Origin of the sequence: Pseudomonas indica NBRC 103045 (assembly GCF_002091635.1) — a bacterium.
In the GTDB taxonomy this organism is placed as follows: Bacteria; Pseudomonadota; Gammaproteobacteria; order Pseudomonadales; family Pseudomonadaceae; genus Pseudomonas_M; species Pseudomonas_M indica.
Genome location: NZ_BDAC01000003.1, coordinates 282,658 through 338,456 on the forward strand (window position 1 = coordinate 282,658; position 55,799 = coordinate 338,456).

54 protein-coding genes (2 of these 54 only partly in view) are annotated in these 55,799 nt (G+C 65.6%); 22 read left to right on the forward strand and 32 right to left on the reverse strand.

Annotation, left to right across the window (positions count from 1 at the left end):
- Window positions 1-507, forward strand: the 3' portion of a protein-coding gene (locus PIN01S_RS05950; protein WP_084334344.1) for a YciK family oxidoreductase. Its footprint begins 234 nt before the window's first position; the window shows 507 of its 741 coding nt (coding positions 235-741); its start codon lies off the left edge, out of view; its stop codon occupies window positions 505-507.
- A 271-nt stretch (window positions 508-778) separates the two neighbouring features.
- Window positions 779-1,705, forward strand: coding sequence for a GGDEF domain-containing protein (locus tag PIN01S_RS05955; protein WP_084334346.1), 927 nt, complete (start codon window positions 779-781; stop codon window positions 1,703-1,705).
- 64 nt (window positions 1,706-1,769) lie between these two features.
- Here PIN01S_RS05955 and rluB read toward each other — a convergent pair whose 3' ends face one another.
- The 4 genes from rluB to zwf form a co-directional block, all read right to left on the reverse strand.
- A complete protein-coding gene (rluB, locus tag PIN01S_RS05960; protein ID WP_084334348.1) occupies window positions 1,770-3,011 on the reverse strand; it encodes a 23S rRNA pseudouridine(2605) synthase RluB in 1,242 nt (413 codons plus the stop codon).
- 177 nt (window positions 3,012-3,188) lie between these two features.
- Complete coding sequence (locus PIN01S_RS05965) at window positions 3,189-3,836, reverse strand: bifunctional 4-hydroxy-2-oxoglutarate aldolase/2-dehydro-3-deoxy-phosphogluconate aldolase (RefSeq protein WP_244505951.1); 648 nt, start codon at window positions 3,834-3,836, stop codon at window positions 3,189-3,191.
- A gap of 19 nt (window positions 3,837-3,855) precedes the next feature.
- Complete coding sequence (gene pgl / locus PIN01S_RS05970; RefSeq protein WP_084334350.1) at window positions 3,856-4,572, reverse strand: 6-phosphogluconolactonase; 717 nt, start codon at window positions 4,570-4,572, stop codon at window positions 3,856-3,858.
- On the reverse strand, window positions 4,559-6,028 hold the full coding sequence (gene zwf, locus PIN01S_RS05975) for a glucose-6-phosphate dehydrogenase (protein WP_084334352.1): 1,470 nt from the start codon (window positions 6,026-6,028) through the stop codon (window positions 4,559-4,561). Before zwf ends, pgl begins: the two co-directional genes overlap by 14 nt.
- A 187-nt stretch (window positions 6,029-6,215) precedes the next feature.
- On the opposite strand from zwf, the gene PIN01S_RS05980 reads away from it, so the two are divergent.
- Entirely contained in the window at window positions 6,216-7,076 is an 861-nt protein-coding gene (locus PIN01S_RS05980) for a MurR/RpiR family transcriptional regulator (RefSeq protein WP_170837188.1), read from the forward strand.
- Window positions 7,077-7,085: 9 nt separating this feature from the next.
- Here PIN01S_RS05980 and PIN01S_RS05985 read toward each other — a convergent pair whose 3' ends face one another.
- The 10 genes from PIN01S_RS05985 to edd form a co-directional block, all read right to left on the reverse strand.
- Window positions 7,086-7,982, reverse strand: a complete 897-nt coding sequence (locus PIN01S_RS05985; RefSeq protein ID WP_084334356.1) for a D-hexose-6-phosphate mutarotase — start codon at window positions 7,980-7,982, stop codon at window positions 7,086-7,088.
- A 118-nt stretch (window positions 7,983-8,100) separates the two neighbouring features.
- Entirely contained in the window at window positions 8,101-9,324 is a 1,224-nt protein-coding gene (locus PIN01S_RS05990; RefSeq protein WP_084334358.1) for a maltoporin, read from the reverse strand.
- 115 nt (window positions 9,325-9,439) lie between these two features.
- Window positions 9,440-10,588 (reverse strand): ABC transporter ATP-binding protein, encoded by a 1,149-nt coding sequence (locus PIN01S_RS05995; protein ID WP_084334360.1) that lies wholly within the window; start codon window positions 10,586-10,588, stop codon window positions 9,440-9,442.
- A gap of 11 nt (window positions 10,589-10,599) precedes the next feature.
- The gene (locus tag PIN01S_RS06000; protein WP_084334362.1) at window positions 10,600-11,445 is read right to left on the reverse strand and encodes a carbohydrate ABC transporter permease; all 846 of its coding nucleotides are present in this window, start codon (window positions 11,443-11,445) and stop codon (window positions 10,600-10,602) included.
- Window positions 11,438-12,346 carry a carbohydrate ABC transporter permease gene (locus PIN01S_RS06005; protein ID WP_084334364.1) on the reverse strand — a complete coding sequence of 303 codons (909 nt, stop codon included), beginning with the start codon at window positions 12,344-12,346 and terminating at the stop codon, window positions 11,438-11,440. The genes PIN01S_RS06000 and PIN01S_RS06005 overlap by 8 nt, the downstream gene beginning before the upstream one ends.
- Window positions 12,347-12,496: 150 nt before the next feature.
- Window positions 12,497-13,750 carry an ABC transporter substrate-binding protein gene (locus PIN01S_RS06010; RefSeq protein WP_084334366.1) on the reverse strand — a complete coding sequence of 418 codons (1,254 nt, stop codon included), beginning with the start codon at window positions 13,748-13,750 and terminating at the stop codon, window positions 12,497-12,499.
- 200 nt (window positions 13,751-13,950) lie between these two features.
- Window positions 13,951-15,369 (reverse strand): ATP-binding protein, encoded by a 1,419-nt coding sequence (locus PIN01S_RS06015; protein ID WP_169715790.1) that lies wholly within the window; start codon window positions 15,367-15,369, stop codon window positions 13,951-13,953.
- A 50-nt stretch (window positions 15,370-15,419) separates the two neighbouring features.
- The gene (locus tag PIN01S_RS06020; protein WP_084334368.1) at window positions 15,420-16,160 is read right to left on the reverse strand and encodes a response regulator; all 741 of its coding nucleotides are present in this window, start codon (window positions 16,158-16,160) and stop codon (window positions 15,420-15,422) included.
- Window positions 16,161-16,327: 167 nt separating this feature from the next.
- Window positions 16,328-17,305 (reverse strand): glucokinase, encoded by a 978-nt coding sequence (locus tag PIN01S_RS06025; RefSeq protein ID WP_084334370.1) that lies wholly within the window; start codon window positions 17,303-17,305, stop codon window positions 16,328-16,330.
- A complete protein-coding gene (gene edd / locus PIN01S_RS06030; RefSeq protein WP_084334372.1) occupies window positions 17,302-19,131 on the reverse strand; it encodes a phosphogluconate dehydratase in 1,830 nt (609 codons plus the stop codon). Before edd ends, PIN01S_RS06025 begins: the two co-directional genes overlap by 4 nt.
- A 133-nt stretch (window positions 19,132-19,264) precedes the next feature.
- Here edd and gap point away from each other — a divergent pair, with 133 nt between their 5' ends.
- Window positions 19,265-20,269 (forward strand): type I glyceraldehyde-3-phosphate dehydrogenase, encoded by a 1,005-nt coding sequence (gene gap / locus PIN01S_RS06035; RefSeq protein WP_084334374.1) that lies wholly within the window; start codon window positions 19,265-19,267, stop codon window positions 20,267-20,269.
- Between the two features lie 22 nt (window positions 20,270-20,291).
- A complete protein-coding gene (locus PIN01S_RS06040) occupies window positions 20,292-20,774 on the forward strand; it encodes a methylglyoxal synthase (protein ID WP_084334376.1) in 483 nt (160 codons plus the stop codon).
- A 135-nt stretch (window positions 20,775-20,909) separates the two neighbouring features.
- Here PIN01S_RS06040 and scpB read toward each other — a convergent pair whose 3' ends face one another.
- Genes scpB through PIN01S_RS06055 form a run of 3 tightly spaced genes read right to left on the reverse strand, consistent with a single transcriptional unit; the run spans window position 20,910 to window position 23,871 of the window.
- Window positions 20,910-21,725 (reverse strand): SMC-Scp complex subunit ScpB, encoded by an 816-nt coding sequence (gene scpB / locus PIN01S_RS06045; RefSeq protein WP_084334378.1) that lies wholly within the window; start codon window positions 21,723-21,725, stop codon window positions 20,910-20,912.
- A 45-nt stretch (window positions 21,726-21,770) separates the two neighbouring features.
- Window positions 21,771-22,598, reverse strand: a complete 828-nt coding sequence (locus PIN01S_RS06050) for a segregation and condensation protein A (RefSeq protein WP_084334380.1) — start codon at window positions 22,596-22,598, stop codon at window positions 21,771-21,773.
- 58 nt (window positions 22,599-22,656) lie between these two features.
- Window positions 22,657-23,871: a tryptophan--tRNA ligase gene (locus PIN01S_RS06055; protein WP_084334382.1), complete on the reverse strand. Its 1,215-nt coding sequence runs from the start codon at window positions 23,869-23,871 to the stop codon at window positions 22,657-22,659.
- Window positions 23,872-24,153: 282 nt separating this feature from the next.
- On the opposite strand from PIN01S_RS06055, the gene PIN01S_RS06060 reads away from it, so the two are divergent.
- On the forward strand, window positions 24,154-24,510 hold the full coding sequence (locus PIN01S_RS06060) for a PA2779 family protein (RefSeq protein ID WP_084334384.1): 357 nt from the start codon (window positions 24,154-24,156) through the stop codon (window positions 24,508-24,510).
- Window positions 24,511-24,571: 61 nt separating this feature from the next.
- Here PIN01S_RS06060 and PIN01S_RS06065 read toward each other — a convergent pair whose 3' ends face one another.
- Both PIN01S_RS06065 and PIN01S_RS06070 read right to left on the reverse strand, forming a co-directional pair.
- The gene (locus tag PIN01S_RS06065) at window positions 24,572-25,201 is read right to left on the reverse strand and encodes an L-threonylcarbamoyladenylate synthase (protein WP_090257168.1); all 630 of its coding nucleotides are present in this window, start codon (window positions 25,199-25,201) and stop codon (window positions 24,572-24,574) included.
- 13 nt (window positions 25,202-25,214) lie between these two features.
- A complete protein-coding gene (locus PIN01S_RS06070; protein ID WP_084334388.1) occupies window positions 25,215-26,078 on the reverse strand; it encodes a PHP domain-containing protein in 864 nt (287 codons plus the stop codon).
- A 67-nt stretch (window positions 26,079-26,145) separates the two neighbouring features.
- Here PIN01S_RS06070 and PIN01S_RS06075 point away from each other — a divergent pair, with 67 nt between their 5' ends.
- From PIN01S_RS06075 to PIN01S_RS06100, 6 genes are all read left to right on the forward strand, one after another.
- Window positions 26,146-26,745, forward strand: coding sequence for a septation protein A (locus PIN01S_RS06075; protein ID WP_212633054.1), 600 nt, complete (start codon window positions 26,146-26,148; stop codon window positions 26,743-26,745).
- Window position 26,746: 1 nt separating this feature from the next.
- Window positions 26,747-27,046, forward strand: a complete 300-nt coding sequence (locus PIN01S_RS06080; protein ID WP_084334392.1) for a YciI family protein — start codon at window positions 26,747-26,749, stop codon at window positions 27,044-27,046.
- A 41-nt stretch (window positions 27,047-27,087) separates the two neighbouring features.
- Window positions 27,088-27,498 carry a hypothetical protein gene (locus PIN01S_RS06085; RefSeq protein ID WP_084334394.1) on the forward strand — a complete coding sequence of 137 codons (411 nt, stop codon included), beginning with the start codon at window positions 27,088-27,090 and terminating at the stop codon, window positions 27,496-27,498.
- A 4-nt stretch (window positions 27,499-27,502) separates the two neighbouring features.
- Entirely contained in the window at window positions 27,503-28,180 is a 678-nt protein-coding gene (locus PIN01S_RS06090) for a response regulator transcription factor (protein ID WP_084334396.1), read from the forward strand.
- A gap of 154 nt (window positions 28,181-28,334) precedes the next feature.
- On the forward strand, window positions 28,335-28,772 hold the full coding sequence (locus PIN01S_RS06095) for a Spy/CpxP family protein refolding chaperone (RefSeq protein WP_084334398.1): 438 nt from the start codon (window positions 28,335-28,337) through the stop codon (window positions 28,770-28,772).
- 90 nt (window positions 28,773-28,862) lie between these two features.
- Complete coding sequence (locus PIN01S_RS06100; RefSeq protein WP_084334400.1) at window positions 28,863-30,191, forward strand: sensor histidine kinase; 1,329 nt, start codon at window positions 28,863-28,865, stop codon at window positions 30,189-30,191.
- 246 nt (window positions 30,192-30,437) lie between these two features.
- Here the strand turns inward: PIN01S_RS06100 and PIN01S_RS06105 are convergent, their stop codons facing one another.
- A complete protein-coding gene (locus tag PIN01S_RS06105) occupies window positions 30,438-31,001 on the reverse strand; it encodes an NAD(P)H nitroreductase (RefSeq protein ID WP_084334402.1) in 564 nt (187 codons plus the stop codon).
- Between the two features lie 72 nt (window positions 31,002-31,073).
- Window positions 31,074-31,445 carry a YkgJ family cysteine cluster protein gene (locus PIN01S_RS06110; RefSeq protein WP_084334403.1) on the reverse strand — a complete coding sequence of 124 codons (372 nt, stop codon included), beginning with the start codon at window positions 31,443-31,445 and terminating at the stop codon, window positions 31,074-31,076.
- 147 nt (window positions 31,446-31,592) lie between these two features.
- Here PIN01S_RS06110 and PIN01S_RS06115 point away from each other — a divergent pair, with 147 nt between their 5' ends.
- Window positions 31,593-33,044, forward strand: a complete 1,452-nt coding sequence (locus PIN01S_RS06115; protein ID WP_084334404.1) for a TrkH family potassium uptake protein — start codon at window positions 31,593-31,595, stop codon at window positions 33,042-33,044.
- Window positions 33,045-33,063: 19 nt separating this feature from the next.
- Here PIN01S_RS06115 and PIN01S_RS06120 read toward each other — a convergent pair whose 3' ends face one another.
- Complete coding sequence (locus PIN01S_RS06120) at window positions 33,064-34,065, reverse strand: AraC family transcriptional regulator (RefSeq protein ID WP_084334405.1); 1,002 nt, start codon at window positions 34,063-34,065, stop codon at window positions 33,064-33,066.
- A gap of 135 nt (window positions 34,066-34,200) precedes the next feature.
- Here PIN01S_RS06120 and PIN01S_RS06125 point away from each other — a divergent pair, with 135 nt between their 5' ends.
- The gene (locus PIN01S_RS06125; RefSeq protein WP_084334406.1) at window positions 34,201-34,518 is read left to right on the forward strand and encodes an Mpo1-like protein; all 318 of its coding nucleotides are present in this window, start codon (window positions 34,201-34,203) and stop codon (window positions 34,516-34,518) included.
- A 63-nt stretch (window positions 34,519-34,581) separates the two neighbouring features.
- On the opposite strand, the gene glpK is transcribed toward PIN01S_RS06125, so the two are convergent.
- Both glpK and ybaK read right to left on the reverse strand, forming a co-directional pair.
- The gene (glpK, locus tag PIN01S_RS06130; protein ID WP_084334407.1) at window positions 34,582-36,069 is read right to left on the reverse strand and encodes a glycerol kinase GlpK; all 1,488 of its coding nucleotides are present in this window, start codon (window positions 36,067-36,069) and stop codon (window positions 34,582-34,584) included.
- Between the two features lie 34 nt (window positions 36,070-36,103).
- On the reverse strand, window positions 36,104-36,574 hold the full coding sequence (gene ybaK, locus PIN01S_RS06135; protein ID WP_084334409.1) for a Cys-tRNA(Pro) deacylase: 471 nt from the start codon (window positions 36,572-36,574) through the stop codon (window positions 36,104-36,106).
- A 99-nt stretch (window positions 36,575-36,673) separates the two neighbouring features.
- On the opposite strand from ybaK, the gene PIN01S_RS06140 reads away from it, so the two are divergent.
- A complete protein-coding gene (locus PIN01S_RS06140; RefSeq protein WP_084334411.1) occupies window positions 36,674-37,432 on the forward strand; it encodes a DeoR/GlpR family DNA-binding transcription regulator in 759 nt (252 codons plus the stop codon).
- A 370-nt stretch (window positions 37,433-37,802) separates the two neighbouring features.
- The gene (gene glpD / locus PIN01S_RS06145; protein ID WP_084334413.1) at window positions 37,803-39,332 is read left to right on the forward strand and encodes a glycerol-3-phosphate dehydrogenase; all 1,530 of its coding nucleotides are present in this window, start codon (window positions 37,803-37,805) and stop codon (window positions 39,330-39,332) included.
- Between the two features lie 68 nt (window positions 39,333-39,400).
- On the opposite strand, the gene PIN01S_RS06150 is transcribed toward glpD, so the two are convergent.
- Together PIN01S_RS06150 and metE are read right to left on the reverse strand one after the other, a co-directional pair.
- On the reverse strand, window positions 39,401-40,390 hold the full coding sequence (locus PIN01S_RS06150; protein WP_084334472.1) for an alpha/beta fold hydrolase: 990 nt from the start codon (window positions 40,388-40,390) through the stop codon (window positions 39,401-39,403).
- 156 nt (window positions 40,391-40,546) lie between these two features.
- Window positions 40,547-42,847 (reverse strand): 5-methyltetrahydropteroyltriglutamate--homocysteine S-methyltransferase, encoded by a 2,301-nt coding sequence (gene metE, locus PIN01S_RS06155; RefSeq protein ID WP_084334415.1) that lies wholly within the window; start codon window positions 42,845-42,847, stop codon window positions 40,547-40,549.
- A gap of 289 nt (window positions 42,848-43,136) precedes the next feature.
- On the opposite strand from metE, the gene metR reads away from it, so the two are divergent.
- The 3 genes from metR (at window position 43,137) to PIN01S_RS06170 (ending at window position 46,501) form a co-directional block, all read left to right on the forward strand.
- Complete coding sequence (gene metR / locus PIN01S_RS06160; protein WP_084334417.1) at window positions 43,137-44,057, forward strand: transcriptional regulator MetR; 921 nt, start codon at window positions 43,137-43,139, stop codon at window positions 44,055-44,057.
- Window positions 44,058-44,387: 330 nt separating this feature from the next.
- On the forward strand, window positions 44,388-46,028 hold the full coding sequence (locus tag PIN01S_RS06165; RefSeq protein WP_084334419.1) for a hypothetical protein: 1,641 nt from the start codon (window positions 44,388-44,390) through the stop codon (window positions 46,026-46,028).
- Entirely contained in the window at window positions 46,025-46,501 is a 477-nt protein-coding gene (locus PIN01S_RS06170) for a hypothetical protein (RefSeq protein ID WP_084334421.1), read from the forward strand. Before PIN01S_RS06165 ends, PIN01S_RS06170 begins: the two co-directional genes overlap by 4 nt.
- Before the next feature lie 21 nt (window positions 46,502-46,522).
- On the opposite strand, the gene PIN01S_RS06175 is transcribed toward PIN01S_RS06170, so the two are convergent.
- The 4 genes from PIN01S_RS06175 to PIN01S_RS06190 form a co-directional block, all read right to left on the reverse strand.
- Complete coding sequence (locus PIN01S_RS06175; protein WP_084334423.1) at window positions 46,523-47,506, reverse strand: SDR family oxidoreductase; 984 nt, start codon at window positions 47,504-47,506, stop codon at window positions 46,523-46,525.
- 90 nt (window positions 47,507-47,596) lie between these two features.
- Window positions 47,597-48,421: an aldo/keto reductase gene (locus PIN01S_RS06180; protein ID WP_084334425.1), complete on the reverse strand. Its 825-nt coding sequence runs from the start codon at window positions 48,419-48,421 to the stop codon at window positions 47,597-47,599.
- A gap of 22 nt (window positions 48,422-48,443) precedes the next feature.
- Window positions 48,444-48,872, reverse strand: coding sequence for a VOC family protein (locus PIN01S_RS06185; protein ID WP_084334427.1), 429 nt, complete (start codon window positions 48,870-48,872; stop codon window positions 48,444-48,446).
- Entirely contained in the window at window positions 48,869-49,297 is a 429-nt protein-coding gene (locus tag PIN01S_RS06190) for a VOC family protein (protein WP_084334429.1), read from the reverse strand. Before PIN01S_RS06190 ends, PIN01S_RS06185 begins: the two co-directional genes overlap by 4 nt.
- Window positions 49,298-49,406: 109 nt before the next feature.
- Between PIN01S_RS06190 and PIN01S_RS06195 the strand changes: the two genes are divergently transcribed.
- Window positions 49,407-50,564 carry an OpgC domain-containing protein gene (locus PIN01S_RS06195; RefSeq protein ID WP_084334431.1) on the forward strand — a complete coding sequence of 386 codons (1,158 nt, stop codon included), beginning with the start codon at window positions 49,407-49,409 and terminating at the stop codon, window positions 50,562-50,564.
- Between the two features lie 13 nt (window positions 50,565-50,577).
- Here the strand turns inward: PIN01S_RS06195 and PIN01S_RS06200 are convergent, their stop codons facing one another.
- On the reverse strand, window positions 50,578-50,931 hold the full coding sequence (locus PIN01S_RS06200; protein ID WP_084334433.1) for a VOC family protein: 354 nt from the start codon (window positions 50,929-50,931) through the stop codon (window positions 50,578-50,580).
- 406 nt (window positions 50,932-51,337) lie between these two features.
- On the opposite strand from PIN01S_RS06200, the gene PIN01S_RS06205 reads away from it, so the two are divergent.
- Window positions 51,338-54,448: a transglycosylase domain-containing protein gene (locus PIN01S_RS06205; RefSeq protein WP_084334435.1), complete on the forward strand. Its 3,111-nt coding sequence runs from the start codon at window positions 51,338-51,340 to the stop codon at window positions 54,446-54,448.
- A gap of 339 nt (window positions 54,449-54,787) precedes the next feature.
- Here the strand turns inward: PIN01S_RS06205 and PIN01S_RS06210 are convergent, their stop codons facing one another.
- Complete coding sequence (locus PIN01S_RS06210; RefSeq protein ID WP_084334437.1) at window positions 54,788-55,222, reverse strand: DNA methylase; 435 nt, start codon at window positions 55,220-55,222, stop codon at window positions 54,788-54,790.
- Window positions 55,223-55,396: 174 nt separating this feature from the next.
- Between PIN01S_RS06210 and ggt the strand changes: the two genes are divergently transcribed.
- Window positions 55,397-55,799 carry the 5' end (the start) of a gamma-glutamyltransferase gene (gene ggt / locus PIN01S_RS06215; RefSeq protein WP_084334439.1) on the forward strand. 1,394 nt of this gene lie beyond the right edge of the window, so the window shows 403 of its 1,797 coding nt (coding positions 1-403); it begins with the start codon at window positions 55,397-55,399; its stop codon lies beyond the right edge, outside the window.

Consider the following 55,799-nt stretch of genomic DNA (forward strand, 5'->3'; position numbering starts at 1 on the left):
CAGTACGACGAACTGGCGGCGACGGTGGAGCGTGAATTCGGCCGCCTGGACGGGCTGCTGCACAACGCCGCCCTCATCGGCCCGCGCACACCGCTCGAGCAGTTGTCAGGCGACAACTTCATGCGTGTCATGCAGGTCAACGTGAACGCCATGTTCATGCTTACCAGCGTGATGCTGCCCCTGTTGAAGCTCTCCAGCGATGCGTCGGTGATCTTCACGTCCAGCAGCGTCGGCCGCAAGGGGCGCGCCTATTGGGGGGCCTACGCCGTCTCCAAGTTCGCCACCGAGGGGCTGATGCAGGTACTGGCCGACGAGGTGGAAGGCACCTGTGCCGTTCGCGCCAACAGCGTCAATCCCGGCGCCACCCGCACCGACATGCGCGCCCAGGCCTATCCTGGCGAGAATCCGATCAAGAACCCGGAACCGGAGCAGATTATGCCGGTCTATCTGTACCTGATGGGCCCGGACAGCACCGGCGTGAACGGCCAGGCCTTCGACGCGCAATAACCTCCCCAGCCTGTGCGGGCTCCCGCACAGCCTGCCACGGCGGCCAATGCGGTCGCCGCCTCCCTCCGCCGGTAAACCGGCGTCCCGACATAGCGAACGGCATCAAATTGCCATCTTTCTGTCAGGTTACCGGCAAGAAGTGGCCGTTCGTATTATTCGAAATCGATCAACTCATTGATTTTTAAAGATATAAATTGAGTGCCGAGGAGATGGCATGGAATTCGCTCTAGAACCTTCGTCGTCGCTCCACGCGCATTCAAGGTGCCGCAGCATGGGCCAACTCCCGCAAAACAACACGATCGATTTCGATGCAGCAAAACTGCAGCGCATGGGCTTCGCCAATACGCGCCAGAACGCTCGCCAGCCGATCAGTCTCGCCGAACTCCAGCGTCAGCTCAGCCTGCAATTGCAGACCAGCCTGGAAGCCGAGCGCATCCTCGATCTCTTCTTTCGCGAAGTACAGCGGCTGATTCCGCTGGATGCTCTTACCTATCAACATCAGGGCAGCGATCTGCGCCTCGAGTTCGGCAAGCGTGCCAGCCACTCGGCCGGTTACCGCCTCAGCCATGACAGCGAATACCTCGGCGAACTGACGTTTCGCCGCAACCAGCGCTTCAGCGATCACGACCTGGCCCAACTGGAGTCCCTGCTCGCCAGCCTGATGTTCCCGCTGCGCAACGCCCTGCTTTATCGCAGGGCGATCCAGAACGCCTTGCGCGACCCGCTGACCGACACTGGCAACCGCATCGCCATGGATCAGGTCCTGCAACGGGAAGTGGACATGGCCCGCCGGCATCTGCAGCCGCTGTCGCTGCTGATGCTCGACCTGGACCACTTCAAGCGCATCAATGACACCTACGGCCACAGCACTGGCGACGAAGTGCTGAAGGCCGTGGCCACCACCCTGAAAGAACAACTGCGCAACGTCGACATGGTGTTCCGCTTCGGCGGCGAGGAGTTTCTCGTGCTGCTGTCGAACACCAGCCGCGAGGCGGCCGAGATGATCGGGGAACGCCTGCGCAAGGCGGTGTTCCAGCTGCAATTCCTCGTCCAAGGGCACCCTATCGAACTGTCGATCAGCCTCGGCTGCGCCAGCCTGCTGCCCGGAGAATCGGTGGACAGCCTGCTGCGCCGCGCCGACAACGCGCTCTATACCGCCAAGCGCAGCGGTCGCAATCGGCTGACGATGGCTGGCTGACCTCATCCAAAAGCAGGACAAAAAAGAGGGGCTCGCATGAGCCCCTCTTTTCATTTCGGGTCGATCAACGCTTTCGCCCGAATCCGGGGCGCTGCCCTTCGCTCGGCGGCGGGCCGCGGCGCTTCGCCGGGACAGGTGCCGGCTTGCGGGACGGGCGCTCGGTCAGCTCGGGCGTCGGACGCTCCTGCTTGGCCGGACGCTTCTTGTTCACGTCACGCGGACGCTCGGCCAGCGGCGTACCGCCCGGCTTGCGTTCCCGCGCCGGCGCCTGGCGCTCGCCCTGCGGACGCGGTGCACGGACCGGACGCTCGCCACCCTCGGAACGCGGCGCGCGAGGTGGACGCTCACCACCACCCTCGGGGCGCGATGGACGCATCGGCTTGCCGGTTTCCGGGTCGCGCAGTACGCGTGCCGGCCTGTCGCCGTCCTCGCGCCGGGGAGCACGCCCGCGCGGTACCACCGGCTTGGCCGACTTGCGCTGCAGACGCTCCAGCTTTTCGCGGAACTTGCCCTTCATTTCCGGCAGCGGAACCGGCTTCAGGCCGACTTCGGCGCTAAGGATGTCGATCTCGCCCTGCCCCATCTCGCGCCAGCGGCCCATACTCAGCTCGGAAGTGAGGAATACCGGACCGAAACGCACCCGCTTCAGGCGGCTTACCACCAGTCCCTGGGATTCCCAGAGGCGACGCACTTCGCGGTTGCGGCCTTCCATCACCACACAATGGAACCAGTGGTTGAAGCCTTCGCCACCGGGCGCTTCCTGGATGTCGGTGAAGCGAGCGGGACCGTCTTCCAGCATCACTCCGGTCTTCAGCCGCTCGATCATGTCCTCGGTGACTTCGCCACGCACACGCACGGCATATTCGCGGTCCATCTCGTAGGAGGGGTGCATCAGGCGGTTGGCCAGTTCGCCGTCGGTGGTGAACAGCAGCAGGCCAGTGGTGTTGATGTCAAGGCGACCGATGTTGATCCAGCGCCCCGCCTTCAGGCGCGGCAGGCGGTCAAAGACGGTCGGTCGGCCTTCCGGATCGTCGCGGGTGCAGACTTCGCCTTCCGGCTTGTTGTAGATGAGGACGCGGCGCACTGTCTCGGCGGCTTCTTCACGCTTGAGCAGGCGGCCGTCGACGCTGATGGCGTCATGGGAATCGACGCGCTGGCCGAGGCTGGCGACCGCGCCATTGACCTTGACCCGGCCTTCGCCGATCCAGCTTTCGATGTCGCGCCGCGAGCCCAGGCCCATGCGCGCCAGGACTTTCTGCAGTTTTTCGCCGTGGGCGACGTGAGGGGTATCTTCGTGCTCGGTCATCTGGGCACCTCCCGGTGTGACTGTTCCGATTGAAAGGGCGCGCATCATACGCGCATCGACGCGCCAGCGCACAAGCTTTCAGCCTAGCCGAGACCGAGGCAAACGGCAGACAAAAAAATCCCGATGCGGAGCCGTGACTCAACCGCACCGGGACAAGCACACCTGTGTCAGGTTTTCTCAGGAATCCAGCAGCGCCAAGGCCTCAGCACTGGTACGGGTGACCCGCTCCCAGTCGCCGTTCTTGATCCAGCCGCTGTCGAGCATCCAAGTGCCGCCAACGCACATCACGTTGGGCTGGGCCATGTAGCTCTTCAGGTTATCCAGGCTGACGCCGCCGGTCGGGCAGAAGCGCACACCGCCGAAGGGGCCGGACAACGCCTTGAGCGCGGCGACGCCACCGGCGACTTCCGCCGGGAACAATTTGAATCGGCGATAGCCCAGGGCATAGCCGGTCATCAGCTCGGAGGGCGTGCAAATACCCGGCAACAGCGGTACCGGGCTGTCCAGCGCCGCTTCGAGCAATTCCTTGGTCGAACCCGGCGTGACGATGAACTGGGCACCGGCCTCCACTGCCGCGGCGAACATATCCAGGTCCAGCACGGTACCGGCGCCGACGCACAGGTCCGGGCGCTCCCGGCGCAGCTGGCGGATCGCGGTCAGGCCATGGGCGGAACGCAGGGTCACTTCCAGGGTGCGCAGGCCACCGGCGGCCAGCGCATCGGCCAGGGGCAGGATGTCTTCCTCACGGGCGATGGTGATCACCGGGAGGATGCGCGCGCGGGCGCAGAGGTCGTCGATCAGGGTGATCTTGTCGGCCATGGTCATATCGGCTGTCCTTCGGGCCTCACGGGCACCAGTAAATCTCGAGTGGGGGTCGCAGGAACGCGCGGATCGGCATGCCCAGGGCATCGTCGCCGGCCACTGCCGCTCGCAGGGTGTTCAATTTGGCCTCGCCCTGGATCGCCAGTAGCGGCAGGCGCGCCGAGGCGAGCAGCGGGTAGGTCATGGTCAGACGCTGGCGCGGAACGCTCGGCGCCTGCATCGGCAGGCAGCGCCGCTCGCATTCGGGATGCAGCGCGTCGGCCAGGTTCGGGCTGCGCGGGAACAACGAGGCACAGTGGCCATCGTCGCCCATGCCCAGCACCAGCACGTCGATCGGCAGCGCCAGCTCGGCCAGGGCGTGGTCGGTCTGCGCAGCGGCCTCTTCCAGGGCCGGCGCCGCCCGGTACAAACCGAGGAAACGCGCCGAAGCCGCCGCGCCGCGCAACAGATGGCGACGCACCAGCCCTTCGTTGCTTTCCGGGTGCTCCACTGGCACCCAGCGCTCGTCGGCCAAGCTGATCAGGACGCGCGACCAGTCCAGTTGCTGCCCGGACAGCGCCTCGAAGAACGCCGCCGTGCTACGACCGCCGGAGACCACCAGGGTCGCACGACCATGGCTGTCGATGGCCGCGCGCAAGGCCTCGGCCACGGCCTGGGCCATTGCGCTGGCGTGTTGCGTTGCGTCGACCAGGCTGTGGGCTACCACGCCGGCCGGCAGATCCACTTTATAAATCGCCATACCAGGACCTCCCATCGCGGGTAATGAGCGCGATCGATGCCACCGGTCCCCAGGTACCTGCCGCATAGGGCTTCGGCGAATCGCCCAGGCGCTTCCAGCCGTCGATCAACTGGTCGCACCAGCGCCAGGCGTACTCCACCTCGTCCTTGCGTACGAACAGATACTGGTTGCCCTGCATCAGCTCCAGCAGGAGCCGCTCGTAGGCGTCGGGGATGCGAGCGCTCTTGTAGGTTTCGGAAAAATTCAGTTGCAGCGGGCCGCTGCGCAGGTGCATGCCCTTATCCAGCCCCTGGTCCTTGGTCATCACCTGCAGCGACATGCCCTCGTCCGGTTGCAGACGGATGATCAGCCGGTTGCTGATCAGCGCCCGTTGCTCCGGCGCGAAGATGTAGAACGGCGGCTCTTTGAAATGGATGACGATCTGCGACAGCTTCTGCGGCATGCGCTTGCCGGTACGCAGATAGAACGGCACGCCGGACCAACGCCAGTTACAGATGTCGGCACGCAGGGCGACGAAGGTCTCGGTGTCGCTTTCGGCATTGGAGTTCTCTTCCTCCAGGTAGCCGGGCACCGGCTTGCCGTCGCTGCTGCCCGAGGTGTACTGGCCACGCACCACCCGCTGGCTGAGCTTGTCGGCGGTAATCGGTGCCAGGGCCTTGAGCACCTTGACCTTCTCGTCGCGGATGCTGTCGGCGGACAGGTCGCTGGGCGGGTCCATGGCGATCAGGCAGAGCAACTGCAGCAGGTGGTTCTGAATCATGTCGCGCAACTGACCAGCCTGGTCGAAGTAGCCCCAGCGGCCTTCGATGCCGACCTTCTCCGCCACGGTGATCTCGACGTGGGAGATGTGGTGCTGGTTCCACTGGGTTTCGAACAGACTGTTGGCGAAGCGCAGGGCGATCAGGTTCTGCACCGTCTCCTTGCCCAGGTAGTGGTCGATCCGGTAGATGCGGCTCTCCGGGAAGTACTGCGCCACCGCCTCGTTGACCACACGCGACGACTCCAGGTCATGACCGATGGGCTTCTCCAGCACCACCCGGGCGCGCTCGGCGAGCCCGGCGGCGGCGAGGTTCTCGCAGATCGGCCCGTAGACCGACGCCGGCGTGGCGAAGTACGCGATCAGCGTCTCCGCATCGGCGACCCGCTCGGCCAGCGTGGTGTAGGCCACGGCATCGCGGAAATCCATGGTCAGGTAGCTCAGGCGCGCCTGGAAGCGCTGCATGACCGTTTCGTCGATTTCCTTGTTCGGCACGTGACGGCGCAGGTGCTCGTCGATGAACGCCAGGTGCTTGCGCTCGTCGCCGACATCGCGGGCCAGGGCCAGGATGCGCGTATCGGCGTGCAGCAGGCCGGCGCGATCCAACTGATAGAGCGCGGGGAAGAGCTTGCGCAGCGCCAGATCGCCAAGCGCGCCGAACAGGGCAAAGGTACAGGGGTCAACCGTAATCGCTGGCATAAATTTGGTTTCTACTAACAATGTAAATGGGAAATTACGCCAAACCTCAGGGCGAATTAAGCCCTAAAAGTAGTAATAAAAACAACATTTCGTTAAAAAAATAACATCCGGTTGGTGCGAACCCGGCGCCACCAGTAGGATAGGCCACCGAATCTGAGCCCCCGGTAAAGGAAGAGACATGGAGCGCGTGAGAAATCTCCTGGAGCAGATCCAAAATCGTCTCGAGGAACTGAACAAGGCCGAACGCAAGGTGGCCGAGGCGATCCTGCGCGACCCGCAACAGGCCACCCGCTTCAGCATCGCCGCCCTCGCCCAGGCGGCGAAGGTCAGCGAGCCGACGGTCAACCGCTTCTGCCGCTCCTTCAACGTCAGCGGCTATCCCGAACTGAAGATGCAATTGGCGCAGAGCCTCGCCAGCGGCGCCGCCTACGTCAGCCGCGCGGTGGAGGCCGACGACAGCCCCGAGGCGTACACCCGGAAGATTTTCGGCAGCACCATCGCCTCCCTGGACAGCGCCTGCCAGTCCCTCGACCCGCAGGTGATCAGCCGTGCCGTGGACCTGCTGATCCAGGCCCGGCAGATCCACTTCTTCGGCCTCGGCGCCTCGGCCCCGGTGGCACTGGACGCGCAGCACAAGTTCTTCCGCTTCAACCTCGCCGTATCCGCCCATGCCGACGTGCTGATGCAACGCATGCTTGCCTCGGTGGCACATACCGGCGATCTGTTCGTGATCATTTCCTACACCGGACGCACCCGCGAACTGGTGGACGTGGCCAAGCTGGCGCGGGAAAACGGCGCCTCAGTGCTCGGCCTCACCGCCGCCGGCTCGCCGCTGGCCAAGGTCTGTACCCTGAGCCTGGATATCCCGCTGCCGGAGGACACCGACATCTACATGCCGATGACCTCGCGGATCATCCAGCTCACCGTGCTCGATGTACTCGCCACGGGCGTGACCCTGCGCCGCGGCGTGGACTTCCAGCCGCACCTGCGCAAGGTCAAGGAGAGCCTGGTGCCGACGCGCTACCAAGCCGACGAAGACCTCGGCTGAGGCATCGTTTTACTCCAACGACGCCTTCAGACCGAGCGAAGCGACCTCGCCGGGCTTCAGGCAGAGGCTCTCGTGGATACCGCCGGCCGCCTCGACGCAGAGAAAACCCAACGCCTCGCTCCAGCTCACATCGCGCAGCGGCCGGCTGCCGGGGTGCCAGACCAAGGTCTCGGGACTGCCGCCGGTATCGAGGCGCAGGCGCCGTTGCCAGATGCCGTCGTACATGCGCAGCGGCCCACCCGGCTGGAACAGCAGGTCGCAGCCGTCGCCGATGCGCAACTCACCCTGCTGGCTGAAGTCCTGCCGCGTCGGCAGCTCCAGGCCTTTCCTGCCTTGCAGGCCGCCCAGGCTGGCACCGGCGATGTCGCCGATGCGCCAATAGGCATGCAGCGCCTGGCTGAGCAGGCAGGGCTCGCTGTCCTCGTGGGAGGTTTGCAGACGCAGTTGCAACGTATCGCCCAGCTCGGCATCCAGGCGCACGCGCCAGTCGCACAGCTCCAACTCCCAACTGACATAAAGGCCCTGCTCGTCGGCCTCGTTGCGCAACAGCTTCCATTCTTCCAGCCGTGCCCAGCCGTGGGCCGGCCAACCGTTCTGGGTCGGATGACGACCGAACCAGGGCCAGCACACCGGGACGCCGCCACGGATGGCGCCCACCTGCGGCCAGCGCGGCGCGCACCAGAGCATTGGTCGTTCGCCACGCGGCTGGAAATGCAGCAATTGACCGCCCTGGCGGCTGAACACCGCCTGACAGCGCGGATGGTCGAGCACCAGCAGTTCACGCCCGTGCAGGCGCACCCAGGCGAAACGCTGCCCGCGCGGCAGGGGGAACAGGCCGGTGAACGGATGTTCGGAGGGCTGGCCGGACCGATCCGGCCCGGCCAGCGAAGGAGAAACAGGGTGCATCAGGTCCAGGCCCGCATAAGTGAATCGCCAATAGTTCAGCTTTAGACCACGGACGCCGACCGCCCTTGCAACGGCACACCCGGGCCCACCGTCGGACGGACGGCAGGCCCGGAACCCATCACTTCCACCAGTACTCGACCTGCACGCCGAAGTTGGAACCGTGCCGCGCGGTACCGAAGGTGCCGGTATCGGACAACGCCGAGCCCGGGTCCATCTGACTCGCCGCCACCTGCGCCGCCTTGTTCCAGCTCGCATAGGTGTAATACAGGCGGATTTCCGGGCGTTCCCAGAAACCGGGACCAGACGGCGACCAGGTCGGCGCGATGGTGAACTTGGTCAGCTTGCGGGTGCCATCGGTGGCGTCCACCTGGTCGTGGCCGAGTTCCGTGACCAGCTTGAACTGCTCGGTGATCGCGTAGGACGGCCGCACGCCGATGGACAGCCAGTCCTGGTCGGCGCCGTCGTCACGGGTGTCCTTCTGGTAGACCACCTGGAACTGCCCGCCGAAGCGTGGCGTGGCCTGCCAGTCGAAGAACTCCACGACACGCCAACTCTTGGCGCTGTTATCCAGGGTCACGTCGCCGGTATAGCCGAGACCGGTACCGGGCCCGCGCCCGTACTGCACGGCGAAGGTGTTGCCGCCGCCGAGGAAGCCGTCCTGCTTGTGCTGCGCGGTCACCGCCCAGCCGCTGTGGGCGTCGGTGCTGTCGGGCTTGTCGATGTAGCTGACGCCGAACTCCAGCTCACCGCCCGGGTTGGTATCGAAGCCGCCGACATTGAAGTCATGACGGTTGATATAGGCCTCCTGGAACACACTGTCCTTGCGCGAGAAGGCGTAGCTGTACTTCAACCCGCCCAGCTCGTAGTCCTCGATACCGGCACCGGTGGCGCTCTGGTTCCAGTAGTAGAAGTCGGAGATATGGATGTCGTTCCGCTTGTAGAAACGCCGCCCGGCCCACAGGGAACCGCCGTTGAGCGCCGGCACCTTGCTCCACTCGGCGTACATCTGGTTCATCCGGGCGAAACCGTAGTCGCCGGTGAACTTGGGTGTATGGCCGTACTGGTTGTACAACTGGGCCATGCCCTCGATGCTGAGGACCGAACCGTCGTCCAGGGTGAACAGGTCCTGGCGCAGGTCCAGCTCGATGTACTGCTCGCACTCGTTACCGAGACGGTACTTGGATTGCGCACCGGGCAACTGGAAGCAGGACTGCGTCCCACCCTCAGTCGAACCACCCGCCCCGCTGCGCAGATAGCCGCTGAAATCCAGGGCCATGGCAGCGCCCGGCAGGGCCAGCGAACCCAGCGTCAGTGCCAGGCCGAGTCTTCTTCTTGTTTTCATTGCTCACTCCCACTGTTGTTATTGTTTTTACAGCCATCGGTACTGCCTGCCGCCAGCGGCCTTCCTCCGGGTCTGACTGCACGAGCCGGAGGTCGTTCTCCGCTGGCGGCGTCTTTCACCGTCCTTTGAACTGGGCCACATTGCGCGGGCGCTCGGCGGGCTGCGCGCCCAGGCGCTCGCCGCTCTGCGCGTCGAACAGCAACACCTTCGCCGGGTCGAACTGCAGCGTCAGGCTCTCGCCTACCTGCGGGGCGAGGTCCGGCGCCATCCGGCAGCAGACCTTGGTGTCGTTGAGGGAAACGAACACCAGGGTGTCCGGACCGGTGGGCTCGATCACGTCGACCTCGGCGCGCACGGCAGGCAGGCCGACGTCGCCCTTGCCCACTACGATCTGCTCCGGACGCACGCCGAGAATCACGTCGCGCCCTTCCAGCGCGGCGTCGTCTGCCACCGTCAGCGGCAGCTCGCAACGAGCCTGCCCGCTGTCGAGGATCGCCAGCCATTGCCCGCCCTGGCGCTGCACGCGCAGCGGGATGAAATTCATCGGCGGCGAACCGATGAAGCTGGCGACGAACAGGTTGGCGGGGTCGTTGTAGATCTGCTGCGGAGTGCCGAATTGCTGGACGATGCCGTCCTTCATCACCGCCACCTTGTCGCCCAGGGTCATGGCCTCGATCTGATCGTGGGTCACGTAGACCGTGGTGGTCTTCAGGCGCTGGTGCATCAGCTTGATTTCGGTGCGCATCTCCACGCGCAGCTTGGCGTCGAGGTTCGACAGCGGCTCGTCGAACAGGTAGATCTTTGGCCGCCGCGCCAGCGCCCGCCCCATGGCCACACGCTGCTGCTGGCCGCCGGAGAGCTGCGAGGGCTTGCGCGTCAGCAGGTGCTCGATCTGCAGCAGCTTGGCGACCCGCGCCACCTCCTCGTCGATCTTCTCCTGCGGCACCTTGCGCATCTTCAGGCCGAAGGCGATGTTGTCGCGCACATTCATGGTCGGGTACAGCGCATAGGACTGGAACACCATGGCGATGTCCCGATCCTTCGGGCTCATGCCGCTGATATCCGAGCCTTCGACGAGAATTTCGCCACCGGTGATGTCTTCCAGGCCGGCGATGCAGTTCATCAGGGTGGATTTGCCGCAGCCGGACGGGCCGACCAGGATCAGGAATTCGCCGGACTCGATCTTCAGGTCGATGTTCTTCAGCGTGTCGGGCAGGCCGGAGCCGTAGCGTTTGTGGACGTTACGCAGTTCGAGGGATGCCATCGTGTTTTACCTCAACCTTTGACCGCGCCGGCCGTCAGACCGCGCAGGAAGTACTTGCCGGCCAGCACATAGACCACCAGCGTAGGGAGGCCGGCGATCATCGCGGCGGCCATGTCGACGTTGTATTCCTTGGCGCCGGTACTGGTGTTCACCAGGTTGTTCAGCGCCACGGTGATCGGCTGGGAGTCGCCGCTGGCGAACACCACACCGAAGAGAAAGTCGTTCCAGATCTGGGTGAACTGCCAGATCAGGCAGACCATGATGGTCGGCACCGACATCGGCAGCAGGATGCGTCCGAAGATGGTGAAGAAGCCCGCCCCATCGAGCCGCGCGGCGCGCACCAGGGCGTCCGGGATGCTGACGTAGAAGTTGCGGAAGAACAGCGTAGTGAAGGCCAGGCCGTAGACCACGTGGACCAACACCAGCCCCGTCGTGGTGTTGGCCAGCCCCAGCTTGCCGAGGGTGAAGGAGGCCGGCAGCAGGATCACCTGGAACGGCAGGAAGCAGCCGAACAGCAGCAGGCCGAAGAACAACTGAGAACCGCGAAAGCGCCACATCGACAGCACGTAGCCGTTCAGCGCGCCGAGCAGCGTGGAAATCACCACCGCCGGCACGGTGATCTTCACCGAGTTCCAGAAGAAGCCGCCGACGCTGTCCCAGGCCTTGGCCCAGCCGATGACGGTGAACACGTCCGGCCAGGACAACAGGTTGCCGCCGCGGATGTCGTCCGGGGTCTTGAAGCTGGTCAGCAGCATCACCACCAGCGGCACCAGATAGACCGCACAAGCCAGCAGCAGGGTCGCGTGGATCGCCAAGCGGCTGGGGCTGAAGGGCTTGTGCCCGACCACACTAGTCATGGCGCTTGTTCCTCAATTCCGAATACAGGTAGGGCACGATGATGGCCAGCACCGCGCCGAGCATGAGCATCGCGCTCGCCGCGCCGAGGCCCATCTGGCCGCGGGTGAAGGTGTGGGCGTACATGAACATCGCCGGCAGGTCGGAGGCGTAGCCGGGGCCGCCGGCGGTCATTGCCGCCACCAGGTCGAAGCTCTTGATGGCGATGTGGGCGAGGATCATCAGGGCGCTGAAGAACACCGGGCGCAGGCTCGGCAGGACGATGCGCAGGTAGATGCTCGGCAGGCTCGCCCCATCCACCTGGGCGGCGCGGATGATCGACGGGTCGACCCCGCGCAAGCCGGCGAGGAACAACGCCATGACGAAGCCGGAGGATTGCCAGACGGCGGCGATCACCAGGCAGTAGACGACCCGGTCCGGGTCCACCAGCCAGTCGAAACGGAAACCATCCCAGCCCCAGTCGCGCAGCAGCTTGTCCAGGCCCAGGCCGGGGTTGAGCAGCCACTTCCAGGCGGTGCCGGTGACGATCATCGACAAGGCCATGGGATACAGGTAGACGGTGCGGATGAAGCCTTCGCGGCGGATGCGCTGGTCGAGCAGCACGGCCAGGACTACGCCGATCACCAGGCTGATGGCGATGAACAGGCCACCGAACACCAGCAGGTTCTTGCTCGCCACCCACCAGCGATCGTTGTCCCACAGGCGCAGGTACTGCTGGAAGCCCACCCACTTATAGCTGGGCATGAAGCGCGAGTTGGTGAAGGACAGCAGGAAGGTCCAGAAGATGTAGCCGTAGAAGCCGACCAGCACGATCAGCATGCTCGGCGCCAGTACCAGCTTGGGTAGCCAGTTTTGCAACGCGTCCAGCGGCGAAGCCTTGGCGAAGACAGCGGTTGAGCTCATGGAAAACAGCTCCGAAGTGGGTGGATATCGCCCCTCTCCCCGCGGGGAAGAGGTTCTTGCGGATGCAGGTCGCCGTGGCGCCTGCAAGGCACCCGCAGAATCGGGAACGCCGGGAAAAACGGGGCCGCCTACCCGGGCGGCCCCTTGCCCTCACTGGACCGCTTGAATCGCTGCGGCCAGTTGCTGCGCCGCTTTCTTGGGATCGGCAGCCGGGTCGTTGAAGAAGTTGGTCACCACGTCGAACACCGCACCCTGCACGTAGCTGGAGGCGGCCATGCCGTGGGCCAGGCTGGGCTGCAGGCCCGGTCCCTTGGCGGCTTCCTTGAAGTCGGCCATGGATTGCTGGGCGCAGCTGTCGAAGGCACTCATGTCCTCATCCAGACGCACCGGGATGGAGCCCTTGTTCTGGTTGAAGAACTGCTGGAACTTGGAGCCGAGCACGGTCCGCGCCAGGTCTTCCTGGGCCTTGCGGTCCTCTTCCTTGCTCAGCTTGAACATGGCCAGGGAGTCGACGTTGAAGGCGAAGCTGCCCTGGGTGCCGGGGAACGGCAGGCACTGGTAGTCCTTGCCGGCGACCTTGTTGGCGGCGGTCCATTCGCTCTTGGCCCAGTCGCCCATGATCTGCATGCCGGCCTTGCCGTTGATCACCATGGCGGTGGCGGTGTTCCAGTCGCGCCCGGCGGCATCGGCGTCGATGTAGTCGCGCAGCTTCTTCAGGGTGGCGAAGGCCTGGACCATCTTGTCGCCGGTGAGGGTGTCCTTGTCGAGATCGACGAAGGCTTTGCGGTAGCCCTCCGGGCCGAGGACGCTGATCACGATGTCCTCGAACACGGTGCCGTCCTGCCACGGCTGGCCGCCATGGGCGACGGGCACGAAGCCGGCCGCCTTGAGCTTGTCGGCGGCGGCGAAGAACTCATCGAGGGTCTTCGGCGGGGTGGCGCCGGCCTTGGCGAATACCTCGGGGTTGATCCACAGCCAGTTGACGCGGTGCACGTTGACCGGCACGGCCACGTAGGCGCCGTCGTATTTCATGATGCCGGCGATCTGCTTGGGCAGGATCTCGTCCCACTTGTTTTCCTTGGCGACATCATCGAGGTCGGTGAGCAGGCCCAACTCGCCCCATTCCTGGATGTCCGGCCCCTTGATCTGCGCGGCGGCGGGCGGGTTGCCGGATACGGCGCGGGTCTTCAGCACGGTCATGGCGGCTTCGCCACCGCCACCGGCCACGGCGAAATCCTTCCAGGTGTGGCCCTGTTCTTCGACCAGTTGCTTGAGGGTATCGGCGGCGCGCTTTTCGCCACCGGAGGTCCACCAGTGAAGCACTTCGACTTCACCGGCATGGGCGGCGAACGGAATCAGGGAGGCAAGGGAAACAGCAGCGGCGAGACGAGTGATCGCTTTCATTCGAGATATTCCTTTCTTGTTTTTATGCAAGGCAAGTCGGAGCTTGCGTTGCAGGGATTCTAGGCACGGCCCGCAAGCCGTCGGGTAACGAAGGGATAGGAGATGGTCACGACCTTGTTACAAAACACCTAGCGGCAAGCGCGCTCGGCGGGACGAATGCTCTGACTTGCAGCTTGGGGCTTGCAGCTTGCCGCTGCGATTCACCTTGGCAAAACCAAGGTGACCCGCAGCCCGCCTTCGCGCAGGTTCTGCAAGGTGACCTCCCCTCCATGGGCATGGGCGATGTTGCGGGCGATGCCGAGACCAAGACCGTAGCCCTGCTGGTTGCCGGCCAGGCGGAAATGCGGTTCGAAGACCTTCTCCAGGCGCTGCTCGGGTACGCCGGGTCCCTCGTCGTCAACGTGCAGGGTGAACACCCTACCGTCGTCTTCAATATGCAAATGGGCTTTCTCACCGTACTTGAGCGCATTGTCCAGGAGGTTGCCGATGCAGCGCTTGAGTGCCAGCGGCTTGCCCGGATAGGGCGCCACCGCCCTGCCCTCCAGGGTTACCCGGCCGTTGCCGGTGGGGGCGAGATAGGGCTCGGTGACGGTATCGAGCAGCAGGTTGAGGTCCACCGGCTCGATGTTCTCGTGGATGTCGGTGTCCTTGACGCATTGCAGCGCGCCTTTCACCAGCAGCTCCAGCTCGTCCAGGTCGCGGCCGAACTTGGCCTGCATGGCCTCGTCCTCCAGCAGCTCGACGCGCAGGCGCAGTCGGGTGATGGGGGTGCGCAAGTCGTGGGAAATGGCGCTGAACAACTGGCTGCGCTCGTTCAAATAACGGCCGATGCGCTCGCGCATGCTGTTGAAGGCACGGCTGACCTCCACCACCTCGCTGCCGCCGTGCTCGGGCAGCGGCTCCACCTCGCTGCCCAGGGACATTTCCCGCGCCGCCCGCGCCAGGCGCTTGAGCGGCCGGCTCTGCCAGTGCACCAGCAAGCCGATGAACAGCAGCAGAAAGGTACTGGTCATCACGATGAAGCCGATCTGCTGCGCCGGCAGCCCCTCCTGTTCCAGACTGACGTAAGGCGCCGGCATCAGCGAAGCGAGGTAGAGCCACTCGTCCGGCGCGATCTGGATTTGCGTGACCAGCACCGGCGGGTTCAGCGGCTCCAGGCTCAGGGCGTAATGAGCCCAGGAACGCGGCAGTTCGTCCAGGCTGATTTCGCCGTTGAAGATGCGCAGGTCGTCCGGGCTGACGAACTGCACCGACAGGTCCACCGACTTGCCCAGGCGCTGCCGCAGCACCTCCTCCACCGCCTGCAGCACCGCCCGCTTGCGCGGCGTGTCCGGCAGGACCTGCATGTTCAGCGGCCGCTGGTTGAGCGAGACGAAGAAGCGCGTACCGCCCATGCTGCGCAATTGGTCCAGCACCAGCGGCCGGTAGCCCAACGGCAGGGAGCGGAAGTAGCTGACGCTGGCGGCCATGGAATGCGCCAAGCTACGCGCACTGGTGAGCAGCCCTTCCATCTGGCTGGCGCGCAACTGGGAAACCCAGATCAGGCTGGACAGCGCCTGGGCCAGTAGCACCACCAGCAGGGTCAGGAACAGCATGCGTCCGAGCAGCGAGCGCGGCACCGGCAAGCGCCAGCGCCGCCGGACGGCTTCCCCCGTGTTCTCTTCGACGCTCACGGCCGGTACCCATCGCCGCACGGCACCACCTGCGCTGCCAGCAGATAGCCGGCGCCGCGCACGGTGCGGATCAGCCGCGGCGCCTTGCCGGTATCGCGCAGGCGTTGGCGCAGGCGGCTCACCGCCATGTCAACGATGCGTTCGAGCGGCATCACCTCGCGACCCCGGGTGGCATTGCCGATGGTGTCGCGGTCGAGAATCTGCATGGGATGGTCGAGGAACAACTTGAGCAGGGCGAAATCGGCGCCGGAGAGGAACACCTCCTCGCCATCCACGTGGAACAGCCGGTGGCTGATCAGGTCCAACCGCCACTCGTCGAACGCCAGCACATCGCCAGCGGGTCGATCCTGGGTGAAGTGGGCACGGCGCAACAGCGCCTTGATCCGCGCCAGCAGCTCGCGCGGACTGAACGGCTTGCCCAGGTAGTCGTCGGCGCCCAGCTCCAGGCCGATCACCCGGTCGGTCTCGTCGGAGCTGGCGGTCAGCATGATCACCGGCATCTGCGCCAAGCGCTGGTGCTCGCGCACCCAGCGGCAGAGGCTGAAGCCATCTTCGTCGGGCAGCATCACATCGAGAATCACCAGATCGGCCACTTCGTCCTGGATGGCCTGGCGGAAGCCGGCGCCATCGCCGACGGTGCGCACCTGGAAGCCGGCGCGGCTCAGGTAGGTTTGCAGCAGTTCGCGAATTTCCTCGTCATCGTCGACAAGGAGAATGGATTTTCCGGGTTGGCTCACGTCCACACCTTGTTGTTATGACAACGCGCGTAGCTTAGCGCGCTTCGGGCGCCCCGAACGAAACCGCATCGGCCAAGGCGAACCCGTTCACTTTTGGCATCCGTGGCCTGCCAGAGCCTGCTTTCAACGCAGCAGGGCCGACGCGCAGCAGCCTTTTGAACAGGCTCTCAGGCGAGCCCGGCCTGCCGCCCTTCCCTCGCCTGCTGCAACGCCACACCCGCCCCCAGCAAGCCCGGGTACTCGGCCCGCACCAGCCAGACCGGGATATCGTCGAAATACCGGCTCATGAAGCCCTTCTCCCGGAAGCATCGGACGAAGCCGCTGACCAGGAAGAAATCGGCGAAGCGCGGCACCATGCCTCCGGCGATATAGACGCCACCCCGCGCACCGAGGGTCAGCACGTTGTTGCCGGCCACACGGCCGAGCCAACAGCAGAACTGCTCCAGCACCTGCACGGCGAAGGCATCGCCGGCCAGCGCCGCGTCGGTCACTTCGGCGGGCGACGACAATTGCGTCTCGCGCCCATCGAGGGCGCAACTGGCGCGGTAGAGCGTCAGCAGGCCGCTGCCGCTGAGGATGTTCTCCGCGCTGACATGGCCCTGGATGCCATGCAGGTGCCGCCACAGCTCAGCTTCGCGCAGACTGCCGATCGGCAGGTCGACATGGCCGCCTTCGCCGGGCAATGCGCGCCAGAGATCGTCGCCGAGTGGCAACAGGGTACCGACACCGAGGCCAGTGCCCGGGCCGATCACCAGGCGCGGACGCTCGGGATCGACGCTGCCCTGGCAGACCTCCACCAGCTCTTCCGGCAGGACGCGGGTCATGCCCAGGGCCATGGCAGAGAAATCGTTGATCAGCAGCAGCTCGCTGAGTCCCAGCTGGCGGCAGAAATCCGGCCGGTTCAAGCGCCAGTGGTTGTTGGTGAAGCGGAACTCATCGCCCCGCACCGGCCCGGCGCAGGCCAGGCAGACCGCATCCACCTCGGCGACGGCCTGGCCGATCTCGTCGAGGTAGGCACGGATCGCCTGCTCCGGCGTCGGGAAATCCGCCGTCGCCAGGACCCGCACCGCCTCCAGCCGCTCATCGCGCCACAGGGCGAAGCGCGCGTTGGTACCGCCGATATCGCCAACCAGCCCGAGCTTCACTTGAGTGTCTCCAGGCTGGAAGTGAAGGCGCTGGCGCCCCGCTCCGCCGTACTGAACGCTGCGCGCATGAAGGCGAACAGCTCGCGACCGCAGCCAATGCCCTTGTCTTCCGGCGGCGCCACCGTGTCCCGAGCGGTCCACTCGGCCGGATCGACCAGCACGTCGAGGGTCCCCTTCACCCCATCGACTCGGATCAGGTCACCGTCGCGCACCCTGGCCAACGGGCCGCCGTCGATCGCCTCGGGGCAGACATGGATGGCGGCCGGCACCTTGCCGGATGCGCCGGACATGCGGCCGTCGGTGACCAGCGCCACCTTGAAGCCGCGATCCTGCAGCACCCCGAGGAACGGCGTGAGTTTGTGCAGTTCCGGCATGCCGTTGGCCCTGGGTCCCTGGAAACGCACCACAGCGATGAAGTCCCGCTCCAGCTCGCCGGCCTTGAAGGCGGCGGCCAGCTCCGCCTGGTCATGGAAGACCCGCGCCGGCGCCTCGACCACCCGATGCTCGGGCGCCACCGCCGAGACCTTGGTCACGCCGCGACCGAGATTGCCCTCCATCACCCGCAGGCCACCTTCCGGCGAGAACGGCTTGGAGACCGGCCGCAGGATGCTGTCGTCCAGGCTCTGCGCCGCGCCCTCGCGCCAGGCCAGCTTGCCCTCCTCGAGGAAAGGCTCTCGGGTGTAGCGGCTGAGACCGTGGCCGACCACGGTATTGACGTCTTCATGGAGCAGCCCGGCTTCGAGCAGCGTGCGCACCAGGAAACCGACACCGCCGGCGGCGTGGAAGTGGTTCACGTCGTCCTTGCCGTTGGGGTAGACCTTGGCCAGCGACGGCACCACTTCGGAGAGGTCTGCCATGTCCTGCCAGGTAAGCTGGATGCCGGCAGCCTGGGCGATGGCCGGAATGTGCAGGGTGTGGTTGGTGGAGCCACCGGTGGCATGCACTGCGACCACCGAATTGATGATCGCCTTCTCGTCGATAATCCGGCAGAGCGGCATGAACGAGCCGCTCTGCTTGGTCATGCGCGTGACTTGGCGGGCGGCCTCGCGGGTCAGCTCGTCGCGCAACGGGGTATAGGGATTGACGAAGGACGAGCCCGGCAGGTGCAGGCCCATGATCTCCACCACCATCTGGTTGGTGTTGGCGGTGCCATAAAAGGTGCAGGTGCCGGGGCTGTGGTAGGACTTCATCTCCGATTCGAGCAACTGCTCGCGGGTGGCCTTGCCTTCGGCGAACAACTGGCGAACCTCGGCTTTCTCCTTGTTGGAGATGCCCGACGGCATCGGCCCGCCGGGGACGAACACGGTGGGCAGGTGGCCGAAACGCAGCGCACCGATCAGCAGGCCGGGCACGATCTTGTCGCAGATGCCCAGGCACAGCGCCGCGTCGAACATGTTGTGGGACAGCGCGATCGCCGTGGACATGGCGATCACTTCGCGGCTGGCCAGGCTCATCTCCATCCCCGCCTCGCCCTGGGTCACGCCATCGCACATCGCCGGCACGCCCCCGGCGAACTGGCCCACCGAGCCGATGTCGCGCAGCGCCTGCTTGATGATTTCCGGGAAGTGCTCGTAGGGCTGGTGGGCCGAGAGCATGTCGTTGTACGCCGAGACGATGGCCACGTTGGCCTGGTCCATCAATCGCAGGCGCTGCTTGTCGGTAGCCGAGGTACAGCCGGCCACGCCGTGGGCGAAGTTGGCGCACTGCAATTTGCCGCGCTGCGGCCCCTCGCTGGCCGCGGCGTCCATCAACGCCAGATAGCGCTCGCGGGTGGGTCGGCTGCGCTCGATCAGCCGTTCGGTTACCTCAAGCACACGAGGATGCATGTCACGACTCCTGGCTCACGAATGAATGTATGCGTTTATGACAAAAATTCTGCCACCTAAAAGGCTTGATTTCTAGACTCACGGGAATAATCTTGTAATTCCAACAACAAAACGACCTCACAGGACCTCACCCATGACCTTACGCATCGCCATCAACGGTTTCGGCCGCATCGGCCGCAACGTCCTTCGCGCCTTGTACTGCGGCGCTTACCGGCAGCATCTGCAGGTCGTAGCTATCAACGACCTGGGCGATACCGCGATCAATGCCCACCTTTTCCGTTATGACAGTGTGCATGGCGCATTTGACGGTGTCGTCGAAGCCGACCAGGAAAACCTGATCGTCAATGGCGACCGTATCGCCGTCAGCGCCATCCGCAACCCGGCCGAACTGCCCTGGCGCGCCCTTGGCGTGGACGTGGTGTTCGAATGCACCGGCCTGTTCACTGACCGCGACAAGGCTGCCGCCCATCTGACCGCCGGCGCCCGCAAAGTGATCATTTCCGCGCCGGCCAAGGGCGCCGACTACACCGTGGTCTATGGCGTCAACCATGACGGGCTGCGGCAGAGCCACCAGATCGTCTCCAACGCCTCCTGCACCACCAACTGCCTGGCGCCGGTGGCCCAGGTGCTGCACCGCGAACTGGGTATCGAGCATGGCCTGATGACCACCATCCATGCCTACACCAACGACCAGAACCTCTCCGACGTCTATCACAGCGACCCGTACCGCGCGCGTTCCGCCACCCAGTCGATGATCCCGACCAAGACCGGAGCAGCCGAAGCCGTGGGCCTGGTGCTGCCGGAACTGGCCGGCAAGCTGACCGGCATGGCCGTGCGGGTGCCGGTGATCAATGTCTCGCTGGTCGACCTGACCGTGGAACTCCAGCGCGAAACCAGCGCCGGCGAAGTCAACGCCCTGATGAAGGCCGCCAGCGAGCAGTCCGCCGTGCTCGGTTACAACAGCCTGCCCCTGGTATCCTGTGACTTCAACCACAACCCGCTGTCGTCGATCTTCGACGCCAACCACACCAAGGTCAGCGGCAAGCTGCTCAAGGTGATGGCCTGGTACGACAACGAGTGGGGCTTCTCCAACCGCATGCTCGACAGTTGTCTGGCCCTTTGCCAGGCGCCGGAATGAGCGGCATGACCGGGAGGAACGCATGAGCCGCATCGCTTTCACCACTGCCACCTTGCCGGCGCGCAAGCGCATCGCCCTGGTCGCCCACGACCATTGCAAGGGCTTCCTCCTGGACTGGGCCAAACGCCAGCGCGAACGCCTGGCGCACCATGATCTGGTTGCCACCGGCACCACCGGCATGCTGCTGCGCGAAGAGCTCGGCATGCCGGTGGAAAGCATGATCAGCGGCCCGCTCGGCGGCGACCAGCAGATCGGCGCGCGCATCGCCGAACGCCGGGTGGACATCCTGGTGTTCTTCTGGGACCCGTTCGAACCGCAACCCCATGACCCCGACATCAAGGCCCTGCTGCGCGTCGCCGCGGTCTGGAACATACCCGTGGCCTGCAACGAGAGCAGCGCCGACTACCTGCTCAGCAGCGCCTTGCTGGAGCAGGAGCATGAATGCCGGATTCCGGATTACGCCAGTTACCTGGCGGGACGCAGCGTTCCCCAAAGCGGGCCGTAGGGCGATCCTCGTTGGGCGAATGAATTCGCCCCTACACCGGACCGATGGCTTCCCGTAGGAGCCAACTCTGCTGACGATGCGGTGGTGGGGCCCGGTTCGCGAGCAGAGCTCGCTCCTACAAAGGCATGGAGGCTTTCAGGTCCGCTCGTCGGGCTCGTCGGATGCGGCTTCGGCGATGTCCTCGCCTCCCGCCTCGGCCGCCTCCCCGGACTCTTCATTGGCAACAGGCATGTCCTCGAAGTCGATCTTCAGGCCCTGCTCCATGGAGTCCAGCTCGGCCAGCAGCGAACGGAAGCTGGTTTCCTCGCGCGGTTCGGCCGGTACCTCCTCGCCCTCTTCCCCGGCCAGATCGGCGCGGGCCTGCAAGCCCGGCGGCACCGGCGCGTCATCGTCCAGGGCCAGCACCGGCTCGGGCTCCAGCTCGCGCAAGGCGGCCAGGGGCGGCAGCTCGTCGAGACTCTTCAGATTGAAATGGTCGAGGAAGGCCTTGGTAGTGGCGAACATCGCCGGGCGGCCCGGCACGTCGCGATAGCCCACTACGCGAATCCACTCGCGCTCCTGCAGGGTCTTGACGATCTGGCTATTGACCGCCACCCCGCGGATATCCTCGATCTCGCCACGGGTGATGGGCTGGCGGTAGGCGACCAGCGCCAGGGTTTCCAGCATCGCGCGGGAATAGCGCTGCGGACGCTCTTCCCAGAGCCGGCCGACCCAGGGCGCGAAGCGCTCACGCACCTGCAGGCGATAGCCGGAGGCGACTTCCTTCAACTCGAAGGCGCGCCCCGCGCAGGACTGCCGAAGCACCTCGAGGGCTTCCTTGAGCTGCGCCGGCTCGGGCCGTTCGGCCTCTTCGAACAGCTCGCCCAGGCGCTCCAGCGACAGGGGTTTGCCGGACGCCAGGAGAAAGGCTTCGAGCAGCCCGGCGAGGTCTTGGGGATCGGAAAGGTTCACGGTGTCGGCTACCTGATCATCGTTTCGTTCGCGAAGAGCGCGGTGTCATTCCGTGCGCGTCCGCACATGGATGGGGGCGAAGGGCTCATTCTGCACCAGTTCCACCAGGGACTCCTTGATCAGTTCGAGCACTGCCATGAAGGTCACCACCACCCCCAGGCGCCCTTCCTCGACGCTGAACAACTGGACGAACGGCACAAAGCCGCCGCCCTTCAAGCGCTCCAGTACCTCGCTCATGCGCTCGCGGGTGGACAGCGCTTCACGCGTCACCTGGTGGCTTTCGAACATATCGGCGCGGCGCAGCACCTCGGCCATGGAAAGCAGCAATTCCTCCAGGCTGACCTCCGGCAACAGCTTGCGCGCCCGTGCTTCCGGCGCATCGAGGCGCGGCACGGTGAGATCGCGGCCGACCCGCGGCAACTGGTCGATGCCCTCCGCCGCTGCCTTGAAGCGCTCATATTCCTGCAAGCGGCGGATCAGCTCGGCGCGCGGGTCTTCCTCTTCTTCCTCGGCCTCGGCGGAACGCGGCAACAGCATGCGCGACTTGATCTCGGCGAGCATGGCGGCCATCACCAAGTACTCCGCCGCCAGCTCCAGGCGCACCGACTTCATCAGCTCCACGTAGCCCATGTACTGCCGGGTGATCTCCGCCACCGGGATGTCGAGAATGTCGATGTTCTGCTTGCGGATCAGGTACAGCAGCAGGTCGAGCGGTCCCTCGAAGGCTTCGAGGAAGACCTCCAGGGCATCCGGCGGGATGTACAGGTCCAGCGGCAGCTCGGTAACCGCCTGCCCGTAGACCAGGGCGAACGGCAGCTCCTGCTGTTCGGGATGCTGCCCGGCGGGTGCCGCGGCGGTGGATTCGTCCTGCATGTGACCTCTCTGACTGGAAGCGTTTCAGCCCGCTCCGTGGCACCCGGCCGTGCCGGCCTCAACGGTAATGCAGCCCCATGGCATAGCGCACCTCAGCCAGCGTCTCCCGCGCCGCGTCCCGTGCCCGCTCGGCGCCTTCGGCCAGGATGCCGCGCACCAGGTCCGGATTCCCCTCGTAGTCAAGGGCGCGGAAACGCAGCGGCTGTAGCTCATCCTGCACCGCCTGGATCAGTGGCGCCTTGCATTCGAGGCAGCCGATGCCCGCGCTGCGGCAGCCCTGCTGCGCCCAATCGCAGGTCGCCTGGTCGGAATAGGCCTCATGCCATTGCCACACCGGGCAGCGGGTCGGCTCGCCCGGATCGCTGCGGTGTACCCGCGCGGTATCGGTGGGCATCCGCCGGATCTTTTCCTCGATCTCTTCCGGCGTGTCGCGCAGAAGAATCACATTGCCATGCGACTTGGACATCTTGCTGCCATCCAGGCCGGGCACTTTCGGCGCTTCGCCGAGCAGCGGACGCGGTTCCGGCAGCAGGACCTTGCCACCGCCCTCCAGGTAGCCGAACAGCCGCTCCTTGTCGCTCAAGGTAATGGCCTGCTGCTCCTTGAGCAGCGCCTGCGCGGTTTCCAGGGCCTCGCTGTCGCCCTGCTCCTGATAGGCCTTGCGCAGGCTGTTGTAGAGCTTGGCGGTTTTCTTGCCCAGCTTGAGGATCGCCGCTTCGGCCTTCTCCTCGAAATTGGCTTCGCGCCCGTAGAGATGGTTGAAGCGCCGCGCCACTTCGCGGGCGAATTCGACATGGGGCAACTGGTCCGCACCCACCGGCACCAGGCCGGCACGATAGAGCAGAATGTCGGCGGCCTGGAGCAACGGGTAGCCGAGAAAACCGTAGGTGCCCAGGTCCTTGTGCTGCAGGTTCTCCTGCTGCTCCTTGTAGGACGGCACGCGTTCCAGCCAGCTCAGCGGGCAGATCATCGACAGCAGCAGGTGCAGCTCGGCGTGTTCCGGTACCTGGGACTGGATGAACAGGGTCGCCGAACTCGGGCTGACGCCCGCGGCCAGCCAGTCCACCGCCATGTCCATGACGTGATCGGCGATGAGGCCCACGTCGTCGTAGTCGGTGGTCAGCGCATGCCAGTCGACGATGCAGAAAAAGCATTCGTATTCATGCTGCAACCTGACCCAGTTCTTCAGCACGCCGTGGTAATGCCCCAGGTGCAGGCGGCCACTGGGGCGCATCCCGGACAGTACGCGACGTTGCGAGTCGACAAAGCTCAAACCGGTTTCCTTCGGCTGACAGACAAGGGGCGAAGTATAACGACAGGCGGGGTCCCGGCGACAAACCCCGGACAGGAACCGACGGAGCGCCCGCCGGGTCCAACGAGAGGGAGTTGCCGTCTCGGTAGTTGCTCAAGGTCACGGCAGTCCTCGGAACCGACCGGGGCCCCGCCCGGGAAGCCCGGCGCAGAGCCGTTACCGCGCGCCGACCGCTCCGCACGGAGCCCGCACGGTCTGGAATGCACAGTCCAATCGGTCCCCTCTCGGACCCGGGAGCACCCCATGAAAAACCTTCTCATGACCTTCAGCGCCATCCTCGCGCTGGCCTGCCTTGCCGTTCTGCTGCCCGCCCCGGCGCAGGCCGCGATGATTTCCACCGACGAAGTGATCGCGACGCAGGATGCCCAGGCCGATCGTGAAAAAGTGAAGGAATTCCTCGGTCGCGCCAACGTGGAGAAAAAACTGCAGGACATGGACGTACCGGCCAACGTCGCCCGCAAGCGGGTCGATGCCCTGACCGCCGAGGAGGCCGCCACGCTGGCCAAGCGGATCGATGCCCTGCCCGCCGGTGGCGCGCTCAGCGGAACGGACTTCATCATCATCCTGCTGGTCGCCATTCTGGTCGCGATACTGCTATAGCGGAGCGCTCCCGCAACGCCGCCGCCCACGGGCGGCGGCGGTCGATTCCGCTTCCGGCCGTTCAGGCCTCTTCCAGGAAAGGCGCAGGATCGCCGCACCCCGTGCGCACTATTTCCGGCTCGCCGTCCGCCAGGTTGACCACCGTCGACGCTTCCACCCCACCGAAACCGCCATCGATGATCAGGTCGACCTGATGCTCGAGCAACTGGCGCATCTCATAGGGATCGCTCATCGGCAGCTCTTCGCCGGGCATGATCAGGCTGACGCTCATCAGCGGCTCGCCCAGCTCCGCCAGCAGCGCCTGGGCGATCGGCTCGCTCGGTACGCGCAGGCCGATGGTCCGCCGCTTGGGATGCAGCAGCATGCGCGGCACCTCGCGGGTGGCATTGAGGATGAAGGTGTAGGGCCCCGGCGTATGCGCCTTGAGCAGGCGGAAGGCCCTGGTGTCCACCTTGGCGAACAGGCCCAGCTCCGACAGATCGCGGCAGACCAAGGTGAAATTGTGCCTCTCGTCCAGCCGGCGCAACCGGCGGATACGCTCGACCGCAGCCTTGTCGCCGATATGGCAGCCGAGGGCGTAGCAGGAATCCGTGGGATAGATGACCACCCCGCCGGCCCTGATGATTTCCACCGCCTGCTTGATCAGGCGTGCCTGGGGATTCTCCGGGTGGACCTGGAAAAATTGACTCACGGAACCTTCCTGTTCAGAGGGCAGCTGCAGCGCGTACATGATCGAAGCGCTCCCAGAGGGGCGGCAGGTCATCGGGCAACGGGCGGTACATGCCCAGCTCGGACCAGTCGCCCGGCGCATGGAAATCACTGCCGACAGTCGCCAGCAGGCCGAACTCGCGAACCAGTATGGCCAGGCCACCGACCTGTTCCGCCGGTTGCATGCCATTCACCACTTCCAGCGCATGCCCGCCGGCACGAATGAAGTCGCCGACCAGCCTGCGCCGCTTGCTGCGGGTGAAATCGTACTGCCAGGGATGCGCCAGACTGATCCAGGCGCCGGCATCCACCAGGGTACCGACCGCCTGCTCCAGGGTCGGCCAGTGCTGCTTGACGTCGCCCAGCTTCCCCGCACCCAACCACTTGCGAAACGCCTCGGCGCGATCCGTCACGTGTCCGGCCCGCACCAGGAACTCGGCGAAGTGCGGCCGGGCCGGTGCATTGCCGCTGTCACCCAACTCCTGCTGCACCGCCCGCGCGCCTTCCAGCGCGCCCGGCATGCCCTTGGCGGCCAGACGCCGGCCGATTTCCTCGGCGCGTTGCCAGCGGCCGTCGTGAAGATCCGCGATGGCCCGGCGCAAGACCGGCGCCTCCTCGGAGAAAGCGTAGCCGAGCACATGGATGGTCGCCCCACCCCAGGTACTGGAAAGTTCGATGCCGTTCACCAGTTGCATACCCAGCTTCACCGCAGCGGCACGCGCCTCGGCGATGCCCTCCAGGGTGTCGTGATCGGTCAGCGCCAACAGGCGGACGCCCCGTGCATGGGCGCGCGCGACCACCTCGGCGGGCGCGAGGGCGCCGTCGGAAGCGGTGCTGTGGCAGTGCAGATCGACTTGCATGGTGGTCGGCTTTCGCGGGGGATGATGTTTGTTATTATGCCGCTACATCCCGCTTCTGGCTGCCGTTGTGAAACAATTCATCGATTTCATCCCGCTGATCCTCTTTTTCATCGTCTACAAACTCGAACCCCGCGCCGTAGAACTCGCCGGCCAGTCCTTCACCCTCGGCGGCATCTTCAGCGCCACCGCCGTGCTGATCGCCGCCTCCGTGGTGGTCTACGGCACGCTCCTGGTATTGCAGCGCAAGCTGGAAAAGGGCCAATGGCTCACCTTGGTCGCCTGCCTGCTGTTCGGCGGCCTGACCCTGGCCTTCCACAGCGAAACCTTCCTCAAGTGGAAAGCCCCGGTGGTCAACTGGCTGTTCGCCCTGGCCTTCGCCGCCAGCCACTTCATCGGCGACAAACCGCTGATCCAGCGCGCCATGGGCCACGCGATCGGCCTGCCGCCACACATCTGGACCCGCCTGAACCTGGCCTGGGTCGTTTTCTTTTTGATCTGCGGCTTTGCCAATCTGTTCGTTGCCTTTACCTTTCCCAGCATCTGGGTCGATTTCAAGGTGTTCGGCAGCCTGGGCATGACCGTTCTGTTCCTGGTCGGCCAGGGCGTTTTCCTGGCCCGCCACGCCCACGATGTCGATCCCAAACCGACAGCCGAAACAAAGGAATGACATGCTCTACGCCATCATCGCCACCGACGTGGAAAACTCCCTCGACAACCGCCTCGCCGCCCGCCCGGCCCATCTGGCACGCCTGGAGCAACTGAAAAGCGAAGGCCGTCTGGTCCTCGCCGGCCCGCACCCGGCCGTGGACAGCAACGATCCGGGCGCCGCCGGTTTCACCGGCAGCCTGATCGTCGCCGAGTTCGATTCCCTCCAGGCGGCCAAGGACTGGGCCGACGCCGATCCCTACCGGGCGGCCGGCGTCTACGCCAATGTGCTGGTGAAACCCTTCAAGCAGGTCTTTCCTTAACAGGAAGCCGGTCCGCCGCACGGCATAAGGAGCTCCGTCCGATGCGCCACGCTTCCCTGTCAGTCTCATTCGCCCTGCTGCTCGGCAGCCCATTGCTCTGGGCGGAGGAAACCCCGCCCGCACCGGCGGCCAGCAATCCGCCCCTGGCCGCCGCCACCGCGGCGGAAGCGCTGGTCGACGAACTCGAACAGCGCCTGGCCGAAAGCGAGCGCCTGCGCCAAGAGCTCGAAGCAACCATCAGCGAACGCGAAAGCAGCCAGCTCGCCCGCCTGCGCCAGGAAAACCAGCGCCTGCGCCTGCAACTGAAAGAGGCCCAGGCCCAGCAGCCGCCCCCCTTGCTCGACGAACGGCAGCGCTGGCTCGCCATCGGCGGCGGTATCGCCCTCGGTGGCGTGATTCTCGGCGCCCTGCTGCGGGGCCGACGCCGCTCCCGTCGTGAATGGATCAACTGACCTCATGAGCGAACTGCTGCTGATCGACGATGACCAGGAGCTTTGCGAGCTGCTGGTGAGCTGGCTGAGCCAGGAAGGCTTCCAAGTCCGCGCCTGCCATGACGGCGGCAGCGCCCGCGCCGCACTGGCCGAGCGCACGCCCTCCGCCGTCGTGCTCGACGTGATGCTGCCGGATGGCAGCGGCCTGAGCCTGCTCAAGCAACTGCGCAGCGATTACCCGGACCTGCCGGTGCTGATGCTGTCCGCGCGCGGCGAACCGCTCGACCGCATCCTCGGCCTCGAACTGGGCGCCGACGATTACCTGGCCAAGCCCTGCGACCCGCGCGAGCTGACCGCCCGCCTGCGTGCCGTGCTGCGCCGCAGCCTGCCCGCCGCCACGCCCAGCCAGCAGGCGCTGGGCGACCTGACGTACAGCCCGGCCCGCGGCGTCGCCACCGTCGGCGACCACGAAGTGAGCCTGACGCTGTCCGAAAGCCGCCTGCTCGAAGCCCTGTTGCGCCATCCCGGCGAGCCGGTGGACAAACAGGAGCTGGCGCAACTGGCGCTCGGCCGTAAGCTGACCCTCTACGACCGCAGCCTCGATATGCACGTCAGCAACCTGCGCAAGAAGCTCGGCCCGCACCCGGACGGCCGCCCACGCATCCTCGCGCTGCGCAGCCGGGGCTACTACTACAGCGTCTGATGCCGCTTCGTCGACAAGCCGCGACGCTCTGGCTCGCGGCTTTCGCTCACATGGCCTTTACCAAGCCTTTACCCTTGTCTGACCGCCCTTGACCTTGCACTCCCTAGACTGGGCTCATCCGGCAACCGGCCGGAATCGAGACAAGGAGATACCCATGCGCAAGACCCTCATCGCCCTTCTGTTCGCCGCCAGCCTGCCGGCCATCGCACTGGCGATGCCCGAAGGCGGCCCCTGCCACGACGGCATGCCGGGACCGGGCGGCCACGGCAAAGGCGCGGCCATGATGTTCAAGGACCTCGACCTGACCAAGGAACAGCACCGCAAATTCCGCAAACTCATGGGCGAGCAGATGAAGAGCCGCCACGACATCACCCAGCGTTACCTTGACAAGCTGCCGGCCGCCGACAAGAAGGCCATGGAAGATGAAATCGCCGCCGCCCGGAAGAAGAACCAGGACGCCATGCGCGCCCTGCTCAAGCCCGAGCAGCAGAAAGCCTTCGACGAAGGCCTGAAGGAGATGGAAGCCCGCCGCGCGGAACGCGCCGAGTTCGAAGCCTGGAAAGCCGAACGCGACGCCAAGAAAGCGCAGTAAACTCATGGCCGCCCGCGGCTGCGGGCGGCAACCGTTCGATAACGCCCATCCGGTTCCGGCCCGATGGGCTTTTCCCTTCGAGGAGCCTCCGTGCGTTCACTGTTCTGGCGCATCTTCGCCAGCTTCTGGCTGGCCATCGCCCTGGTCGCCGGGCTGTCCATCCTGCTCGGCCATGCGTTGAACCAGGACGCCTGGATTCTCAGCCGCCATCCCGGCCTGAAAGACATCGCGGAAGACTGGACGCGCCTCTACGAAAGCGAAGGCGAATGGGCCGCGCAGGGCTTCCTCGAACAACGCAAGTTCCGCTACCGGATCGATGTCCAGGTTCTCGGCGAGAACGGCCAGCCGGTGGTTCGCGGCACCTTCCCGCCACGCGCCGCCGCCTTCGAAGCCCGCAACAACGACCGCCGCCTGCCCTGGCGTCGCCTGACCGCGGAATACCGCAGCCCGACCAGCGGCGAAACCTACCTGTTCATCTACCGCATTCCCCATCCCGAGCTGGACGCCTGGCACCGGGGCAGTCTGCTCTGGCCGGTCAGCGCCCTGGGGATCGCCCTGGTGGTGCTGGCGCTGTTCAGCCTGTTCCTGACGCTGTCCATCACCCGCCCGCTGAACCGACTGCGTGGCGCGGTGCACGACCTCGGCCAGACCGCCTACCAGCAACATACCCTGGCGCGCCTGGCGAACCGCCGCGACGAGTTCGGCGTCCTGGCCCGCGACTTCAACCGCATGGGCGCACGTCTGCAAAGCCTGATCGGCAGCCAGCGCCAGTTGCTGCGCGACGTCTCCCACGAACTGCGCTCGCCCCTGGCGCGCCTGCGCATCGCACTGGCCCTGGCCGAGCGCGCCGCAGCGAATGAACGGGAACAGCTCTGGCCGCGCCTGACCCAGGAATGCGACCGCCTCGAGGCACTGATCGCCGAAATCCTCGCCCTGGCCCGCCTGGACGCCGATCCCGGCGCCGCCCACCCGATCGATATCGCCGCCCTGCTCGACAGCCTCAAAGCGGATGCCCAGCTCAGCGCACCGGAGCAGGACATTCGTATCGACGTGGAAAGCGGTCTCAACCTGCAGGGCTGGCCAGACATGCTGGAGCGTGCCTTGGATAACCTCCTGCGCAATGCCCTGCGCTTCAATCCGGCCGGACAGCCCATCGAATTACGGGCCTGGAGAGAGGACGGTAACGTCCGACTGAGCGTTCGCGACCATGGACCGGGAGCGGCGGAAGAACACCTGCAACAGCTCGGCGAGCCCTTCTTCCGCGCACCGGGACAAGCGGCCCCCGGACACGGACTCGGCCTGGCCATCGCCCGCCGCGCCGCCGAACGGCACGGTGGCAGCCTGCATCTGGCCAATCATCCCGACGGCGGATTCATTGCGACGCTGGAGATACCATCGCTTCCCGTCCAGAGGGAGTAATACCTCTCCCGTAGGGGCGAATTCATTCGCCCACCGGCATCGGTAAAGCCCCGCCCGAATCATAATGCTGTTCATTTAAGGTCATGCACGCCTGCTCCCCTCTCCCGTTTACGGGAGAGGGGCTGGGGGAGAGGGCCGAAAACACCGCGAAACTATCGGTGCCCCCTCTCCCTAACCCTCTCCCCAGAGGGGCGAGGGGACTGATCGTGTCTGACCAACACTTAAGTGAACAGCATTACGCCCGAATCAGCCGTTCCAGGCACTGATGAACGCCGACGCATCCACCTCCGGCGGGATGCGCAGATCGCCAACCGGCGTACCGAGATACAGGAAGCCGAGCACCCGCTCGTTGGCTTCCAGCCCAAGACCTGCCGCCACGCGTGGATCGTAGGCCAGCTCGCCGGTACGCCACATGGCACCGATACCCAGTGCATGGGCCGCCAGCAGCATGCCGTGGGCCGCGCAGCCAACCGCGAGCATCTGCTCCAGCTCCGGAACCTTCGGATGCTCCTTGAGATCGGCGATCACCGCCACCAGCAGCGGCGCGCGCAACGGCATTTGGCGGGCCTTATTCAAGGCTTCCGGCTTGACCGCATCGCCGTCCCGCTCCGCCACCACCCGGGCGAACAGTTCGCCGAGACGTTCGCGGCCATCACCTTCGATGGTCAGGAAACGCCAGGGCCGCAACTGACCATGATCGGGCGCACGCATGGCCGCGCGGAACAAGAGTTCACGCTGTTCCGCCGTTGGCGCGGGCTCGGCCAGTCGAGCCACGGAAACACGCTTGAGCAGAACATCGAGAGCCTCCATCGGCCACCTCCGGAAATCTGAGAAAAAAGGAGTCTAGGGCCTGGCGCCCAGAATGTCCTCCGGCGAAACCAATCAGGCCACCCGTTCCGGCGCCATGTCCGGCTGCAGCGGCGGCGTCAATGGCGGCAGGCCATGGGCGGCGCGGGCCGCATCGCAGTTGGGGTTGTGCACCCCGTCGATCCATGACGCCTCGAATTCCCGGCAGGTGCTGGAACGATGCTCATAGAGCGTACAGCGGACGCCGTTCCCCACGTCGCCGAGCAACCCGACGCAGCGCGCCGGCTTGCTCTCCGTGCCGCGCATCGCCACATGGTAGGGACTCACTTGAACCACCAGGTCATCGGGAACTTGGCCTCCCGAGGAACAACACTCGCCCCAGAAGAAAGACACACGGAAGTGCGCGCAGCAGGCGCCGCACGTCAAGCAGGGATTATCGGTGGACATGATCGGGGAGGTACTCGAAAACCGGCATGGGCCGGCACCGGAGGGCTATTCTAAGCATCGCCGCGGACTTGTGAAGCCCACCCCGTCGCAGGTTTACAGCCTTACCTGCACGGGTAAAATGGCGCCCTTTATCTTCGAGACCGACACATGGCTCTGCCGACGCTGCGCATCATCGGTTTTATTCTCGGCATCTTCCTCATCACCCTGGCCATCAGCATGGTCATTCCCATGCTGACCCTGCTGCTGTTCGAGCGCACCGACGACCTCAACGCCTTCCTCTGGTCCAGCCTGGCCACCTTCATCGGCGGCCTCGCCCTGGTGATTCCCGGTCGCCCGGAACATATCCAGCTGCGCCCGCGCGACATGTACATGCTGACCACCGCCAGTTGGCTGGTGGTCTGCATGTTCGCCGCCCTGCCGATGGTGCTGATCCACCACATCAGCTATACCGATGCCTTCTTCGAGACCATGTCCGGCATCACCACCACCGGCTCGACCGTACTGAGCGGCCTCGACCACGCCTCGCCCGGCCTGCTGATGTGGCGCTCGATGCTGCAATGGCTGGGCGGTATCGGCTTCATCGGCATGGCGGTGGCGGTCCTGCCGCTGCTGCGCGTCGGCGGGATGCGGCTGTTCCAGACCGAATCCTCGGACTGGTCGGAAAAAGCACTACCGCGCTCCCACGTGGTGGCCAAGTCGATCCTGTTCGTCTATGTCGGCCTGACCTTCCTCTGCACCGTGGCCTTCTGGCTCAGCGGCATGACGCCGTTCGAAGCGATCAACCACGCGATGACCACTATCTCCACCGGCGGCTATTCCACCTCCGACAACTCCATGGCCAACTTCAGCCCGGCCGCGCACTGGGTCGCCATCGTCTTCATGCTGCTCGGGGGCCTGCCGTTCATCCTCATGGTCTCCACCCTGCGCGGCAACCGCTACGCGCTGGTGAAGGACCAGCAGGTCCGTGGCTTCGTGGCCATGCTCGGCCTCACCTGCCTGCTCTTCGCCACCTGGCTGTGGACGCACTCGGACTACGTGTTCCTCGATGCCTTGCGCATCGTCTCGCTGAACGTGATCTCGGTGGTCACCACCACCGGCTACGCCTTGGGCGACTACACGCTCTGGGGCGATTTCGCGATCATGGCGTTCTTCTACCTGACCTTCGTCGGCGGCTGCTCCGGCTCCACGTCCGGCGGCCTGAAGATTTTCCGCTTCCAGGTCGCCTATGCCCTGCTGCGTGCCAACCTGCAGCAACTGGTGCACCCACGGGCGGTGATCAAGCAGCAGTACAACGGGCACAATCTCGACGAAGAAATCGTCCGCTCGATCCTGACCTTCTCCTTCTTCTTCACCATCACCATCGGTGCCCTGGCCCTGGCGCTGGCGCTGCTCGGCCTGGACATGATGACCGCCCTGACCTCGGCCGCCACCGCAGTGTGCAACGTGGGCCCCGGCCTCGGCCCAATCGTCGGCCCGGCCGGCAACTTCTCCAGCCTGCCGGATGCTGCCAAATGGCTGCTGTCCGCCGGCATGTTGCTCGGTCGCCTGGAAATCATCACCGTGCTGGTCCTGATGACTCCGGCGTTCTGGCGCCACTGACCTTTTCGATTACCGCGTCTCACAGGCGGGCGCGGTATTCCCCCGGCGTGACGTCGAACCAACGGCGGAAGGCGCGGAAGAAGTTGCTCGGGTCGGCAAAGCCCAGCAGGTAAGCGATCTCCAGCAGCGTCAGGTTGGGCTGGGCCAGGTACTGCCCGGCCAGCTCGCGACGGGTGTCGTCGAGCAATTGCTGGAAGCTCGTCCCCTCCTCCTGCAAGCGCCGCTGCAAGGTTCTCTGCGACAGGTGCAGCGTCTGCGCCACCGCTTCGCGCTTGGGCTCGCCCTGGGGCAGCAGGCGGCAGAGCACCTGTCGCGCCTGATGAGTCACCCGGCTTTCCGAGAAGCGCGCCAGGTATTCTCCGGCGAAACGGTCGTGCAACTGCGCCAGCGATTCATTGGCGGTCGGCAGCGGCGTTTCCATGTCGGCCCGCTCGAACAGCAGCGCATAGTGTTCCGCGTTGAAACGCAGCGGCGCCTGGAAAACCTGCTGGTAGGGCTGCAGATCCTCGGGCGGACCGCCCTGGAAATCGATCTGCAACGGTCTGATCGGGCGTCCGGTGAGCCAGCGGCAGAAGGCCAGCGCATAGGCCAGCGAGGCCTCGGCGCTTTGCCGGGCCGGCGGCAGGCGGTCGCCATGGATCGCCAGCACCAGCGCGTAGGCATCGGGAAGCGGACGGAAGCTCAGGTCGGCGCCTTCGGCGATGATCCGCTGGTAACGCACCAGCCGGGCGAACCCCTCCTTCAGGGTGCGGCTGGACATCAAGGCGTAGCCGACTACATGGAACGACGCCGGCCGCACCACCTTGGCCATGTTCAGGCCGATCGCCGGGTTGCCGGACAGCTCCACCGCCCGGCGCCACAGACGGGTCATGCCATCCTGCGGGAAGCGGGCATCGGGGTCTTCCAGCGCGGCGTAGTCGAGGTCCAGTTCGGTGAACAGGCGTCGGCAATCGACACCGCCCATTTCCAGCGCCTGGACGATACCCAGGGCCCAGCTCGAGGAGGTGGTACGTTCGCTCATGGCGTCTTCTTGTTCTGTCATCCGCGCGAACAGAGCGCGGGCCTGGCGGGGAAGGATACTAAACTGGCACCTAATGTCACTGGCTTCGGAAGACAGTCGCCCTACACTCCGTCCCACAATGACAGGAGGTACGCCATGAGCCACGAAACCACCGATCGCTACACCCGCTTTGCCGACTTCTATCCGTACTACCTGCAGGAGCACAGCAACCCTGTCTGCCGCCGCCTGCACTACGTGGGCAGCCTGCTGGTGCTGGCCATCCTCGCCTATGCCATCGGCACCCAGCAGTGGCTGTGGCTGCTGGCCATGCCGTTCGCCGGCTATGGCTTCGCCTGGGTCGGCCATTTCGTCTTCGAGAAGAACCGCCCCGCCACCTTCAAGTATCCGCTGTACAGCTTCATGGGCGATTGGGTGATGCTCAAGGACGCCTTCACCGGCCGCATCCGCTTCTGATCCAGGTGTTTGTGGGAGCGCTCATTCTTCGCGAATGAATTCGCTCCCACAAAACGCCATTACCTAGCCCTCGCTACGCACTCGCTGCACCGCATTCAGCCAACCCAGGTAAAGCTTGGCGCGCTGCTCGTCGGCCATCTTCGGTTCGAAGCGCTGTTCGCGATGCCAGTGGCCGGCGATCTCCTCCAGGTCGCGGTAGATACCCGCCTGCAAGCCGGCCAGATAGGCCACGCCGAGGGCAGTCGTCTCGGTGACTTCCGGGCGCTCCACCGGCACACCGAGAATGTCGGCGAGAAACTGCATCACCCAGTTGTTCACCACCATGCCGCCGTCCACCCGCAATGCGCTGGGCGAGGCGGCGCCGTCCTGGCGCATGGCTTCGAGCAGGTCGCGGGTCTGGTAGCAGACCGATTGCAGGCCGGCGGTGACGATTTCCTTGATTCCCGTGTCGCGGGTCAGGCCGAAGATGGCACCGCGCGCCTTCGGGTCCCAGTAGGGCGCGCCCAGCCCGGTGAATGCCGGCACCAGGTAGACGCCGCAGGCATCGCCGGTCTGCACTGCCAGTGCCTCGGTCTCGTGGGCATGGCTGATCAGCTTGATGCCGTCGCGCAGCCATTGCACCGCCGCACCGGCGACGAAAATGCTGCCTTCCACCGCGTAGGTGACCTTGCCGTTCAGGCGGTAGCCCACCGTGGTCAGCAGGCGGTTCTTCGAGGTGACCGGCGTATCGCCGGTGTTCTGGATCATGAAGCAACCGGTGCCGTAGGTGCTCTTCACCATGCCCGGCTGGAAGCATGCTTGGCCGACCAGCGCGGCCTGCTGGTCGCCGGCCATGCCCAGCACCGGGATCGGCGCACCGAGCAGATCGGGCATGCAGGCACCGAAGTCGGCGGCGCAATCGAGCACTTCCGGCAACAGGCTGGCGGGGATGTCGAACAGGGCGAGCAGCTCTTCGTCCCATTGCTGGGTGTGGATGTTGAACAACAGGGTCCGCGAGGCGTTGGCGGCGTCGGTCTTGTGCGATTTGCCACCGGTCAGGCGCCACAACAGGAAGCTGTCGACGGTGCCGAAGCGCAGCTCGCCCCGCTCGGCGCGCTCGCGGGCTCCCGGTACGTTTTCCAGAATCCATCGCAGCTTCGTCGCGGAGAAATACGGGTCGATCAACAGACCGCTGCGCTCGCTGACCATCGGCTCGTGGCCCTCGGCCTTCAGGCTGGCGCAGTAGTCGGCGGTGCGGCGGTCCTGCCAGACGATGGCGTTATGGATCGGCTCGCCGGTCCGGGCGTCCCACACCAGGGTGGTCTCGCGCTGATTGGTGATGCCGATCGCCGCGATGTCCCCGGCTTCCAGCCCGCTCTGGCGCAGCGCTTCGCGACAGACATCCAGGGTCGATTGCCAGATTTCCTCGCCGTCGTGCTCGACCCAGCCGTCGTTCGGGAAATATTGGCGGAATTCCTGCTGGGCCCGGGCCACGGGCCTGCCTTCGGCACTGAAGACAATGGCGCGGCTACTGGTGGTGCCTTGGTCAATGGCGAGTAGATGCTGAGCCATGGGAGCGTCCTTATTGTTCTAGGAAGTGGAAGCCTCAGTCGCGCCCGATGGCGGCGAACCGGGCCTGGGTATGCTGTGCCAGCAGCTCGGCGGACAACTCCACCTCCAGCCCGCGCCGGCCGGCGCTGACGAAGACGGTGGGGTGCTGCCGGGCGGTTTCGTCGATGAAGGTGCGCAGGCGCTTCTTCTGGCCCAGCGGGCTGATGCCGCCCACCAGATAACCGGTGGCGCGCTGCGCGGCGTTCGGATCAGCCATGTCGGCCTTCTTCGCCCCGGCTACCTGGGCCAACGCCTTGAGGTCGAGGGTGCCGGCCACCGGCACCACCGCCACCAGCAGTTCGCCCTTTTCGGTCGCGGCGAGCAGCGTCTTGAACACCCGGGCCGGGTCGAGGCCGAGCTTCTCGGCCGCTTCCAGGCCATAGGAGGCGGACTTGGGATCATGGGTATAACTGTGCACGCGGTGCTCCGCGCGGGCTTTCTTCAGGAGATCGATGGCTGGTGTCATGTTCGAATGTGAAAATCCGACGGCGAATCCGCGTACCTTAGCCGAAAAGTCGCCAGGCGACAGCTCCCCGCTATAATGCGGCCACTCCAAGGAGCCTCTATGAGCCTAGCGCCCCGCCAACAGAACATTCTCGAACTGGCCCGCGAACGCGGTTACGTCAGCATCGATGAACTGGCCCAAGCCTTCGCCGTCACCCCCCAGACCATTCGTCGCGACATCAACCAACTGGCCGAACTGGGTCTGTTGCGCCGCACCCACGGCGGCGCGGCGAGCGAAGCCTCGAGCATCCAGAACACTGCCTATGGCATGCGCGCCGGGCAGATGCGCGACGAAAAGCAGCGCATTGCCGAAGCCATCGCCGCGGTGATCCCCAACCAGGCGTCGCTGTTCATCAACATCGGCACCACCACCGAAGCGATTGCCCGCGCCCTGCTCAACCACAAGGGCCTGAAGGTGATCACCAACAACCTGCACGTGGCCGCCCAGCTCAGCGCCAAGGAGGATTTCGAGGTGCTGGTGGCCGGCGGCACGGTACGCAGCGACGGCGGCATCGTCGGCCAGGCGGCGGTGGACTTCATCCATCAGTTCAAGGTGGACTACGCCCTGGTGGGCATCAGCGGCATCGACGAGGACGGCAGCCTGCTGGACTTCGACTATCAGGAAGTGCGCGTTTCCCAGGCGATCATCGAGAACGCCCGGCAGGTCTTCCTCGCCGCCGACTCCAGCAAGTTCGGCCGCAACGCCGTGGTGCGCCTGGGCCCCATCACCCTGGTGGACCGCGTCTTCACCGACCACGCCCCGCCCGCCCCGCTTACCCGCCTACTGGCCGAGCACAAGGTTCACCTCGACGTGGTGTGATCCGTCTCCCCCGGATCGGACACTTTGTAGGGGCGAATTTATTCGCCCGGCGTGGCCGCGTGGGCGAATAAATTCGCCCCTACAAATCCAGCCGCTCCCGTGCCCGGATAAGCGAAGTGCAATCCGGGGCCGCGTTGTCCCGGATTGCGCCGAGGCTTATCCGCTGCCTGTGGGAGGGAATTCATTCACGATAGCGGAGTGCCGCTGGGCTCCCAATCGCGAATGAATTCGCTCCTACCGGAGATTCCCATCCCTGAACGGCCGTTCGGCGCGAAACCGCGCTCGGGACTGGTCAAGTTGCGCGCATTCGACTAGCATTTTTCGAAAATGAACATTTAAAGTTCACTTTCGACTAAAAGGTGCCGCGCTCATGACTCAAAAGCAGACCCCGCCCCTTTCCGAAGTCTACGATCTCGCCGTTATCGGCGGCGGCATCAACGGTGCGGGGATCGCCGCCGACGCCGCGGGGCGCGGCCTGTCGGTGTTCCTCTGCGAAAAAGACGACCTGGCCCGACACACCTCCTCCGCCAGCAGCAAGCTGATCCACGGCGGCCTGCGCTATCTCGAACACTACGAATTCCGCCTGGTCCGCGAAGCCCTCGCCGAACGCGAAGTGCTGCTGGCCAAGGCGCCGCATATCGTCAAGCCGCTGCGCTTCGTGCTGCCGCATCGCCCGCATCTGCGCCCGGCCTGGATGATCCGCGCCGGCCTGTTTCTCTACGATCACTTGGGCAAACGCGAAAAGCTGCCCGGTTCCCGTTCCCTGCGCTTCGGCGCCGGTAGCCCGCTGAAAGCCGAAATCACCCGCGGTTTCGAATATTCCGACTGCTGGGTCGACGACGCCCGCCTGGTGGTGCTGAACGCCATGGCCGCCCGCGACAAGGGCGCCCACGTACACACCCGCACCCGCTGCATCCGCGCGCGCCGCAGCAAGGGCCTCTGGCACGTGCATCTGGAACGAGCCGACGGCACCCTCTTCTCGATCCATGCCAAGGCCCTGGTGAACGCGGCCGGCCCTTGGGTGGCGCGCTTCATCAAGGACGACCTCAAGCAGCAATCGCCGTATGGCATCCGCCTGATCCAGGGCAGCCACATCATCGTGCCCAAGCTGTTCGACGCCGATCACGCCTTCATCCTGCAGAACGAAGACCGCCGCATCGTCTTTGCCATTCCCTACCTGGATCGCTTCACCCTGATCGGCACCACCGACCGGGAATACCAGGGCGACCCGGGCGAGGTGAAGATCAGCGACGAAGAAATCGAATACCTGCTGTCGGTGGTCAACGCCCACTTCAAGAAGCAGGTGGGCCGCGGCGATATCCTGCACACCTACGCCGGCGTCCGTCCGTTGTGCGACGACGAATCCGACGAACCCTCGGCGATTACCCGCGACTACACCCTGGCGCTGTCCGCCCATCCCGGCGAAGCGCCGCTGCTGTCGGTATTCGGCGGCAAGCTGACCACCTACCGCAAGCTGGCCGAGTCCGCCATGGGCCAGCTCGCTCCGTACTTCCCGAACATGAAACCGAGCTGGACAGCCAGCGCACCGCTGCCCGGCGGCGAGCAACTGGAAAGCCCGGCGGTGCTGGCCGACGCCCTGTGCAACCAGTTCGGCTGGCTGCCCAACAGCCTCGCCCTGCGCTGGGCCAGCACCTACGGCAGCCGCGCCTGGCGCCTGCTGGAAGGCGCCCACGGCATCGCCGACCTCGGCGAGCACCTGGGCGGCGGGCTCTATGCACGGGAAGTGGAATACCTGTGCCAGGAAGAATGGGCGATGGAGAGCGACGACATCCTCTGGCGCCGTACCAAGCTCGGCCTGTTCCTCACCCCATCGCAGCAGGCACGCCTGGAACAGTACCTGCGCGAACGCCCGGACCATCCGCGGGTGGATGCGGCTTGATGAGTGAGGGGTAAAAGCGTGAGGGGTGAGGAGGTGCAACGCCCCTCACCCATAACGCCTCACCTCAACTACAACCGCGCCAACCCCACCGCCTGCCGATGCGCGTTCAGATATGGAAGGACCGCCGCCAGCAACGGTTCCTTGAAGGCTTCCTGGAAGCGATGGGCCAGGCCGGGGATCAGTTTGAGTTCGGCGCCCTTGATGTGCGCGGCGACGTGGACGCCGTGCATGACCGGCAACAGCGGATCGGCGGTGCCGTGCACCACCAGGGTCGGCACGCGCAGTCGGTTCAGCAGTTCGACCCGGCTGGGCTCGGCGAGGATGGCGAGCAACTGGCGCTGCACGCCTTCGGGGTTGAATGCGCGGTCGTAGGCCTGGGCCGCCTGCTGCAGCAACAGGGCGCGGTCGTCGCTGACTTCCGGACTTCCCAGCGCGGCGAGCAGGTCGGCTTGTTGCTCGATGGCCACTTCGCGGCTGGGGGCTTCGCGGCGGGCAAGGAGTTGCAGCAGCGCCTGGCTCGGTGCCGGCAGGCCCTGGGCGCCGGAACTGGTCATGATCAGGGTCAGGCTTTGCAGGCGCTCCGGGGCCTGGTCGGCCATGTGCTGGGCGATCATTCCGCCCATGCTCGCACCCAGGACGTGGAAGCGCTGGATACCCAGGCGGTCCATGAGGTGCAGGGCATCGTCGGCCATGTCGCTCAAGCGGTACGGCGCGCTGACCGGGAATCCCAGGCGATAGCGCAGCACTTCGTAGGTCAGGTTGATCGTCGGCGCGCCGTGCGTCCAGGCGGAGAGGCCAACGTCGCGGTTGTCGAAACGAATCACCCGGAAACCCTGCTCGCACAGGCGCGCAACCACTTCATCGGGCCAGTGGATCAATTGGCCACCCAACCCCATGACCAGCAGCAAGGCCGGATCGTTCTCCCGGCCGATGCTCTGGTAGGCCAGGCGCACCTCGCCCAGGCTCACCGTTTCGGTAGGTACACGGACATCGCAACGAGAAGCCGCCAAGGTCGGCAGGCCGCACAGCAGCGCGGCCAGAAGCAGCAGCACACGCATCATCGAAAACACCAGAATGCAGAACCCCAGTTGACCGCGATTCTGATGACTTCCGTTCGCTCGTGCTGCCACAAAACCATGACAGTTTGATGAAGATTGCCCAGGCGGGGCTCGCAGGATGGGGCGCCAGCCCCACCCTGCGATGTGCTCCAGGCGTCAGGCCGCCTTAGCCTTGCGTGCCCGCAGTTGCCGCGCCGCCGCCACCATGTTGGCCAATGCCGCTTCGGTTTCCGCCCAGCCACGGGTCTTCAGGCCGCAGTCCGGGTTGACCCACAAGCGTTCGGCAGGGATGCGTTCGGCGGCTTTTTCCAACAGCGCGACCATCTCCGCACTGTCCGGCACGCGCGGTGAGTGGATGTCATACACACCCGGCCCGATCTCGTTGGGATAGGCGAACCCTTCGAAGGCCTCCAGCAGTTCCATCTGCGAGCGCGAGGTCTCGATGGTAATCACGTCCGCATCCATGGCAGCGATTGCTTCGATCACGTCGTTGAACTCGCTGTAGCACATGTGGGTGTGGATCTGCGTCTCGTCGCGTACACCGGAGCTGCACAGGCGGAACGCGTCCACCGCCCAATCCAGGTACGGGCCCCAATCGGCCTGGCGCAGCGGCAAGCCCTCGCGGAAAGCCGCTTCGTCGATCTGCACGATGCGAATCCCGGCGGCTTCCAGGTCCAGCACCTCGTCGCGAATCGCCAAGGCCAGTTGCCGTGCCTGTACCTCGCGCGGTACGTCGTCGCGGGGGAACGACCACATCAGCATCGTCACCGGTCCGGTCAGCATACCCTTCATCGGCTGGTCGGTCAGGCTCTGGGCGTAGCGGATCCACTCGACGGTCATCGGCGCCGGACGGCTGATGTCGCCGTAGATCACCGCCGGTTTGACGCAGCGCGAACCGTAGCTCTGTACCCAGCCGAAGCGGGTGAAGGCGTAACCGTCGAGTTGCTCGGCGAAGTACTCGACCATGTCGTTACGCTCGGCCTCGCCATGCACCAGCACATCCAGGCCGATGCGTTCCTGGAAGGCCACCGCCTCGCGGATTTCCGCCTGCATCGCGGCGCGGTAGCCCGCTTCGTCCAGGGTGCCCTGCTTGAAGGCCTGGCGCGCCTGGCGGATCGCTGCAGTCTGCGGGAAGGAGCCGATGGTGGTGGTGGGAAACGCCGGCAGGTCGAGGTGCGCCCGCTGCTGCCCGATACGTTCGGCGAACGGCGCCGCGCGACGGCTAACGGCCGGCGTTACCGCCGCCAGGCGTGCCTGTACGTCAGGCTTGTGGATGCGCGGCGACTGCCGGCGGCTGTCCTGCACGCCACGGTTGTAGGCCAGTGCGGCGCGCACTTCGACGGCATCCGGCTCGTCGACCGCACGGGCCAGCAACGCCACTTCGGCGCACTTCTGCACGGCGAAGGCCAGCCAACTGCGCAGCTCTTCGTCCAGTCGGTCCTCACGGGCGAGGTCCACCGGGCTGTGCAGCAGCGAGCAGGACGGCGCCACCCAGAGCCGTTCGGCGAAACGCTCGGCGGCCAGGCGCAGCGGTAGCAGCGCCTGCTCCAGATCGCAGCGCCAGACGTTGCGGCCGTTCACCACGCCGAGGGACAGCACCTTGTACGACGGCAGGCGGTCGACCACCGCGGTCAGTTGTTCCGGGCCGCGCACCAGATCGATGTGCAGGCCATCCACCGGCAGGCTCACCGCCAGGCCGAGGTTGTCGCCCAGGCCGCCGAAATAGGTGGCGACCAGCTTCTTCAGCGGCGCGTATTGCAGCAGGTGATAGGCCCGCTCGAACGCGCTGCGCCAAGCTTGCGGCAGGTCCAGTACCAGGATCGGCTCGTCGATCTGCACCCACTCCACCCCTTGGGCGGCCAAGCGGCCGAGGATTTCGCCGTAGAGCGGCAGCAGGCGGTCGAGCAGCTCCAGCTTGTCGAACGCCTCCCCCTTGGCCTTGCCGAGCCAGAGGTAGGTGAGCGGGCCGAGCAGCACCGGCTTGACCTTGTGCCCCAGCGCCTGGGCTTCGGCCACTTCTTCGAAGAGCTGCTCCCAGCTCAATTGGAAGCGTTGGTCACGGCTGAACTCCGGCACCAGGTAGTGGTAGTTGGTATCGAACCACTTGGTCATCTCCTGCGCCTGGGCACCGCCGCCGCAGCAGGAACGGGACACGCCACGGGCCATGGCGAACAGGGTCTCCAGAGTGGCCTTGCCGCCGGCCGGGCGGAAGCGTTCCGGGATCACGCCGACGGTCAGCGAGTGGGTGAGCACCTGGTCGTACCAGGCGAAGTCGCCCACCGGCAGCAGCTCGATGCCGGCGTCGCGCTGTACCTGCCAGTGCGCGGCACGCAGAGTGCGGCCGGTCTCGCGCAGGCCGGCTTCGTCCAGTTCGCCCTTCCAGTAGGCCTCCAGGGCTTTCTTCAGCTCGCGGTCGCGGCCGATGCGGGGGAATCCGAGGGTGTGCGCCAAAGCCATGAGTTCGATCTCCGTGTTCGTGAATGGCGCTCATTGTCGAGAGACCATTTGAATGAGACAAACTCAAGTTTTTCTCTTTCCAATCAAATTTTTCTCATGGAACAGTTCGCTTGTTTCCCTTCACCGCACTATTCGCCCATCACTTTGCCAGCACGCCTCGACAGGCCAGTGGCCATTGCGCCACACTTGCCCGGCCAATGAGCGCCACTCATGCAGCCTCTTCAATGACTCGGACGCGCAGGCCACGCGCCATACGGGTCTCGCTCTTCATGGCCAACCGGAGCCCGGCATGCTGGAAATACGTCACCTGAAAACCCTTCATGCCCTGCGCGAATCCGACAGCCTGGTGGAGGCCGCCGAGCGCCTGCACCTGACCCAGTCGGCGCTGTCCCACCAGTTCAAGGAACTCGAAGAGCGCCTGGGTATGCCGCTGTTCGTGCGCAAGACCAAGCCGGTCCGCTTCACCAGCGCCGGGCTGCGTCTGCTGCAATTGGCCGACGCGCTGCTGCCGCAACTGCGCAACGCCGAGCGCGACCTCGCCCGCCTCGCCGGCGGAACCGCCGGACGGCTGCACATGGCCATCGAATGCCACAGCTGCTTCCAGTGGCTGATGCCGACCATCGACCAGTTCCGCGACGCCTGGCCGGAAGTGGAACTGGACCTCGCCTCGGGCTTCTCCTTCGCCCCGCTGCCGGCGCTGGCCCGGGGCGACCTGGACCTGGTGGTGACCTCCGACCCGCTGGAGCTGGCCGGCATCACCTACGTGCCGCTGTTCACCTACGAGATGCAACTGGCAGTAGCCAACCAGCATCCGCTGGCGAACAAGCCCTACGTCGCTCCCGAAGACCTGGCCAGCGAAACCCTGATCACCTACCCCATCGAACGCGATCGCCTGGACATCTTCACCCGCTTCCTCGACCCGGCCGACGTCGAGCCGGCGCAGGTCCGGACCTCGGAACTGACGGTGATGATGATGCAACTGGTGGCCAGCGGGCGCGGCGTCTGCAGCCTGCCCAACTGGGCGCTGCACGAATACAGCTCGCGGGGCTACGTGACCGCCAAGCGGCTCGGCGAGAAATCGCTGTACGCCACGCTGTTCGCGGCGATCCGCGCCGACATGCTGGACGCGCCGTTCATGCGCGACTTCCTCCTCACCGCCAAGGACACCTCCTTCGCCACCCTCGAAGGGGTCAGCGCGGCGCGGGGCTGAACCTGGCCTGGCGATTCGGGGGGATCGCCGCCGGGAACCGAAGCCATGTGTCAGACACACAAGGCTAGGCCCATCCATTCAGTCATCCCTCCCTCCATGAACATCATTCATCCGCTCACCACGGCTTCCGCCTCCATCCTTCGTCCCGAGGCGTCCGCTGAATCGGCTACCCATGTTCACCAGGGGCGCCTGGGGGACGAGCAGGTGGAAGTCGGCACTTCACGACAGACACCGGACCCTGTTGCCGGCACGCCTCCATCCCACTCGGGGCCGCCGCCGTCTCATAGGGCTATCGATGTAGCCCCCGCCTCGCAACACGAAATCGAGGCGATGAACCTTGGCCAGACCGCCTCGCCATCTGCTTCCAAAGGCATCAAGGACCGGTTCCTTTTCCTGTTCAAGAAAACCGACCTGGCCGCCGCCGTGGGGCAGTTCAACAACCGCGAGTACCTGGCCAACGAGCGTCAGCTCGCTCACCTGCCGGCATTCAAGCAAAGCGTGCAAGCCCTGCACGATGCCTGCCAGCACCCGGACATCCCGGCATCCATGCGCAAGGAAATGAGCACCGTAACCCAAGGGCTCATGCACAAGATCGACCGGATCGCCCAGGACAGGTCCATGGGCTACCGTACCGCGGCGACCATGCTGTTCAGCCTGGCCAACGTCGGGCTGGCGCTGCTACCCACCCTGACCGCTCACAAGAACAAGGACAACCAATACTTCGCCCTGCTGGTGGCCGGCTACACCAAGACCCTGTGCATGCTGACGGGGATCGCGCTCAGTCGCACCGCCGACCATCGCTCCCATGGCCTGCATATCCAGGAACGGCATGTGCCCTACCTGCCGCCGAACCTGCCCTATGCCGTCAGCGCGTTCAACGAAAAAGCCAAGGCCTTCGAGGAACACAATCCCATCCTGTTCCACTCCATGGCGGCCACTTTCACCGCCTCCGTGTTCGTAATGTCGTCCGCACCGCATCTGGTCACAAAGCCTCTGGCGGCCATCGGCGAGAAGATCAAGAACCTTTTCCAGAAGCCCGCTGAGCAACCCCAGGAACAGGCCCGGATAACCGCCGAGCTGAGCGTGGATATCAACGACCTGCTGGACGCCGTCAATACCCAGCACAGTGCGTTCCGACAGCGGCGAAACCAGTTCGAGGGCGCAGGCAAGGAGCTGAACGACAGCCTCAATCTGCAACTCAGCGAGATCGACTCCGCCACCGAGCAGCTCGCCAAAACGGCAAGCGGGATTCTCGACCCCAGCCAAGAGGGGACCTCGCAGCCCCACGTCAAGAATGACGACCTTGCACAAAAGATGGCCTTCGTGGGCATTGCAGGAGCGCTTTGCCTGAGCTCCGCTGCCACCTATTACGATGAGCCCGCCGGCCTGGTCGATCTGGGGATGGATGCCGGCCTGACCGTTTTCGAGCTGGCCAAGACGGCCAGGAACCCCAACGAAAATACGCAGCAGGCGGCCAGCAAGTTCGCCAGTTACTCCGGCCTGTCCCCACTATTGCTGCCCTTCGGCATTCTCAACAAGGTCACACATTTCACCGACAACACGGCGGGGCTGGTCGCAGGCACCGTGTTCCTCACTGCCTGCAACCTCACGCTGCCCCGCCCCGGAGGCGAAGCGCTAGCCAGCGCGGTGGTCAAGCTGATCAACGCCTTGAAAGGCACGCCGAACGAGCCGGAAGACCTTGAGCAAGGAGTGGTCGATAGTGGCCGCTTCACCGAAATCACCGATGATCCGCTTGCGCAGGCATCGCCGACTCACAACGACGCCGCCCAGGAAGCCGAAGCCTTTTTCGATGCGCAACCGACCTTCGAGCCAGAAGGCGATGAAGAGTGGTCATCCTCCGCAGGAGACCTGTCGGACCGAAGCGAAGACTTCGAAACCGCACCCCCCAGCCCCGCGCAGGAGCAGGAAAACAGCGCGCCGTCCCGCAACCAGGGAGGCCGCCCGGCATGAGCCAGCCGCAGCAAGAGTTCGTCAATCTGATCACCCAGATCATGGAGCGCCTGGGCATTCAGTCCTTCGACACCCAGGCCACGTCCTATCGCTTCAGCTTCGCCAATGAGCCGGCCATCTTCCTCTGCTACCGCGGCGAAGGCTGGGCGGAACTGGTGACCGGCGCCGACAGGCTCACCGACGACCCACGCCGGAAAACCGCATTGGCCTTGCTGGAACTGCAGGGCCAGCAGCCAAACCCGGCATTCTGCCTGGCCGCCGACAAGGAGAGCGGTGCGATCAGGGTGTTCCATCGCTTCCGCTTCGCGCAATACCGCGCCCTCGACATCCTCGACACCCTCAAGGCCCTGCGGGTCTTTGCGGGCCAGGTGCGGGCGGTGATCGATCAAGCAGTGCCGCCAGCCGGTAGTGCGACGAGTGATGGTAGCGAGCGGTTCAAGCTCAACCCCCATTTGAGGCTGCAGAACTGGTAGCGGCGAGCCGCAGCCGATGCCTCAGTGCCGCCCGTTGGTCGCCCGCCGCACCAGATAGAAGCCGAGCAGCGCCGCCACCGCGGTGCCCGCCAGCAGCAGGTTGAGCTGGCCATGCGGAGGGCTGCGCCAGCCACCATCCACCCGGCGTTCGCCCAGCGGCGGATGGAACAGGTTGCCGGACGACGCCGGCGAACGGTCCGCCTTCCCCAGGGCGAAGTGGGTCGCGCGGCCGATCAGCGACTCGAAATGCGGTACCAGGAAATGGGCGAGCCGGATCAACCGCGCACTGGAGCCCACCGTCACGCTGCGGCGCGGCCGTTGCGCCAGGCTGACCATGGCCTCGGCGACGCGGCGCGGATCGTAGACCGGCGGGATCGGCTGGATGTTGTGGCCGGTGTAGTTGCCGGCATCGCGAAAACCAGGGGTATCCATCACCGCCGGGTAGACATCGCAGATATGGATGTGCGGCCACTGGGTCAACTCGCCGCGCAGCGCTTCGGTGAACCCGCGCAGGCCGTACTTGGCAGCCGCATAGGCGGCCGCGTAGGGATGCGCCACCCAACTGCCGAGGGACAGGGTGTTGATCAGCACACCGGCCTGTTGCTGCTTGAAGTACGGCAACACCGCGTGGGCGCCGCGCAGGTAACCGAGCAGATCGGTCTGCACCACCTGTTCGTGGGCCACCAGGGGCGTCTCGTCGAAGGCACCAACGGTACCGATGCCGGCGTTGTTCACCCAGACATCGATGCGGCCGTCGCCGAAGGATGCCGCGCTGTCGGCGAGCCTGTGCACCGCCTCGCTGTCGGTGACATCGGTGGGCACCGCCAGCGCCCGCGCCCCGAGTGCCTCGCATTCGGCCACCACCTCGTCCAGCGCCGTCTTGTCGCGTGCCGCCAGCACCAGGCGGGCGTGCCGCTCGGCGAATGCCAGCGCCGCCGCCCGGCCGATACCGCTCGAAGCTCCGGTGATCACGATCAGGGCATCTTCCAGTGTGTTAGGGGTCACGGTCCCATCCTCCGCATCAAACCCATCAGTAAGGCTGACACTGGATGCTTCGGATCATTCCCCCGCCCCGCCGAGCGGTGCGGCCACCACTCAAACCATCGCCAGGGACCGTTTGCGCGCCGGTGGCGGGAAGGCGGCGTCGATGATCGCCAGCTCCTCGGCGGAAAGAGCGAGCCGCGCCGCACCGGCATTGAGGTGCACGTGCTCCACCTCCACCGCCTTGGGAATCGCCAGCACGCCGGGTTGGTGCAGAGCCCAGGCCAGCGCCACCTGGGCCGGCGTGGCCCCCTGGCGCCGGGCCACCTCCAGCAGGGCGGGATGTTTCAGCAATGCGCCGCCCTGTCCCAGCGGGCAGTAGGCCATGACCGGCATGCGCCGTGCCTGGCACCAGGGCAGCAGGTCGAACTCGATGCCCCGCTGCTCCGGGTTGTAGAGCACCTGGTTGGTGGCGCAGGCGGCATTGTCCAGCTCCTCCATGTCGTCCAGGTCGAAATTGGAGACGCCCCAGCGGCGGACCTTGCCCTGCTCGCGCAGCCGCTCGAAGGCTTCCACGGTTTCCGCCAGCGGATACTGACCGCGCCAGTGCAACAGGTAGAGGTCGAGATAGTCGCAACCGAGCCGCCGCAGGCTGCGCTCGCAGGCCGCCGCCACGCCGCTGCGGCTGGCGTTGTGCGGATAGACCTTGCTGACCAGGAACACCCGTTCGCGGCGCCCCTGGATGGCCTCGCCGACCACTTCTTCGGCGCCGCCTTCGCCGTACATCTCGGCGGTATCGATCAAGGTCAGCCCCAGTTCGAGGCCCAGGCGCAGCGCCGCCACTTCGCGCGGGCGCTCGGCGGGGTCCTCGCCCATGCGCCAGGTGCCCTGGCCGATGGCCGGGGCCTCTGCGCCGTCCGGAAAAACGATGGTCTGCATGTCGTGTCCTTATGTTGTGTATTCACTCCTGCCACGGATCATAGGTACCGAAGCTCCACACGTGGCCTTCCGGATCGCGGCAGGTGAAACCGCGCCCGCCATAATCCTCGTCCTTCAACTCGATGACGACATCGGCGCCGGCGGCCTTCGCCTGGGTATAGAGCGCATCGGCGCTGTTGACCACCACGTAGACGCTCTGGGTCCCCGCTCCGCCGGTCTCGTCCGGCTGCGCCATCAGCCGGCCGTATTCGCTGTCGGCCACCGAACCCAGCATCACCATGCCATTGCCGAATCCAAGCTGGGCATGGGCGATGCCGCCCTGCTCGTCCGGCACCACCATCAGCGCCTCGAAGCCGAAGGCCCGTTGCAACCAGTCGATGGCGGCCGGCGCATCGCGGTAGCGCAGGCAGGGGATCAGGGCGCTGCGGGTGTTCTTCGCGAGCTGGGTCATGTTTCCTCCTGGGCGAGCCTGTCAGATTCGGCAACCTCAGCGTAGCCCTCGCCTTTCCACTCGATGAGGCAGAAACCGTGGCCGAACGGGTCGGCAAACGTCGCCAGACGTCCGTACGGCTGCGACAGCACCTCGCCTTCGAGCCGGGCGCCGGCCTCGAGCGCACGGTGGACGGCGGCGTCCAGGTCCTCGACGACGAAATCCAGGTGCACCGGCGTCCAGTGCCGCCGATAATCGCGCCGCTGCCCGGGGCAACATGCCGTACCGTCGGCCTTGGCCAGCAGGTAGACTGGCGCCGCCGCGCCGAGCAACTCCGCGACGCTTCCCTCGAACAGCAAACGCCCCAATCGCAAGCCCAGGGCCTGCTCGTAGAAACGGATGGCTTCCGGGAGGTCGTTCACATCGATGTTGACCAGTAGCTCCATTGCTCCGGCTCCTTCGCACTAACCCGACTTCCGCGCGGTCAATAGACCCAGCAGAGTCCGCTTTTTCGCGCGCTCATTTCTCCGGCGCACCTCGACAGGGGTACAGCTCATGCAAAACGGACGTGATCACCGCATCGACTTCTTTCGCGGTATTGCGCTGATCTTCATCTTCTGGGACCACATCCCGGGGAATCTGCTCGGTCACTTGACCGTGCGCAACGTCGGGCTCAGCGATGCAGCGGAAATTTTCGTCTTCCTCGCCGGCTACGCCTCGGTGCTGGCCTACGGCAAGCTGCTCCGACGCGACGGCTACTGGATCGCCTGCATGCGCATCCTGCGCCGCGCCTGGGTGCTCTATGTCGCCCACATCTTCCTGCTGGCGGTGCTGATGGGCATCGTCTTCACCACCAACAGCCACATCGAAACCCGCGATTTCGTCGAGGAAATGGGCCTCGGCTACTTCCTCGCCAACCCGCAACAGGCCCTGGTCGACGAACTGCTGCTGCGCTTCAAGCCCAGCCTGATGGACCCGCTGCCGCTGTACATCGTGCTGCTCGCGGCGCTGCCGTTGATCCTGCCCGGGCTGCTGCGCCGACCGGAATACCCGGTGGGGCTGTCGCTGGCGCTGTACCTGCTGGCACCGTTGTTCGGCTGGAATTTCAGCTCGCAGCCGAACGGCCAGTGGTTCTTCAACCCGCTGGCCTGGCAGGTGCTCTTCGTGCTCGGCGGGGCGGCAGCGGTACAGGCACAACGCAAGGCGTCGACGCCCGCTCCATTGCCAGCGCGAAGCCTGCGGCAACAGCCGTTGTTCCTCGCCGCGGCGACCTACCTGGTGCTCTGTGCGGCGCTGGCGCTGTCCTGGAGATGGCCGGCGCTGCACGACGCGCTGATGCCACAGTGGCTCGCCGAGCGGATCTACCCGATCGACAAGACCAACCTGTCCCCGCTGCGCCTGCTGCACTTCCTGGCCCTGGCCTATTGCGTCGCGGTCGTTCTGCCGACCGGCGCCTGGCTCGAGCGCTGGCCGGCGCGGCAACTCTGCCGGATGGGCAGCTACTCGCTGGAAGTGTTCTGCCTGGGCGTCCTACTCGCGCCGCTCACCGATGCCGCGGTCACGCTGCTCGGCAATGGCCTGGTGGTGCAGGTTGCCGGTGGCCTGGCCGGCGTGGCGCTGATGGCCGCGCTGGCGGCCTGGCTGGAGCTGAACAAACGGCTCGCCGCCTCCCGCAAGAGCGCGCCGGTCATGGCGCAAGCCAAGCCCGCCTGAACCGCGGCAGCGCTCAGGCGGAGCGGGAAAGCAAGTGGACGATGCCCGCCGGGTTGGCGATCCAGAACCCCTCGAAACCCTCCGGCAGCGGCTCGATGGCATCGCAACGCACCACGCCGCGCTCCTCCAGCCAGCGCGCGGCGGCGACCGGGTCGTCGCTGCAGATTTCCAGCCACAGCTCGGCCTGGCTCATGCTCGCCACCCGGTCGATCCACAGGCGCCGATCACCGCCGAAATCGAACGCCAATGAGTCGGCTTGCTCGGCCAGTACCGGCAGGCCCAGCACATCGCGATAGAACGCCACGGTCTGTTGCCACTGATGCGGAGGTACTTTCATGGCCATATTGCGGCCGGGGGTGAACTTCATCGCATTGCTCCCTCAGGTGATGGTGGATAAGGCCCTGAGCAGATAGTGAAGCAGGTTGGCTGCCATCCTGTGGGGCGCTTCGTCCAGACCCGCTAGCCGGACTTCAGGCACTCACGGTGGTCCAACGGCATAGACGACCCTAAAAAGGGAAAACCGATGGTTCTACGATCCCGCGAGACGGCTTCTATACACGCATGCGGCTGAAGATGCGTCGTAGGGGCGAATTCATTCGCCCGGCGGGTCGGCGGCTTGGGCGAATGAGCGCGCCCTGCGGGACTCCGGCGTTGCCTCGCCAGAGCCCTGCGGCGCCGACGCACGGCGATTGTCCAGACCAAGCCGGACGGCCAACAGCGACTAAGCTTCAAGCAAGCGCACGCAGCGCAGCTAGCAGCCAGGGCGAGCGATCATGGGCGTAATATGGCAATCCGACACCTCCCCCTCCGCGACTCCGGAAAGCGATGTCCCCGCGCTTTGCCAGCCTAAACCGCAAAAACGCCTATCTAAGCTGCGCCTGGTGCTCTGGCTCCTGGTCCTGCTGCTCCTGATCGCCCTCGCCATCGTCGCCGCCTACGAAATACAAACCTCCCACTTCCAGTCGCGGGGCTTCAGCCGCTATGCCGAAACGCTGGACTACGCCGTGCAGGCGGGGCCCAGCGACGCCATCCTGTTCCCCCGCGACGGCCCCTTCGACAAGCGCCTCGGCTACGCCTACCTGCCGATGTTCCTCGAACGCCTGCAGCAGCGCGGCTTCCAGATCCAGTCCCAGGCGCACTTTTCGCCGGCGCTGATGAACTACACCCAGCGTGGTTTCTTCCCGCCCTACCAGGAAAAGGACCAGAGCGGCCTGTCCATCGACGACTGCCGCGGCGTGCCGCTCTACCGCTTCCGCTATCCGCAGCAGCGCTACGACGACTTCCACGACATCCCGCCGTTGATCGTCAACAGCCTGCTGTTCATCGAGAACCGCCAGTTGCTCGACCCCGAACGCCCCCTGGCCAACCCGGCGGTGGACTGGCCGCGCTTCGCCATGGCGGCGATCTCCCAGGTCGGCAAGCTGCTCGACATGCAGGACCAGTCGGCCGGCGGCAGCACCCTGGCCACCCAGTTGGAGAAGTACCGTCACTCGCCGGACGGCCTCACCTATTCCGCCGGCGAAAAACTCCGCCAGATGTTCTCCGCCAGCGTGCGTGCTTACCGCCAGGGCCCGGAAACCCTGGCCGCCAGCCAGACCGTCGTACGCGACTACCTCAACAGCGTGCCGCTCTCCGCCGCGCCCGGCCACGGCGAAGTGCACGGCCTGGCCGAGGGATTGCGAATCTGGTACGGCGCCGACTTCGACCAGGTCAACCGCCTGCTCGATCCGGAGCGCTCACCGGACGCCAGCAATGCCGAGCGCGGCCTGGCGCTGCGCCAAGTGCTCTCACTGATGATCGCCCAGCGCCGCCCCTCCTTTTACCTGGCCCAGGGGCGCAGCGAGATGGAAGCGCTCACCGACAGCCACATCCGCCTGCTGGCCAACGCCGGGGTGATCCCGCCCGCCCTGCGCGACGCCGCCCTGGCGCAGCGTGCCGAATACCGGGACTGGACCATGCAGCCGCCGATGCAGGCCAACGAGACCAACAAAGGCATCAGCGTCGCCCGCAGCCGCCTGTCCGGCCTGCTCAACATGCCGCTGTACGACCTCGACCGCCTCGACCTGAGCGCCACCAGCACCCTGCAGGGCGAGCTGCAACAGGCGGTCAGCGCCTACCTGCGCCGGCTCGCCGACCCGGCCTTCGCCGAGCAGATCGGCCTGTTCGGCGAGCGCCTGCTGTCGCCGGAGAAAACCCAGGACGTGCGCTACAGCTTCACCCTGTTCGAACGCACCCCGGACAGCTACCGGGTCCGGGTGCAGACCGACAGCACCGACCAACCCTTCGACATCAACGAAGGCAGCAAGCTGGAACTGGGCTCCACCGCCAAGCTGCGCGTCCTCACCACCTACCTGGAAATCATCGCCGAGCTGCACGATCGCTTCGCCGGCCAATCGCCAAAGGCCCTGCGCGCGGTGGAAGTCGAACCCATGGACCTGATCACCCGCTGGGCCCTCGACTACCTCGCCACCCGCTCCGACCACAACCTCCCGGCCATGCTCGACGCAGCCCTGGAACGGCGCTACTCGGCCAACCCCGGCGAACGCTTCTTCACCGGCGGCGGGCTGCACACCTTCGGCAACTTCCGCCGGGAGGACAACGGCCGCCTGCCAACCCTCAAAGAAGCGCTGCGCGAATCGATCAACCTGCCGTTCATCCGCTTGATGCGCGACATCGTCCGCTACAGCACCTACCAGGCGCCGGGCAACAGCGCGGAACTCTTGAAGAACGACAAGGACCCACGCCGCGAGGAGTACCTGCGGCGCTTCGCCGACCGCGAAGGCACCGTGTTCCTCCTGCGCTTCTGGCGCAAGTACAAGGGCAAGGCCGAACAGGAACGCCTCGACACCTTCCTCGATGGCCTGCGCGCCACCCCGGTCCGTCTCGCGGCGGTGCATCGCTACCTGCGTCCGCGCGACGACCTGCCCACCTTCGCCGCCTTCCTGCGCAGCCGGGTGCCCCAGGAAAAACTCACCGACAAGCGCATCGAGGAGCTGTACCGCAACTACGGCCCGGGCGCCTACAACCTGCCGGACCAGGGTTACATCGCCCGCGTCCACCCGCTCGAGCTCTGGCTGCTGGGCTACCTCATCGATAATCCGAAGGCGGAATTCAGCGACGCCGTGGAAGCCAGCCGCGACGAACGCCAGGAGGTCTACGGCTGGCTGTTCAAAACCCGCCACCGCAGCGCCCGGGACGTCCGCATCCGCACCATGCTGGAGGTCGAAGCCTTCCTCGACATCCATCGTCGCTGGCAGCGCGTCGGCTATCCGTTCGACCACCTGGTCCCGTCCCTGGCCACCGCCATCGGCAGCTCCGGCGACCGCCCGGCGGCCCTGGCCGAGCTGATGGGGATCATCCAGAACGATGGCATCCGCCTGCCCACGGTGCGCATCGACAACCTTCATTTCGCCACCGGCACGCCGTACGAGACCCATTTCAACCAAGTTCCCAACCGCGGCAAGCGGGTGCTCCCCTCGGAAGTCGCCGCCGCCCTGCGCGACGTGCTCTCCACCGTGGTGGAAGGCGGCACCGCACGGCGCCTGCAAGGCAGCTTCGCCCTGCCCGACGGCCAGCCGCTGAGCGTCGGCGGCAAGACCGGCACCGGCGACAACCGCATCGAAAGCGTCGGCCCCGGCGGCCGCATCCTCAGCTCGCGGGCGATGAACCGTACCGCCACCTTCGTGTTCTTCATCGGCCAGGATCACTTCGGCACCCTGACCGCCTTCGTCCCGGGCCAAGCGGCGGAAAACTTCCGCTTCACCTCGGCCCTGCCGGTACAGGTGCTCAAAGGCATGGCCCCGGTCCTCAGCCCCTACCTCGAACCCAGCCTCGGCACCCGCTGCCAGCCCCCGCTCGGCCCGGTGCAGGCGCGTTGGCAGTGAATGCCGGTGGGCGATAAGTGCTCTGCGTCTTGTAGGAGCGAGCTCTGCTCGCGAAAGGGCGTATTCAAAAGCTTCGCCAGCAGAGCTGGCTCCTACGAAAAACACGATCCGTGTAGGGACGAATTCATTCGTCCGCTTGGCTACGTCGGGCGAATAAATTCGCCCCTACCGCCGGCCGCACGCTCGCAAGCGCCGCCACGCAAAGGCTTCGGTAATCCGTAGCCCGGATAAGCTCCAGCGCAATCCGGGACCACGCGCCCCCGGATTGCGCCCAGGCTTATCCGGGCTAAGTGTAGGGGCAAATCATCGCCCCGAGCCGCCCCGCACCAATGCCCCGCCTCAGCGAAACCACACCTTCCCCACCTCGCGCAGGAAGATTTCCGCGGTCTTCGGCCCGATGCCTTCGAAGGCTTCCAGGCGTTTCTGCACCTCCCGGCGATCGGCGCTCCGTTCACGGATGCGGCTGACCTTGCCGTCGTATTCCTTCTCCAGCTTGTCGCAGAGCTTGAGCAGGCGGTCGGCGGTGGATTCGTCGTAGCGCACGTAATGCCCCTCGCCGAGCATGTCGACGATCTGCTGCCAACTGCACGAGCCCAACTTGCGTGGGGTATCGCGGCCATGTTTTTCGACGATGGCGCGGTAGGCGTCGGCGGCGATCTCCTGCTGGATGCGCTTGCCGAACAGGAAGCTGGCGAGGAACCACTTGAACAGCGCGCGCTCCTCGCCGCTGGCGACGTCGATGCCCAGGTCGCTGGCGTTGATATCGTGGGCCATGGGAACCTCCGAACGAGCCTGTCTCCTGGTTCCGACCGAACAGCGCCAAAGGAGGTTCGGCCGGACCGGCCTGCACGTTGAACTCGCTCCCGCACGACGTGTCTAGCCAGGACAACAACGAAGCGGCCTCCGGGCCATGCTCGAAAAAACCACCCGCCAATAGGAAATCTCCCCATGCTCGATGGACGCGCAGCCCTGGCCTCAGGCCTTCTCCTTCTCGCCCTCACCGCCTGCAAGAGCCCGGATACCCTCTCCGAACACACACCGCCCGCCCCGGAAGCCTCCAGCGGCTACACCGCCAAGCCCGGCTGGGCGACCCAACGTTTCGCCGTGGCGGCGGCCAACCCGCTGGCCACCGAGGCCGGCTACCAGGTCCTCAAGGCCGGCGGCAGTGCCCTGGATGCGGCTATCGCCGTGCAGATGGTGCTGACCCTGGTGGAGCCGCAATCCAGCGGCATCGGCGGCGGCGCCTTCCTGCTGCACTGGGATGGCCAGCGCCTCGCCGCCTTCGACGGTCGTGAAACGGCCCCCGCCGAAGCCGACGAAAAACTCTTCCTCGACGCCGATGGCAAGCCGC

What these genes read in the sequence shown, in the direction of transcription:
- PIN01S_RS05995 (WP_084334360.1), bottom strand. Translation starts at nt 10,588, where the DNA reads ATGGCATCCCTCGAACTGCGTAACGTCCACAAACGCTACGGCTCCGGC.
- PIN01S_RS06115 (WP_084334404.1), top strand. Translation starts at nt 31,593, where the DNA reads ATGGCTCTGCCGACGCTGCGCATCATCGGTTTTATTCTCGGCATCTTC.
- edd (WP_084334372.1), bottom strand. Translation starts at nt 19,131, where the DNA reads ATGCATCCTCGTGTGCTTGAGGTAACCGAACGGCTGATCGAGCGCAGC.
- PIN01S_RS05990 (WP_084334358.1), bottom strand. Translation starts at nt 9,324, where the DNA reads ATGAAAACAAGAAGAAGACTCGGCCTGGCACTGACGCTGGGTTCGCTG.
- glpD (WP_084334413.1), top strand. Translation starts at nt 37,803, where the DNA reads ATGACTCAAAAGCAGACCCCGCCCCTTTCCGAAGTCTACGATCTCGCC.
- PIN01S_RS06125 (WP_084334406.1), top strand. Translation starts at nt 34,201, where the DNA reads ATGAGCCACGAAACCACCGATCGCTACACCCGCTTTGCCGACTTCTAT.
- PIN01S_RS06080 (WP_084334392.1), top strand. Translation starts at nt 26,747, where the DNA reads ATGCTCTACGCCATCATCGCCACCGACGTGGAAAACTCCCTCGACAAC.
- PIN01S_RS06060 (WP_084334384.1), top strand. Translation starts at nt 24,154, where the DNA reads ATGAAAAACCTTCTCATGACCTTCAGCGCCATCCTCGCGCTGGCCTGC.
- metR (WP_084334417.1), top strand. Translation starts at nt 43,137, where the DNA reads ATGCTGGAAATACGTCACCTGAAAACCCTTCATGCCCTGCGCGAATCC.
- PIN01S_RS06190 (WP_084334429.1), bottom strand. Translation starts at nt 49,297, where the DNA reads ATGGAGCTACTGGTCAACATCGATGTGAACGACCTCCCGGAAGCCATC.
- metE (WP_084334415.1), bottom strand. Translation starts at nt 42,847, where the DNA reads ATGGCTTTGGCGCACACCCTCGGATTCCCCCGCATCGGCCGCGACCGC.
- pgl (WP_084334350.1), bottom strand. Translation starts at nt 4,572, where the DNA reads ATGGCGATTTATAAAGTGGATCTGCCGGCCGGCGTGGTAGCCCACAGC.
- PIN01S_RS06090 (WP_084334396.1), top strand. Translation starts at nt 27,503, where the DNA reads ATGAGCGAACTGCTGCTGATCGACGATGACCAGGAGCTTTGCGAGCTG.
- PIN01S_RS06195 (WP_084334431.1), top strand. Translation starts at nt 49,407, where the DNA reads ATGCAAAACGGACGTGATCACCGCATCGACTTCTTTCGCGGTATTGCG.
- PIN01S_RS06205 (WP_084334435.1), top strand. Translation starts at nt 51,338, where the DNA reads ATGGGCGTAATATGGCAATCCGACACCTCCCCCTCCGCGACTCCGGAA.
- PIN01S_RS05955 (WP_084334346.1), top strand. Translation starts at nt 779, where the DNA reads ATGGGCCAACTCCCGCAAAACAACACGATCGATTTCGATGCAGCAAAA.
- PIN01S_RS06110 (WP_084334403.1), bottom strand. Translation starts at nt 31,445, where the DNA reads ATGTCCACCGATAATCCCTGCTTGACGTGCGGCGCCTGCTGCGCGCAC.
- PIN01S_RS06050 (WP_084334380.1), bottom strand. Translation starts at nt 22,598, where the DNA reads ATGCAGGACGAATCCACCGCCGCGGCACCCGCCGGGCAGCATCCCGAA.
- zwf (WP_084334352.1), bottom strand. Translation starts at nt 6,028, where the DNA reads ATGCCAGCGATTACGGTTGACCCCTGTACCTTTGCCCTGTTCGGCGCG.
- PIN01S_RS06070 (WP_084334388.1), bottom strand. Translation starts at nt 26,078, where the DNA reads ATGCAAGTCGATCTGCACTGCCACAGCACCGCTTCCGACGGCGCCCTC.
- PIN01S_RS06000 (WP_084334362.1), bottom strand. Translation starts at nt 11,445, where the DNA reads ATGACTAGTGTGGTCGGGCACAAGCCCTTCAGCCCCAGCCGCTTGGCG.
- gap (WP_084334374.1), top strand. Translation starts at nt 19,265, where the DNA reads ATGACCTTACGCATCGCCATCAACGGTTTCGGCCGCATCGGCCGCAAC.
- PIN01S_RS06210 (WP_084334437.1), bottom strand. Translation starts at nt 55,222, where the DNA reads ATGGCCCACGATATCAACGCCAGCGACCTGGGCATCGACGTCGCCAGC.
- PIN01S_RS06105 (WP_084334402.1), bottom strand. Translation starts at nt 31,001, where the DNA reads ATGGAGGCTCTCGATGTTCTGCTCAAGCGTGTTTCCGTGGCTCGACTG.
- PIN01S_RS06010 (WP_084334366.1), bottom strand. Translation starts at nt 13,750, where the DNA reads ATGAAAGCGATCACTCGTCTCGCCGCTGCTGTTTCCCTTGCCTCCCTG.
- PIN01S_RS06140 (WP_084334411.1), top strand. Translation starts at nt 36,674, where the DNA reads ATGAGCCTAGCGCCCCGCCAACAGAACATTCTCGAACTGGCCCGCGAA.
- PIN01S_RS05985 (WP_084334356.1), bottom strand. Translation starts at nt 7,982, where the DNA reads ATGCACCCTGTTTCTCCTTCGCTGGCCGGGCCGGATCGGTCCGGCCAG.
- PIN01S_RS06040 (WP_084334376.1), top strand. Translation starts at nt 20,292, where the DNA reads ATGAGCCGCATCGCTTTCACCACTGCCACCTTGCCGGCGCGCAAGCGC.
- PIN01S_RS06180 (WP_084334425.1), bottom strand. Translation starts at nt 48,421, where the DNA reads ATGCAGACCATCGTTTTTCCGGACGGCGCAGAGGCCCCGGCCATCGGC.
- PIN01S_RS06170 (WP_084334421.1), top strand. Translation starts at nt 46,025, where the DNA reads ATGAGCCAGCCGCAGCAAGAGTTCGTCAATCTGATCACCCAGATCATG.
- ybaK (WP_084334409.1), bottom strand. Translation starts at nt 36,574, where the DNA reads ATGACACCAGCCATCGATCTCCTGAAGAAAGCCCGCGCGGAGCACCGC.
- PIN01S_RS06185 (WP_084334427.1), bottom strand. Translation starts at nt 48,872, where the DNA reads ATGACCCAGCTCGCGAAGAACACCCGCAGCGCCCTGATCCCCTGCCTG.
- PIN01S_RS06150 (WP_084334472.1), bottom strand. Translation starts at nt 40,390, where the DNA reads ATGCGTGTGCTGCTGCTTCTGGCCGCGCTGCTGTGCGGCCTGCCGACC.
- PIN01S_RS06095 (WP_084334398.1), top strand. Translation starts at nt 28,335, where the DNA reads ATGCGCAAGACCCTCATCGCCCTTCTGTTCGCCGCCAGCCTGCCGGCC.
- PIN01S_RS06200 (WP_084334433.1), bottom strand. Translation starts at nt 50,931, where the DNA reads ATGAAGTTCACCCCCGGCCGCAATATGGCCATGAAAGTACCTCCGCAT.
- rluB (WP_084334348.1), bottom strand. Translation starts at nt 3,011, where the DNA reads ATGACCGAGCACGAAGATACCCCTCACGTCGCCCACGGCGAAAAACTG.
- PIN01S_RS06165 (WP_084334419.1), top strand. Translation starts at nt 44,388, where the DNA reads ATGAACCTTGGCCAGACCGCCTCGCCATCTGCTTCCAAAGGCATCAAG.
- PIN01S_RS06085 (WP_084334394.1), top strand. Translation starts at nt 27,088, where the DNA reads ATGCGCCACGCTTCCCTGTCAGTCTCATTCGCCCTGCTGCTCGGCAGC.
- PIN01S_RS06005 (WP_084334364.1), bottom strand. Translation starts at nt 12,346, where the DNA reads ATGAGCTCAACCGCTGTCTTCGCCAAGGCTTCGCCGCTGGACGCGTTG.
- glpK (WP_084334407.1), bottom strand. Translation starts at nt 36,069, where the DNA reads ATGGCTCAGCATCTACTCGCCATTGACCAAGGCACCACCAGTAGCCGC.
- PIN01S_RS05965 (WP_244505951.1), bottom strand. Translation starts at nt 3,836, where the DNA reads ATGACCATGGCCGACAAGATCACCCTGATCGACGACCTCTGCGCCCGC.
- PIN01S_RS06120 (WP_084334405.1), bottom strand. Translation starts at nt 34,065, where the DNA reads ATGAGCGAACGTACCACCTCCTCGAGCTGGGCCCTGGGTATCGTCCAG.